The organism is Shewanella sp. SP2S2-4 (genome assembly GCF_031932025.1).
Taxonomy (GTDB): domain Bacteria; phylum Pseudomonadota; class Gammaproteobacteria; order Enterobacterales; family Shewanellaceae; genus Shewanella; species Shewanella baltica.
Genome location: NZ_JAUOER010000017.1, coordinates 57,672 through 101,205 on the forward strand (window position 1 = coordinate 57,672; position 43,534 = coordinate 101,205).

General features: G+C 45.5%; 36 protein-coding genes and 8 tRNA genes (1 of these 44 running past the window's edge). 32 read left to right on the forward strand and 12 right to left on the reverse strand.

The genetic code is table 11. From position 1 onward, the window contains the following. Together pgl and zwf are read right to left on the reverse strand one after the other, a co-directional pair. Nucleotides 1–388: the 5' portion of a 6-phosphogluconolactonase gene (gene pgl, locus Q4Q54_RS14285; protein ID WP_006081565.1), read on the reverse strand. It extends 311 nt beyond the left edge of the window; 388 of the gene's 699 nt are visible here — the first part of the coding sequence; the start codon lies at nt 386–388; the stop codon falls past the left edge of the window. Between the two features lie 9 nt (nt 389–397). After that, nucleotides 398–1,870, reverse strand: a complete 1,473-nt coding sequence (zwf, locus tag Q4Q54_RS14290; protein ID WP_106650437.1) for a glucose-6-phosphate dehydrogenase — start codon at nt 1,868–1,870, stop codon at nt 398–400. Nucleotides 1,871–2,182: 312 nt separating this feature from the next. Here zwf and Q4Q54_RS14295 point away from each other — a divergent pair, with 312 nt between their 5' ends. Beyond that, nucleotides 2,183–3,037 (forward strand): MurR/RpiR family transcriptional regulator, encoded by an 855-nt coding sequence (locus Q4Q54_RS14295; RefSeq protein WP_106650436.1) that lies wholly within the window; start codon nt 2,183–2,185, stop codon nt 3,035–3,037. A gap of 186 nt (nt 3,038–3,223) precedes the next feature. After that, entirely contained in the window at nt 3,224–4,663 is a 1,440-nt protein-coding gene (gene pyk / locus Q4Q54_RS14300) for a pyruvate kinase (RefSeq protein WP_105252459.1), read from the forward strand. Between the two features lie 247 nt (nt 4,664–4,910). Here pyk and Q4Q54_RS14305 read toward each other — a convergent pair whose 3' ends face one another. Both Q4Q54_RS14305 and Q4Q54_RS14310 read right to left on the reverse strand, forming a co-directional pair. Then, nucleotides 4,911–7,190: an acyl-CoA dehydrogenase gene (locus Q4Q54_RS14305; RefSeq protein ID WP_220592919.1), complete on the reverse strand. Its 2,280-nt coding sequence runs from the start codon at nt 7,188–7,190 to the stop codon at nt 4,911–4,913. Between the two features lie 16 nt (nt 7,191–7,206). Continuing rightward, nucleotides 7,207–7,845 carry a TetR/AcrR family transcriptional regulator gene (locus Q4Q54_RS14310; RefSeq protein WP_106650433.1) on the reverse strand — a complete coding sequence of 213 codons (639 nt, stop codon included), beginning with the start codon at nt 7,843–7,845 and terminating at the stop codon, nt 7,207–7,209. Between the two features lie 220 nt (nt 7,846–8,065). Here Q4Q54_RS14310 and Q4Q54_RS14315 point away from each other — a divergent pair, with 220 nt between their 5' ends. Further along, nucleotides 8,066–9,931, forward strand: coding sequence for a M2 family metallopeptidase (locus Q4Q54_RS14315; protein WP_311988769.1), 1,866 nt, complete (start codon nt 8,066–8,068; stop codon nt 9,929–9,931). A 113-nt stretch (nt 9,932–10,044) separates the two neighbouring features. Here Q4Q54_RS14315 and smrA read toward each other — a convergent pair whose 3' ends face one another. Continuing rightward, a complete protein-coding gene (gene smrA / locus Q4Q54_RS14320; protein ID WP_311988770.1) occupies nt 10,045–10,635 on the reverse strand; it encodes a DNA endonuclease SmrA in 591 nt (196 codons plus the stop codon). 118 nt (nt 10,636–10,753) lie between these two features. Between smrA and Q4Q54_RS14325 the strand changes: the two genes are divergently transcribed. After that, complete coding sequence (locus Q4Q54_RS14325; RefSeq protein ID WP_261271612.1) at nt 10,754–11,329, forward strand: nuclear transport factor 2 family protein; 576 nt, start codon at nt 10,754–10,756, stop codon at nt 11,327–11,329. A gap of 96 nt (nt 11,330–11,425) precedes the next feature. Next, nucleotides 11,426–11,950 (forward strand): YchJ family protein, encoded by a 525-nt coding sequence (locus Q4Q54_RS14330; RefSeq protein WP_311988771.1) that lies wholly within the window; start codon nt 11,426–11,428, stop codon nt 11,948–11,950. Between the two features lie 18 nt (nt 11,951–11,968). On the opposite strand, the gene Q4Q54_RS14335 is transcribed toward Q4Q54_RS14330, so the two are convergent. The 3 genes from Q4Q54_RS14335 to Q4Q54_RS14345 all read right to left on the reverse strand — a co-directional run bounded on the left by Q4Q54_RS14335 (nt 11,969) and on the right by Q4Q54_RS14345 (nt 15,388). After that, nucleotides 11,969–14,152, reverse strand: a complete 2,184-nt coding sequence (locus Q4Q54_RS14335) for an EAL domain-containing protein (RefSeq protein ID WP_311988772.1) — start codon at nt 14,150–14,152, stop codon at nt 11,969–11,971. A gap of 251 nt (nt 14,153–14,403) precedes the next feature. Beyond that, nucleotides 14,404–14,691, reverse strand: coding sequence for a DUF406 family protein (locus Q4Q54_RS14340; RefSeq protein WP_006081553.1), 288 nt, complete (start codon nt 14,689–14,691; stop codon nt 14,404–14,406). Nucleotides 14,692–14,899: 208 nt separating this feature from the next. Then, nucleotides 14,900–15,388, reverse strand: coding sequence for a VC2046/SO_2500 family protein (locus tag Q4Q54_RS14345; RefSeq protein ID WP_106650426.1), 489 nt, complete (start codon nt 15,386–15,388; stop codon nt 14,900–14,902). 125 nt (nt 15,389–15,513) lie between these two features. On the opposite strand from Q4Q54_RS14345, the gene Q4Q54_RS14350 reads away from it, so the two are divergent. From Q4Q54_RS14350 to Q4Q54_RS14365, 4 genes are all read left to right on the forward strand, one after another. Further along, a tRNA-Tyr gene (locus Q4Q54_RS14350) sits at nt 15,514–15,598 on the forward strand. 71 nt (nt 15,599–15,669) lie between these two features. Next, nucleotides 15,670–15,754 (forward strand) — tRNA-Tyr (locus Q4Q54_RS14355). An 84-nt stretch (nt 15,755–15,838) separates the two neighbouring features. Continuing rightward, a tRNA-Tyr gene (locus Q4Q54_RS14360) sits at nt 15,839–15,923 on the forward strand. A 265-nt stretch (nt 15,924–16,188) separates the two neighbouring features. Then, nucleotides 16,189–17,334, forward strand: coding sequence for a PLP-dependent cysteine synthase family protein (locus Q4Q54_RS14365; protein WP_311988773.1), 1,146 nt, complete (start codon nt 16,189–16,191; stop codon nt 17,332–17,334). A 123-nt stretch (nt 17,335–17,457) separates the two neighbouring features. Here Q4Q54_RS14365 and queE read toward each other — a convergent pair whose 3' ends face one another. Continuing rightward, nucleotides 17,458–18,126, reverse strand: coding sequence for a 7-carboxy-7-deazaguanine synthase QueE (gene queE, locus Q4Q54_RS14370; RefSeq protein WP_311988774.1), 669 nt, complete (start codon nt 18,124–18,126; stop codon nt 17,458–17,460). A gap of 171 nt (nt 18,127–18,297) precedes the next feature. Here queE and queC point away from each other — a divergent pair, with 171 nt between their 5' ends. Together queC and rrtA are read left to right on the forward strand one after the other, a co-directional pair. Beyond that, nucleotides 18,298–19,020, forward strand: coding sequence for a 7-cyano-7-deazaguanine synthase QueC (gene queC, locus Q4Q54_RS14375; protein WP_311988775.1), 723 nt, complete (start codon nt 18,298–18,300; stop codon nt 19,018–19,020). After that, nucleotides 19,017–19,613, forward strand: coding sequence for a rhombosortase (rrtA, locus tag Q4Q54_RS14380; protein WP_311899093.1), 597 nt, complete (start codon nt 19,017–19,019; stop codon nt 19,611–19,613). Before queC ends, rrtA begins: the two co-directional genes overlap by 4 nt. Before the next feature lie 77 nt (nt 19,614–19,690). Here the strand turns inward: rrtA and uvrB are convergent, their stop codons facing one another. Continuing rightward, on the reverse strand, nt 19,691–21,697 hold the full coding sequence (uvrB, locus tag Q4Q54_RS14385) for an excinuclease ABC subunit UvrB (RefSeq protein ID WP_311988776.1): 2,007 nt from the start codon (nt 21,695–21,697) through the stop codon (nt 19,691–19,693). A gap of 1,484 nt (nt 21,698–23,181) precedes the next feature. On the opposite strand from uvrB, the gene Q4Q54_RS14390 reads away from it, so the two are divergent. From Q4Q54_RS14390 to Q4Q54_RS14475, 18 genes are all read left to right on the forward strand, one after another. Further along, a tRNA-Asn gene (locus tag Q4Q54_RS14390) sits at nt 23,182–23,257 on the forward strand. Between the two features lie 58 nt (nt 23,258–23,315). Beyond that, a tRNA-Asn gene (locus tag Q4Q54_RS14395) sits at nt 23,316–23,391 on the forward strand. Nucleotides 23,392–23,423: 32 nt separating this feature from the next. Then, nucleotides 23,424–23,499 (forward strand) — tRNA-Asn (locus tag Q4Q54_RS14400). Nucleotides 23,500–23,542: 43 nt separating this feature from the next. Further along, nucleotides 23,543–23,618: transfer RNA gene (locus tag Q4Q54_RS14405), tRNA-Asn, on the forward strand. A gap of 49 nt (nt 23,619–23,667) precedes the next feature. Beyond that, nucleotides 23,668–23,743: transfer RNA gene (locus tag Q4Q54_RS14410), tRNA-Asn, on the forward strand. A 209-nt stretch (nt 23,744–23,952) separates the two neighbouring features. After that, nucleotides 23,953–25,857: a GGDEF domain-containing protein gene (locus Q4Q54_RS14415; RefSeq protein ID WP_311988777.1), complete on the forward strand. Its 1,905-nt coding sequence runs from the start codon at nt 23,953–23,955 to the stop codon at nt 25,855–25,857. Between the two features lie 125 nt (nt 25,858–25,982). Next, nucleotides 25,983–26,561, forward strand: a complete 579-nt coding sequence (gene rsxA / locus Q4Q54_RS14420) for an electron transport complex subunit RsxA (RefSeq protein ID WP_006081543.1) — start codon at nt 25,983–25,985, stop codon at nt 26,559–26,561. 1 nt (nt 26,562) lies between these two features. Continuing rightward, nucleotides 26,563–27,177 carry an electron transport complex subunit RsxB gene (gene rsxB / locus Q4Q54_RS14425; protein ID WP_310803498.1) on the forward strand — a complete coding sequence of 205 codons (615 nt, stop codon included), beginning with the start codon at nt 26,563–26,565 and terminating at the stop codon, nt 27,175–27,177. Beyond that, nucleotides 27,171–29,792 carry an electron transport complex subunit RsxC gene (rsxC, locus tag Q4Q54_RS14430; protein WP_311988778.1) on the forward strand — a complete coding sequence of 874 codons (2,622 nt, stop codon included), beginning with the start codon at nt 27,171–27,173 and terminating at the stop codon, nt 29,790–29,792. Before rsxB ends, rsxC begins: the two co-directional genes overlap by 7 nt. Nucleotides 29,793–29,818: 26 nt before the next feature. Continuing rightward, the gene (gene rsxD, locus Q4Q54_RS14435; RefSeq protein ID WP_311891058.1) at nt 29,819–30,868 is read left to right on the forward strand and encodes an electron transport complex subunit RsxD; all 1,050 of its coding nucleotides are present in this window, start codon (nt 29,819–29,821) and stop codon (nt 30,866–30,868) included. A 56-nt stretch (nt 30,869–30,924) separates the two neighbouring features. Beyond that, on the forward strand, nt 30,925–31,563 hold the full coding sequence (rsxG, locus tag Q4Q54_RS14440; protein ID WP_086014139.1) for an electron transport complex subunit RsxG: 639 nt from the start codon (nt 30,925–30,927) through the stop codon (nt 31,561–31,563). After that, nucleotides 31,556–32,254: an electron transport complex subunit E gene (locus Q4Q54_RS14445; protein WP_107947441.1), complete on the forward strand. Its 699-nt coding sequence runs from the start codon at nt 31,556–31,558 to the stop codon at nt 32,252–32,254. Before rsxG ends, Q4Q54_RS14445 begins: the two co-directional genes overlap by 8 nt. Before the next feature lie 244 nt (nt 32,255–32,498). After that, a complete protein-coding gene (gene nth / locus Q4Q54_RS14450; RefSeq protein WP_311988779.1) occupies nt 32,499–33,134 on the forward strand; it encodes an endonuclease III in 636 nt (211 codons plus the stop codon). A gap of 350 nt (nt 33,135–33,484) precedes the next feature. Further along, nucleotides 33,485–34,570: a site-specific integrase gene (locus Q4Q54_RS14455; protein ID WP_311988780.1), complete on the forward strand. Its 1,086-nt coding sequence runs from the start codon at nt 33,485–33,487 to the stop codon at nt 34,568–34,570. Next, the gene (locus Q4Q54_RS14460; protein ID WP_311988781.1) at nt 34,567–36,213 is read left to right on the forward strand and encodes a hypothetical protein; all 1,647 of its coding nucleotides are present in this window, start codon (nt 34,567–34,569) and stop codon (nt 36,211–36,213) included. The genes Q4Q54_RS14455 and Q4Q54_RS14460 overlap by 4 nt, the downstream gene beginning before the upstream one ends. Beyond that, nucleotides 36,210–38,534, forward strand: a complete 2,325-nt coding sequence (locus Q4Q54_RS14465; protein ID WP_311988782.1) for a hypothetical protein — start codon at nt 36,210–36,212, stop codon at nt 38,532–38,534. The genes Q4Q54_RS14460 and Q4Q54_RS14465 overlap by 4 nt, the downstream gene beginning before the upstream one ends. Nucleotides 38,535–38,543: 9 nt before the next feature. Beyond that, the gene (locus Q4Q54_RS14470; protein WP_311988783.1) at nt 38,544–38,966 is read left to right on the forward strand and encodes a hypothetical protein; all 423 of its coding nucleotides are present in this window, start codon (nt 38,544–38,546) and stop codon (nt 38,964–38,966) included. A gap of 62 nt (nt 38,967–39,028) precedes the next feature. Next, nucleotides 39,029–39,307 (forward strand): hypothetical protein, encoded by a 279-nt coding sequence (locus Q4Q54_RS14475; protein WP_263171474.1) that lies wholly within the window; start codon nt 39,029–39,031, stop codon nt 39,305–39,307. 218 nt (nt 39,308–39,525) lie between these two features. Here the strand turns inward: Q4Q54_RS14475 and Q4Q54_RS14480 are convergent, their stop codons facing one another. Next, nucleotides 39,526–39,732 (reverse strand): helix-turn-helix domain-containing protein, encoded by a 207-nt coding sequence (locus Q4Q54_RS14480; RefSeq protein WP_219233616.1) that lies wholly within the window; start codon nt 39,730–39,732, stop codon nt 39,526–39,528. Between the two features lie 131 nt (nt 39,733–39,863). Here Q4Q54_RS14480 and Q4Q54_RS14485 point away from each other — a divergent pair, with 131 nt between their 5' ends. After that, on the forward strand, nt 39,864–40,403 hold the full coding sequence (locus Q4Q54_RS14485) for a response regulator (RefSeq protein ID WP_263203809.1): 540 nt from the start codon (nt 39,864–39,866) through the stop codon (nt 40,401–40,403). A gap of 4 nt (nt 40,404–40,407) precedes the next feature. After that, nucleotides 40,408–41,823 carry a DEAD/DEAH box helicase family protein gene (locus Q4Q54_RS14490; protein ID WP_311988784.1) on the forward strand — a complete coding sequence of 472 codons (1,416 nt, stop codon included), beginning with the start codon at nt 40,408–40,410 and terminating at the stop codon, nt 41,821–41,823. A 187-nt stretch (nt 41,824–42,010) separates the two neighbouring features. Here the strand turns inward: Q4Q54_RS14490 and Q4Q54_RS14495 are convergent, their stop codons facing one another. Further along, nucleotides 42,011–42,493, reverse strand: a complete 483-nt coding sequence (locus Q4Q54_RS14495) for a restriction endonuclease (RefSeq protein WP_311988785.1) — start codon at nt 42,491–42,493, stop codon at nt 42,011–42,013. A gap of 224 nt (nt 42,494–42,717) precedes the next feature. Here Q4Q54_RS14495 and Q4Q54_RS14500 point away from each other — a divergent pair, with 224 nt between their 5' ends. Then, nucleotides 42,718–43,341: a hypothetical protein gene (locus tag Q4Q54_RS14500; protein ID WP_311988786.1), complete on the forward strand. Its 624-nt coding sequence runs from the start codon at nt 42,718–42,720 to the stop codon at nt 43,339–43,341. Nucleotides 43,342–43,534 lie beyond the last annotated feature (193 nt).

Sequence of the window (43,534 nt, forward strand, 5' to 3'; positions counted from 1 at the left end):
CAAAAGGACGCGGGAAATTAGACAAAGACTCGGCGGCCATATCGGCGCCCGCTTCTGCGGTCGAAAACATGTTTTTTAAACCGCGGAATTTGGCATTCGACGCGCGGTTTTGTAATAAATGTTCACGCACTAGACGTTCATTAGAAGCATCGGCGTCGGCTTCAACCCAGCGCTCATCGGCGAGAGTGATATAAACATCACTCCAATCGATGGACTTCATGCTCAATAGTTGAAATAACTTAAGCGGCGTCGAACCACCGGAAACCACTAGGCTCGCTTTTCCGCGGGCATCGACGGCTTCCTGTAACTGGCTCGCAATCTTGCTGGCCAGTTGCTGTTCTAACGCACTTGGCGTATCGAAAGATTTGAATACGGTTTCTTTAATCATCAAAGTCTCCTACTCATCCCACGAACGGCCATCTTTGGTGATCAAAGCAACTGACGCAACTGGACCCCAAGTACCCGCAGGATAAGGTTTTGGTTTTTCGTTGCTTTGTTCCCACGATTGGATAATGCCATCCACCCAAGTCCATGCCTGCTCGACTTCGTCGCGGCGCACGAACAGCGCTTGATTACCGAGCATTGCTTCGAGTAATAGACGCTCGTAGGCATCGGCGATACGTTCATTTTTGAAGGTATCGGAGAAGCTCAAATCGAGTTTAGTGGTTTGTAGACGTTGTTTTTGCTCCAAACCTGGCACTTTGTTCATCATCTGGATTTCAACCCCTTCATGGGGCTGCAGACGAATAGTCAGCTTGTTAGGTGGCAGATTACGGTAGCTTGAGCGATACAAGTTATGCGGTGGGTTTTTGAAATACACCACAATTTCAGAGCTCTTAAACGGCATACGTTTACCGCTGCGTAAATAGAAAGGCACGCCCGCCCAACGCCAGTTGTCGATATCCACACGAATCGCCACGAAGGTTTCTGTGTGTGATTGAAGGTTAGCGCCTTCCTCTTCTAAATAACCCGGTACTGGGCTGCCCTTTAAGAAGCCTGCGCTGTACTGACCGCGTACGGTATTTTCATACACATTGTCAGAATTAATCGGACGCAGTGATTTAAGCACTTTGACTTTTTCATCACGAATGCTGTCAGCGTCTAAGTTGACCGGTGGATCCATAGCAACCAGCGTTAACACTTGTAGCAAATGGTTTTGGATCATGTCGCGCATCTGACCCGCTTTGTCGAAGTAACCCCAACGGCCTTCGATACCCACTTCTTCTGCTACCGTAATTTGGACGTGGTCAATCGTACGGTTGTCCCACTTAGAGGCAAATAAAGAGTTGGCAAAACGCAGGGCAATCAAGTTCTGTACGGTTTCTTTACCTAAGTAATGGTCGATACGGTAAACCTGACGTTCTTTGAAGTAAGCGGAAACTTGATCGTTGATAACGCGAGAAGAGTCTAAATCTGAACCGATTGGCTTTTCGAGTACCACGCGTGAATCTGGGTGAATAAGATCTTGCTCGTGCAAACAACGGCAAATGTCACCGAATATCGCAGGTGGCGTAGCAAAGTAACTCACCATGACACGCTCTTCTGGTTTGAGCAGTTCATGGAAGGCACTGTAGCCCGCTGAATCGGTAAAGTTAGTGCCTATATAGTGACAGCGGGACAGGAAACGTTGGAGAGTCTCTTCGCACAAAGGCTCTTTAACGAAGGTGTTTAAGGCAAGCGTGACTAATTCGATAAACTCTTCTTGAGTAAACTCATCTTTCGCGACACCGATCACTTTCGTATCTTTATCGAGAAGTTCAGCTTTATCTAGCTGGTATAAAGAAGGTAACAACTTGCGTCGTGCCAAATCGCCTTTAGTACCAAAGAGTACGAAGTCACAAGCTTTGGCGCCTGATGTTGTTTTGCCCATTGCGTTACGATCTCCTTTGTATGTCGTGTCCCTTCATGTCGATGAAGAAATCCACACTTTTGTTGTAATATAACAACAGAATTTGTTAAATGCATCTATTTTTATAAATATTAACATTCTTGCTAACTAGGCACTTGCAGCATAAATCTGATATGCTTTTTGTGCTTAAATTACTGAAGCTAGTAAAGTCTTATTTCAAAATTGTACTGAAAAGTTACTACAAAGAGTCTCTTTGTGGGCCGCCGGCCTTGATCTGTCACCCACAAAACTAAAAAAATAAAATTACATTCTCAATTTAGCGGACATACGCGTATGAATACCCTAGAAAAGGTTCAAAAAAGCCTCACCCATTTTAGTAAATCAGAACGCAAAGTTGCAGAGGTGATCTTAGCATCACCACAGACAGCTATACATTCTAGCATCGCCACACTGGCTAAGATGGCAGATGTCAGTGAACCTACTGTGAATCGTTTCTGTCGCCGCTTAGATACTAAAGGCTTCCCTGATTTTAAGTTACATCTAGCGCAAAGTCTCGCTAACGGTACTCCTTATGTGAGCCGCCATGTTGAAGAAGATGACTCACCAGAATCTTACACGACAAAAATCTTCGAATCTTCAATGGCTTCGCTTGATACCGCACGTCAAAGTTTAGATATTTCAGCCATAAACAAAGCGGTTGATATACTCACTCAAGCTAAGACTATTTCCTTTTTTGGCTTAGGAGCCTCCGCTTCTGTTGCCCATGACGCACAAAATAAATTTTTCCGCTTTAATGTGCCAGTCATCTGTTTTGACGATGTTCTAATGCAACGCATGAGCTGCATAAACAGCAATGAAGGCGATGTTGTCGTGTTGATATCCCACACTGGCCGTACTAAGTCATTGATTGAGATAGCGCGTTTAGCAAGAGAAAACGGTGCAGCTGTAATTGGTATTACTGCCCGCAACTCACCTTTATCGATGGAATGTACACTACCAGTGACAATGGAAGTGCCAGAAGATACCGACATGTATTTGCCTATGGCCTCGCGTTTAGCCCAATTAGTCACTATAGATGTATTGGCAACGGGTTTTACCTTACGTCGAGGTCCACGTTTCCGCGATAATTTGAAACGCGTAAAAGAAGTGTTAAAAGAGTCTCGCATCAATAAAGATCCGATACTGTAACTCACTTCCTTTTCTAAAAATGGCTAGCGTTGATCCATTACCTAGCCATTTATCGTGCAAATATCAGCGATACCTCACAAATTTCATACATAACTTTAGATCATTTTGATTGTAACTTTACTACATAATCTGGAATTGCATGGTAATATAGGCCCAAGATTTTTTTAACTTTAACGGAGTATCCTTATGTTCCGCAGAACCAAAATCGTCACCACTCTAGGTCCCGCTACCGATCGTGATGATAATCTACGCCGCATCATCGCGGCAGGTGCAAACGTTGTACGTCTTAATTTCTCCCACGGTTCCCCTGAAGATCACTTAAAACGAGCGACTCAAGCGCGTGAAATCGCTAAAGAGTTGGGCGTTCATGTGGCTATTCTGGGTGACTTACAAGGCCCTAAAATCCGTGTTTCTACTTTCAAGGACAATAAGAAAGTACAACTGGTATTGGGTCAAGCCTATGTACTTGATGCCGAGTTAGCCAAAGGTGAAGGCGACGAGACCCAAGTGGGTATCGATTACAAGCAATTGCCAGACGATGTGACTGTTGGTGATATCCTGATGTTAGATGATGGCCGTGTTCAATTACGCGTTGAGCGTGTTGAAGGCCGTAAAGTGCATACCACAGTGACTGTGGCAGGCCCTTTATCTAACAACAAAGGTATTAACAAGCAAGGCGGTGGACTTTCTGCTGCTGCGCTAACCGAAAAAGACAAGGCTGACATTTTGACTGCGGCAATGATCCAAGTGGATTATTTAGCCGTGTCTTTCCCGCGCAGTGGTGCTGATTTAGATTACGCCCGTGATCTTGCCCGTCAAGCCGGTTGCAATGCCTTGATCGTGGCTAAAGTTGAACGCGCTGAAGCCGTTGCGACCGATGCGGCTATGGACGATGTGATCTTAGCATCTGACGTGGTTATGGTTGCTCGTGGTGACTTAGGTGTTGAAATTGGTGATGCTGCGCTCGTTGCGGTGCAGAAGAAATTAATCGCCCGTTCACGCCAGCTGAATAAAGTCGTCATCACGGCCACTCAGATGATGGAATCGATGATTTCAAGCCCTATGCCAACCCGCGCCGAAGTAATGGACGTGGCAAACGCTGTGCTTGATGGTACCGATGCTGTGATGTTATCTGCTGAAACCGCTGCCGGTGACTTCCCAGAAGAAACCGTTAAGGCAATGGCAAACGTGTGTGTTGGCGCAGAATCTCACCCAAGTGTGATTGTGTCTAAGCATAGATTAGATGTGCGTTTCACTTCAGTTGAAGAAACCATTGCACTCTCGACTATGTATGCAGCAAACCACCTTGAAGGCGTTAAGGCTATTATTGCTTTGACTGAATCAGGTGCGACACCACAGCTAATGTCTCGCATCAGTTCTTCACTGCCGATCTTAGGTTTATCACGTCACGCGACAACGCTGGCTAAAATGGCCTTGTACCGCGGCGTGTTACCAATCTACTTCGATTCAACTATCCACCCAGCCGATGAGCTAGCGCAAAAAGCGTTAGAAGCATTAACAGCGGCAGGTTATTTGAATAGCGGTGATATGGTACTGATGACCAAAGGCGATGCAATGGAAACGATTGGCGGCACTAACACCTGTAAAGTGTTAATCGTTGCTTAAGCAGCTTCTAACGACTCAAGCCTGTTAGAAAAAGCCAATTAAAAAAACCACCTCATGAAGGTGGTTTTTTTATATTGACTGTTTTCTGTAAGTGCAGATTTCTATTAATGCTGATTTATCGGCTCTCATTGCTGAGGGGAATGTAAGCGGCCCAAGTGGTGTAATCATCGAACTTAACACCGCTTAGACCAGACCGTACTAACATTAAACGCTGACATTAAACACTAACATCAAACACTAGCAATCATTATAACGTCTCGAAATCATTCACATTAATTGCCGCTAAGCGCAGCTTATCAGCATGCTGCAATTTTTGCTCTTCATCGGCAGTGATAACGCCAGTCTCGAGGGCTTTTGCAAACAAGACGAGATTAGGCACTTTGGCTGGCAATTCACCGGCACGCTGCGCTTTCTTCAGCTTTTTATAGATATCTTTACAGGCATATTGCGCAACAAACGCTTGCTCAACTTCAGCAATACCGCCTTTATCTCCTTCAAATTCAGGACATAAGAAGGTAATACGGTCACGAGCAGGGCCAGGCTTCAACATGCCGCCGACTAAATCGGTCGCCATTTTATCGCTCGGTGCATTGAAGTGATTACCCAGCGGGAAGATTAAGCCGCGCAGTAACCATGCCACAGGACGGCTCGGGAAGTTACGAATCGTGTCTTCCAGTGCTTTCGCCGCTAAGTGCAAACGATTGGCCATAACATAACGTACTGCTGGCAAATCGTCCTGTTGACGGCCATTGTCTTCAAACAACTTCAAGGTTGCAGAGCCTAAATACAGCTGGCTGAGCACATCGCCCATACGCGCCGACAACATTTCTTTGCGTTTTAAATCGCCGCCCATGATCAGCATAGATAAATCTGTCATTAAGGCTAACGCTGACGAAATACGCGACATATCTTTATAGTACTGCTTAGTTTCACCGCTCACTGGCGCACTGCCAAAACGGCTACCGCTTAACGCGCTAAACAGAGCACTGAACGCATTGCGTGTGGCATAACCCATGTGGCCCATTAATAGCGCATCAAAACGCTCTAAGGCTTCATGTTGGTTTTCCATCGCAGCGGCTTCCATTTCGGCAAGCACGTAAGGATGGCAGCGAGTCGCACCTTGACCAAAAATCATCAAGGAGCGGGTTAGAATGTTCGCACCTTCGACAGTGATCGAAATTGGATTCGACATATAAGGGTGGCCTAGATAGTTTTTAGGTCCTAATTGAATGCCCTTACCCGATTGAATATCCATGGCATCGTTCATCACTGAACGGCCTAACTCAGTCATGTGGAACTTAGCAATCGCAGTCACAACCGAAGGTTTCACTTTAAGATCGATACCCGTAGTCGTTAACCGACGCGCAGCTTCCAACTGATAAGTGTTGGCAATAATACGTGCCAGCGCTTCTTGCACACCTTCAAACTGGCCAATAGCCATACCAAACTGATGACGCACATAGCTGTAAGCCGTTGTCGTCTTCGTCGCCATGTGACCAGAAGCCGTTGCCAGTGCAGGCAATGAAATACCGCGGCCCGCCGACAAACACTCAACCAGCATACGCCAGCCTTTACCAGCAAATTCAGGGCCACCGATAATCCAATCCAGCGGGATAAACACTTCTTTACCTTGGGTGGTACCGTTCATAAACGCCATACCTAGCGGATTATGACGACGACCAATAACTACTCCAGGATGATCCGTTGGGATCAGCGCACAGGTAATGCCTAAGTTTTTCTTATCGCCAAGCAGACCTTCAGGATCGCGCATTTGGAAGGCTAACCCCAGAACCGTCGCCACAGGCGCCAGCGTGATATAACGCTTATCCCAAGTGAGTTTTAGCCCGAGCATCTCTTCGCCATTGAAGGTATCACGGCACACAATACCCACATCCGGAATAGCGCCAGCATCACTGCCCGCTTCTGGGCCGGTTAATGCAAAACAAGGAATTTCATCGCCTTTAGCTAAAGCAGGTAACCAACGTTCTTTCTGCTCACTCGTACCATAATGGGTCAACAACTCACCAGGGCCTAAAGAGTTCGGTACCATTACTGTAACAGCAGCGCTTACGCTGCGGCTGGCTAATTTGCTGACAATGGTAGAGTTAGCATAGGCAGAGAAAGCTTTACCACCGAATTTCTTCGGAATGATCAGGGCAAAGAAACCTTCTTTCTTGAAGTATTCCCACAACTCTGGTGGTAAATCTTTACGGTTATGCACTATGTCGAAATCATCGATCATCGTCAGTGCTGTCATCACTTGATTATCGATAAAGTCTTTTTCTTCAGCGGTCAGCGTCGGTTTGCCGTAGCTGTGCAAGGTATTCCAGTTAGGATTTCCGCGGAACAACTCCCCTTCCCACCAGACATCACCGGCTTCCATCGCTTCGCGCTCGGTATCTGAAAGTGGCGGTAAGACCTTCTTGAAAAAACTAAAAACTGGGCGGGTAATAAACTGCATCCGGATATTTTTCACCGCAAACAACACGACAATGGCTATCAGGGCAAGAATTATAATCGTCAACATTATCAAGACCTTTTAATTAAGAAGAAACGGGGACTGATACGCCAGCCGCCATGTATGGGATCACTTTACGGATAACGGCTTCGATGTCGTTATGCTCACCAAACTCAGCAGCAGCGATATCGTTTAGGGCATCGGCGGACGCCATAGTGAATACGATAGTGCCTAAGGTAAAGTGTAAACGCCAAAACATTTCAGCGGGTGGAATATGTGGCGCACTAGCCGATACAGCTTTAACAAATGCATCCAAATGTTGGCCATAATGGGTCGTGATAAACCAACGTAAATGCCCTTGGCTTTCGATATAACCGCGTCCTAAAAGCTGCAGGAAGATCGTGGTGCCTTCTGTACGTAGCGCGTTTAAATCCAATAAAGGATCGACCAGCGAAGACAAAATTTCTTCGAGTGTTGCTTGTGCTGGCGCGGTATTTAAGCGATTAATTTGGTTTGAAGCCGCAGGCATAAACACGTCTAAATAACGCGCTAATACTGCACGGATCAGCTCTTTTTTAGAACCAAAGTGATAATTGACCGATGCTAAATTCACCTCAGCCTTACTGGTGATGAGTCGCAACGAGGTCTCAGAAAAGCCCCGTTCAGCGAACAGTTTTTCTGCGGCATCAAGTATTCTAGTTTTTGTATCGGATCGACTTGCCATTCCGTGACCTTGAATTAATTTAAAACACTCGTTTAAATTAAACATTGGCACCACGGATGTCAAACTAAAATTGGACAAATTCGCCGCTTTCTAGCCTGCATTCAAGCCGTATATGGAACATCTGCGAAATAAGTGTAACTAACAAGCCCATTAACCCTTGTGCAATACACCTTAGCTTTAGGTAAACTGTGTAACACAAAAACAACAAGGACAAGTAGACATGGTTATTTCATTGAATCGTCGCAGTAAAATCGCCCTCACAGTCGCCTTAGCGCTGGGATTAACGGCCTGTAATGATGCACAAAGTAAAACAGACAAGCCTGCTAGCACTGAAGCGGCGGTCATCAATGCCACGCCTAATAAAGTACAAGCGATTGCTTTTATTAACGATGCTGAAGCCAAAATGGCGGAATTATCGATTGAATCTAATCGCGCCGAGTGGATTTACAGCAACTTTATTACCGATGACACTGCTGCCCTCTCTGCCGCAGTCGGTGAAAAGGTCAGCGCAGCGTCAGTAAAATTTGCAACAGAGGCGACTAAGTACGCCAATGTGGACCTCGATCCCGTTAATGCTCGCAAACTCAATATATTGCTCAGCGCGTTAGTGTTACCCACCCCGCTCGACCCTGCGAAAAATGCCGAGCTTGCACAAATAAGCTCAGAGTTAAATGGCTTATACGGCAAAGGAAAATACTGTTTTGCCGACGGTAAGTGTATGACCCAGCCTGAGCTATCGAGTTTAATGGCCGAATCACGTGATCCCGTTGCATTACTGGAAGTGTGGAAAGGCTGGCGTGAAATCGCCAAACCTATGCGCCCCTTGTTTCAACGTGAAGTGGAACTGGCCAATGAAGGCGCGAAGGATCTCGGTTATGCAAACCTGTCTGAGCTATGGCGCAGTCAATATGATATGAAACCCGATGATTTTTCACAGGAACTTGACCGTCTTTGGGGCCAAGTCAAACCCCTTTATGAGTCATTGCACTGCTACGTACGCGGTGAACTCAATAAAGAATACGGCGATAGCGTCGCACCGACCACAGGACCTATCCCTGCACATTTACTCGGTAATATGTGGGCCCAGCAATGGGGCAATGTGTATGACTTAGTCGCCCCTGACAATGCCGACCCAGGTTATGATGTCACTGAGTTACTGGCAAAAAATGGCTATGACGAGCATAAAATGGTGAAACAAGCCGAAGGCTTCTTCACGTCGCTAGGATTTGCGCCATTGCCTGAGAGTTTTTGGGCTCGTTCACTGTTTGTTCAGCCAAAGGATCGTGATGTGGTTTGCCACGCCTCGGCATGGGATCTCGATAATCTCGACGATATTCGCATAAAAATGTGTATCCAAAAGACCGCCGAAGACTTTAGCGTGATCCACCACGAACTTGGGCATAACTTCTATCAACGCGCTTATAAGCAGCAACCATTCCTGTTTAAAAACAGCGCCAACGACGGTTTCCATGAAGCGATTGGTGACACGATTGCGCTGTCGATCACCCCAAGCTACTTAAAACAGATCGGTTTACTTGAAGAAGTGCCTGATGCCTCTAAGGATATTGGGCTTTTACTGAAGCAAGCTTTAGATAAAATCGCCTTCCTGCCCTTTGGTTTGATGATAGATCAGTGGCGCTGGAAAGTGTTTAGCGGCGAAATCACACCAGCGCAATATAACCAAGCTTGGTGGGATCTCAGGGAGAAATACCAAGGCGTAAAAGCACCAGTTGAACGTAGTGAAGCAGATTTTGATCCGGGCGCGAAATACCATGTGCCAGGTAATGTGCCATACACCCGTTACTTCCTCGCGCATATTCTGCAATTTCAGTTCCATCAAGCCCTGTGTGAAACTGCGGGCGATAAAGGACCGGTACACAGATGCAGTATTTATGGCAATCAAGCCGCGGGAGAGAAACTTAATAAGATGCTCGAGTTAGGCTTAAGCAAGCCATGGCCAGAGGCATTGAAAGAAGTCACCGGCAAAGAAGCTATGGATGCCAAAGCTGTGCTCGATTACTTTGCGCCACTTAAAACATGGTTAGATGAGCAAAATACCGCTGCTAATCGCCAATGCGGTTGGTAATTATGAGTTAAACCATCGCCAAGTTGTATAAAACAAAATGCCCAACGAGATTGGGCATTTTTATTCCTGCTTGTTATTCAATACTTTTTATCAAATACTGGGCCTGTTTTGGTCTAACGCCAGCCCATGCCTTTACGATTGGCTTCACGGTTTTCAAGCTTGAGCTGTTCAGACTTAGTTAACATCACATACAGCGCCCCAGTGCCGCCCTGCTCAGTTTTCGCCGAATGATAGGCCAGCACCATATCCAGTTGTGATAACCAACAACACACAGCGGATTTGAGTAATCCCGCAAAGGGTTGACTCTGATAACCTTTACCGTGGATCAACATCACACACCGCTCACCGTGCGCCTGCGCTGCCAGTAGATAGTTGAGTACAGCCTCGCGAGCTTGATTAAGTCGATAGGCATGCACATCAAGCTCCATCTTGATACTGTATTGCCCCATGCGTAACCGCTTGAAAACGCCGCCTTGTACCCCTTCACGTTTAAAGCTGACAATGTCATCTGGCGCTTGCTGTGGAAACGCTTTTAAATCCAGCGGCATACACGCTAAATAAGCTTCCCTTTGTAAGGCATCACGTCTGTGGATTTGTTCCGCCGTTAACGCTTTGGGCGCGAAACTCACCGCAGGCATCTCGCCTTTTAGTGGTACAACTCCGGCCATTTCCTCAAAAAACAGTGCTGATTCATCATCCAGCATGGCAAGCTCCTTTACTTCACACTCTTGTACAGAAACACACTTTGTAAACATTCAAGGCTTTAGTTCAGCGGGCGGCTCCATTATAGTGACGCCATGATTGCCAGATTAGAATAAAGTAATGAAATTTTTGCCGCTAGTCCTGATATGCCTATTGTCGCTGCCAAGCTTAGCCAATCCAGCTAAAACGCATACAAAATCCACAGATGATCAATTGATCAATGCTAATTATCCTTTATTTATTAGCGCTTTTAATCAATTATCCCCTGAAGTGACCCGTGAAATTTATGCCGATGACGCTAGCTACTTATCTGAGAGTCAAAGTAAAGAGATTTACTATGGACGAGATAATATCGTTGCGATTTACAAGAAATTTTTCGATAAAATCCGCGCTAAGAAAGCCAATATCGACGTGGATTTCCGCATTACTAAACGTAAAATTATCGGCAATGGTGCCATAGATACTGGCTATTATTTAGTTCGATTTTATCCCGCACAAGAAACGGGCGAACCTGTGAGTGAATTTGCAGGCAAATTTGCCATTGGTACAGAAAAAGTCTCAGCGACTCAGTGGAAAGTAAGTTTAGACACCAATAATCGTGCAGAACCTAGCTATTATCTGAATGCGAAACCTGTGCCTAACTTGTATTATGGCCGCCAGTTCCCGCCTTTGCCTGTCGGTAAAAAATTACCCTAAGTTTTGTACTGACGCTAATTGGCGCATTCAGATTCCAGCCTAATGCGTTAGAATAAAAGCCTAATTTATTAAATAAATCGATATCGCAAAGAATACATGACGACAACTGAACAACACTGCCCCTGTGGCAGTGGCAAACGCTATCAAGATTGCTGCTCTCCACTGCATATTCATCTGGATTGTGGGCAAGTCGTTGCGCGCACGCCCGAGCAACTCATGCGCTCACGCTACTGCGCATTTGTGTTGAAAAATTTTGATTATATATTAAAGACACATCACCCCGAGTATCTAAACGGTCTCACCCTAGCGAGTCTTAATACTGGCCCTCACCCACACTGGTTAGGACTAGAAGTACTCAGCAGCAGTGAAACACCCTCCCACAGCACTCAAGCGAGTCAAGCCGAAGATGAACCAAGACATGGCACAGTGACATTTAAGGCTTGGTACACACTCGAAGGTGAACTAGATGCAATCTATGAACGTTCGGAATTCATCTATCAAACGGGTCGCTGGTATTACAGCCAAGGCCAGCAAATGACGGCGAAGTTACCCGGCAGAAATGATGCTTGCGTTTGCCATAGCGGTAAAAAATTCAAACAATGCTGCTTAAAATCCCTCTGATTTAACAAGTACACCAGTCTAGTGGGTCAAGACCGAAGGGCTTTTGGCCGACAAAATAAATTGTGCAAACTCAGGCTCCCGCAATGCGGGGCTATAGAGATAGCCCTGCGCCTGATGGCAAAAACTCTTCGCTAAAAAGGCTTCTTGTTCAAGGGTTTCAACCCCTTCTGCCGTCAAAGAGATATTCAAGGCACTCGCCATGGCGATAATGGCTGAGACAATTTCGCGGCTTTCGCGGCTCACAGTCAGATCTGAAATAAACGACCGATCAATCTTAAGTTTACTGATCGGGAACTGCTTCAAATAACGCATTGAGCTATAACCCGTGCCAAAATCGTCAATCGCAAGTCCTACGCCTAATTCAGCCAATTCTTGGCATAATAAGGTCGCATGGCGAATGTCGCCCATCAACTCAGTCTCAGTGATCTCTAAAATTAACGTCTTAGGTTTCAATCGATAGCGAGTTAATAGCTGCCAGACCTGCTCGAATAAATTGCCACTGAAAAACTGACGGGCCGACACATTCACGTGCATTGTCATGTCCACGTTATGGTGTTGCCATAGGTTCAACTGGCGACATGCAGCCTCTAACACCCAGCTACCAATGGAATTAATCATCCCCGACTGCTCGGCAATGTCGATAAAAGATGCGGGAAATAACACACCTCTTTTAGGATGATGCCAACGGATTAAAGCTTCAGCACCAATATAGGTATTCTGCTCTAAATCCCTCAGTGGCTGATAATAAAGCTCAAACTGACGGCCACGAATGGCACTGTGTAAATCGCGCTCTATCTGTGCATCTTCTTTAAATGCGCTCAACAAAGTACTGTTAAACACTTGGATTGCAGTGCCTTTTTTCTTTTTAGCATACTGAACAGCAATATCGGCACAGGTTAACGGTGCAAACAAACTCGCCACCGAGGCGATATCAACCACAGCTAAGGCAGGCTTAGGCTCCACTTGCTCGCGACCGATTAAGATAGGCATAGCCAGATGCTGATACAGGCGCGTACTGAAATAGTCGAGATCGTATACCGCGTTATCATCGGTCAACAATACGGCAAATTCATCGCTGCCGACGCGGGCAATTTCGGTGGCTTTATTGATTTCGGAGAAATGTTTCAAACGGCGGGCAATTTCTATCAACAAGCTATCGCCATTCTCATGACCATAGGTATCGTTAAACCGCTTAAATCCTACTAAATCAACTAATAACAACAAACCTTTATTGGTACGTTCAAGCACTCGATTAAAGTGGGTGCGGTTATGTAGCCCCGTTAATCCACAGCGCCATGCGAGGCGTTCAAGCTCTGACTTGTAGTTGTGCTCATCGGTATTTTCTTCACACGAGACCAAGGCATAATGATTGCCGCGATCAGTAACGAATTGACTCAAGACGTATGTCAGCCAATAGCGGCTGCCATCGGCACGACTAAACTGCACTTCGCCTTTGGCAATCTCGCCCCTAAATATCTGCGCTAGGGTTTGCTCGGCTAATTGGGCATGCTGCTTAAAAAAAGCCAATTCACGGATATTTGCGCCGATTATCTGCTCACGGGGCATGCCAGTGATTTTACTGTGTGCCTGATTCACATACTCGACTTTTTCAGTATGCAAATTAATGAGCATACTGATCTGCCGTGATTGCTCCGTCGCGCAGCGAAATAGGCTCAAACTTTCTTCTTTGTCGTAGCTGTGTTTTGTCGCTAAGGTCAGGGCTAATTGATCGGCCATCTGGCACGACAGGTGGATTTCGCTGTCGTGCCAATGGGGAGTGAATTGCGCCCGCTCGATGCAGAGCACACCTTCGAGACGACCATTAATGCGAATGGCGATGTCGAGAGTTGAATTGATGTGCCGCGGGATAAAGTAGCACTCTGCCAATTCACTTAAACGGGGATCGGTCAGGGCATTGCCGGCATCGATATGGCGCAGGGTTTTAAGCTCGTGCACATAACGGGGACAAGCTTGTAATAGTTTAGGCCTATGAATGTCTTGCAACATCATAGAACCAAATTGTGCAACGAGTGTTTGGGTTTGTTGATCAGCTGAAAACGTCCACACTGACACCAAAGAAACCGCTAAATTCTGGCACAACAACTCTGTGGCTAACTCTGCTGTCTTGGTGAAATCGCCCTGCTGTTTTGCAGTTGACTGAACCAAAGACTCCAATAAATGCTGATGCTGACGTCGTTTCACGCTGATTCCCTACAAAACTTCGTGTTGGGCTAAAGGTCTTTGCTACGCGCAAAAGTACCTTGAAATGTGCAATTAAGCTGATTGAATTATTCTTATTTGGAGGCAGATTACACTATCTATTGTAAGTGCAGCAACATGTGGCACAATTTATTACAATTCAGTTAACAACTGCAGCATTTTTAGACAGTTAAAACGATTAAGCTCGAATTCTATCCGCTAAAATCTATCCACTAAAAGTGCTGCACAAAAACTTATAAACCGTTTTCCAATTGGAAAATCATTTTCTCGGCGCTCACACCAAAGGTCAGCAGTAAATCGATACCCGCCGCCGTGGTCACAAACTCAGTTTGTACTTCAGCAAATCGAGCTTGGGCGCGGCTCGCCATACTTTCGGCATCTGTTTGCGCGCTATCGCCAACAAAATTTAACGTCAATAAGGTATCGTGTTCATCAATGACGGCGCCGATATCGACAAAACTGCCACAATCGGTGCAAGTATCATTCACTGCCGGATTCTGTGCTTCTATTATGCCTTTCATCTGTATTCCTTATTTATAAAGCGACTGATTAACGGCATCACTAAACTATGCCGCTAATTTATTTGCGCGGTAAGTGGGTAACTCGATAGGTTAATCAGAATTATAGGTAATTAAGCCTCAAGATAACTGGCTTTAGCTCACGCTTATTTACTGAAATGGCGCAGATTGACGCTATTGGTATTGTAGAGGACTTGCTGGAAATGGGTAACTAGGCGGAAGCGAGCAGAGGCACGAGATTACGTTGGATTGCCAATTGATCGGCAAAATGCATGATTTCAACCTTAGGCGCGCTGAGTTGGCCCCGCTGCCTGAGCTGGGTGACATGATCACAGTTACTCAGGGCCTCGGCCATTGCAACGCTCTCACCGCCTCGGATCACTAAGGCTTCCGGTCGTAGTGCCTGCTGTAATTGAAATGCCCGCGGACCTTGCGCCATAAAAATACTGCTGTTATCGACTACAGGTTCGGCTGAGGATAAATCCGCCATTAAGCTTTGCTGTGGTGGTAATTCGAACTGACGCTGTAATTTTTGCGCCATATCGAGATCTTTTTGCCATTGAAATTGCGCCATGTCCCGTGCGTCAACCGACAGTAACGACAGCAACAGGGCGAATTCGCCCCGTCTGTCGTTTTCTATCGCCGCATTTAAGCGGGTGCCAATTTGGGCTTCGTTGACTAAAGGAACATCAATTTGCATAAAAAAACATCGTCAAAACAATTCGTTGTTAGTTAATCGACCATTTGATGCATAACTTTAGGAAAATTTTTAAATTGGGTATTTACATGCAAAAGGTTTCTGACTACTATGGCGGCCGCAATTGAGGAGGGGTTCCCGAGTGGCCAAAGGGATCAGACTGTAAATCTGACGGCTCAGCCTTCGAAGGTTCGAATCCTTCTCCCTCCACCATTTGCACTGTAAGTTTATGAGTGTTGTTCGAAAATGATGTAGAGTTTTACAAAAGCGTTAAAGGTATTCGTGGAGGGGTTCCCGAGTGGCCAAAGGGATCAGACTGTAAATCTGACGGCTCAGCCTTCGAAGGTTCGAATCCTTCTCCCTCCACCATCTTTATCTCTAACGCAGATAATCATTTTCAAATACCAAACATGGCCAATGTTTGGTTCAGTTTTAAAAGTAAAGAAAGTTTGTGGAGGGGTTCCCGAGTGGCCAAAGGGATCAGACTGTAAATCTGACGGCTCAGCCTTCGAAGGTTCGAATCCTTCTCCCTCCACCATTTCTTTCATTATCTATATCCCTCTTGTTCAACTTCCGTTTTTTCTATTCCAGTTTTAACTTCATTAGCTTCGTCTATTCATTTTTGTTCTGATTACATTCCTTGTATTTAACTGCACTTCTGTTTGAAGTCATCTTTTTAGTTCGCGATATTTGTCTTTAACATCAATCACGCCTAGCTCTACTTCAAGCTAATGATCCCAAACGAGTAACGCCAAGCAGATCCAATAAAACCGCTTTACCCGTCCCTGTGATATGCTCTAAAAATGATCCCTTTCGAAGTGACTATGATGATATCTAACACAATTCAACCGCCAGTTGACTCACACAGCGCTCACAGACTCTGCCCAACGTGGGAAGCCCATGCGATAGGCAAGATTGAAGCGGATTTTCAGCGCAGCGCCGATACCCATTTGATTAAGCTTGAATTACCTATGCTCGATGGCATAGATATTTATCTTAAAGATGAAAGTACCCACCCGACAGGCAGCTTAAAGCATCGCCTCGCCCGCTCACTCTTCCTCTATGCCCTGTGTAACGGCTGGATTAAACAAGGCACGCCGATTATCGAATCCTCATCGGGCAGCACGGCGATTTCTGAAGCCTATTTTGCCCGCTTACTCGGTTTACCTTTTATTGCCGTGATGCCTAAAAGTACGGCTAAAAAGAAGATTGAACAGATCACTTTCTATGGCGGCCAATGTCATTTTGTCGATCATTCCAGTAAGATTTACGCCGAATCGGCACGCCTCGCCGCAGAGCTTGGCGGCCATTATATGGATCAATTCACCTACGCCGAGCGCGCGACCGACTGGCGCGGTAATAACAATATTGCCAATTCGATTTTCAATCAGATGGAGCGCGAGCCACATACTATCCCGCGTTGGATAGTGATGAGTCCGGGCACAGGCGGCACATCGGCGACCATAGGCCGTTACATTCGCTATCAAAGGTTGGCGACCCAGCTTTGCGTGGTCGATCCGCAAAACTCGGTGTTTTTTGATTTTTATCAGAGCGGCGATGCCAGTTTAACCTGTTGCAATGGCAGTAAGATTGAAGGCATAGGTCGACCAAGAGTCGAGCCATCGTTTATTCCTGGCGTTGTCGATACTATGCTGCAAATCCCCGACGCCGCATCGGTTGCGACGATTCATTGGTTAGAACAATTGATTGGCCGTAAAACCGGCGCATCGACGGGTACCAATCTGTACGGCGCATTACAACTTGCCGTACAAATGCAAGCGCGTGGAGAACAAGGCTCAATCGTCACCTTAATTTGCGATTCGGGTGAGCGTTACCTCGATACCTATTACGATGCTGATTGGATTGCGGCGAATATTGGCGATATTGCGCCCTATCAGCGTCAACTTGCAGCATTTAATCATTTCGGCCAGTTAAGTGAGCTTGATTAACCGACTAAATTGAATCACTTACCTTCAGTCGATGGCTTTAAAGTCCACAGCTAAACGTCAGCCATAAAAAACGCCCCACAATTGTGAGGCGTTTTTTATCGTTTATAGATTAACTGAAGGGCATTAATCAATATTCAAATACTTATGGGTTTGGATCGAAAGACGCCAATTACGGGCAATACACACCTTCATCGCCAGTTCAGTCGCTCTGGGCTTTTGGCTAATCGGCTGCAGGCAAATCGTTTTCGCTGAAATATCGATGTCTTGTAGCAATTCATCCAATTCAGCAATGTGATTTTCAGTGGCGATAGGATGCTTGATCTCATTGGCACGGTTCAGCGCCTGCGCTAATACCTTATAGCCCCCTTTCATGTTCACCTTGGGCGATACCGTCACCCAAGTGTCATCGGCACAATTGATGTCGAAGGTGCCGCTGGTTTCGATTTGGGTCGCAAAGCCTTGGCTGTGCAAGGTTTCAGTTAATTCGCGTAAATCGTACATACAAGGCTCGCCGCCAGTGATAACTATATGGCGCGCAGTAAAACCTTTAGCATCAAAAGCAGCAATAAGACTTTGCGCGCTATGGTTTGCCCAGCGACCAATGGTGCCATCCACGCTAATCACTTGCTCTGGCGAGACCTTATTGGCTTCAAGCACATCCCATGTCTGTTTCGTATCGCACCAAGCACATCCCACGGGACAACCTTGCAGGCGGACAAATATGGCGGGCACTCCGGTAAAGACACCTTCACCTTGAATGGTTTCAAATACTTCGTTGACTGGGTAGTTCATGCTGGCGTTCCACTTTTCTGGGGCGGCATTTATAGTGGATTTTAGCTTGAGCTGCAAGTTTTTGCGCCGAGAAAGCCTATTTGATCTAGATCGCCAGAGTTTGCAACGCCTATGGCCTGAGTTACACTAACGGCCTATTTATGCGTGTTCTACGGTTAAGTGAAATCTTTTATGTCAACGAGCTTAGTGTCAAAACCCTTAGCGTCCAAAGCAGTGGTAGTATTCAGTGGCGGACAAGATTCGACAACCTGTCTTATCCAAGCCCTAACCCAGTACGATGAAGTACACGGGATCACCTTTGACTATGGTCAACGTCACCGCGAAGAAATTGAAGTCGCCAAATCCTTAGCAAAACGCTTGAAGATCACTAGCCATAAAGTCATGGATGTCACCTTACTCAATGAGTTAGCGATATCGGCGCTTACCCGTGATGCGATTCCCGTTTCACACGAGTTAATGGAAAATGGCCTGCCGAATACTTTTGTCCCAGGGCGTAATATTCTGTTTTTAACGCTTGCGGGGATTTATGCCTATCAATTAGGCGCGGAGGCGATTATCACCGGCGTATGTGAAACCGATTTTTCTGGTTACCCAGATTGCCGCAACGATTTTGTTAAAGCGATGGAATCAGCCTTAGTTCAAGGCATGGATAAACAACTGAAGATCATCACGCCTTTGATGTGGCTCAATAAGGCACAAACCTGGGCGCTGGCTGATAAATACCAGCAACTCGATCTGGTTCGCCACCATACCCTCACTTGCTACAACGGCGTGATTGGTGATGGTTGTGGCGATTGCCCTGCCTGTCATCTTCGTAAACGGGGTCTGGACGATTATCTACAGGATAAAACCGCAGTCATGGCTTCACTCGACGCTAACGAGCCTAAGGCATGACACGCAGTCCCTATTGGGTTGCGCTTATAGTGAGTTTGATATGTGCGGGTTTGTATGTCGCAGGCTTAGCCAGTCCCGCTGTCGACAACCTGCTCGCCTATCGCCGCAGTGCCATTGCTGATGGCGAATGGTGGCGCTTAATCAGCGGTAATTTATTACACACCAATCAGTGGCACCTGTTGATGAACCTTGCAGGTCTGTGGGTTGTGCTGTTTTTGCATCATTTCCACTACCATCTCAAAGGCTTAAGCGCGCTATTTCTTGTGTTATGTCTACTAGAAGGTATAGGTTTATATTTGGGCTATCCGCAATTACTCGGTTATGTCGGCTTAAGCGGTATGTTGCATGGCTTATTCGCCTACGGCGCGGTGCAGGATATCGTCCGCAAGCTGCGCTCGGGCTATCTGCTACTCGTTGGCGTGTTCATCAAGGTCGTCCACGAGCAGCTTTACGGCGCCAGCAATGATATCACCGCCATGATAGGTGCGCGCGTGGCAACCGAAGCGCATTTGGTCGGTTTAATCTGTGGGCTGATTTGCGCTTTAGTGGTGTTCATCACGTTGAAGTTTCGCCCCGTAAAAGTCGCCGCTTAATTCACCAGCACAGATTAAAAAGCCGTCACAGCATAATTGCTGGACGGCTTTTTTTGATCTTGAGTGCCGAGGTCAATCTAGGCCTTGATCAACAGATCCCGCAGATGTTTAACTTCATCACGCATCGCCGCCGCTTGTTCAAACTCTAAGTTGCGCGCATGTTCGTGCATCTTCTTCTCAAGCTTATCGATTTGATGGCTCAACTCAGTCGCATTGGCCTTATGGTAATGGGACTTAGGTTCAGCCACTTTGCCATACACAGCTTTACTGTCGCGGCCATCATCCACATCCATCACATCGGTGATCCGTTTAACCACGCCCTTAGGTGTTATGCCGTGCTTTAAGTTGTGCGCGCGTTGGCGTTCACGACGGCGGTCAGTTTCACCAATGGCCTTCGCCATCGAATTGGTAATGCGATCAGCATAGAGAATGACTTTGCCATTAACGTTACGCGCGGCGCGGCCAATGGTTTGGATCAGCGAGCGTTCTGAGCGCAGGAAGCCCTCTTTATCCGCATCTAAAATACACACCAGTGACACTTCTGGCATGTCTAAGCCTTCACGCAATAGGTTGATCCCAACCAACACATCAAACTTGCCTAAACGCAGATCGCGGATGATCTCCACCCGTTCGACTGTGTCTATGTCCGAGTGCAAATAACGCACTTTTACACCATGTTCGTCGAGGTATTCGGTCAAATCCTCCGACATACGCTTGGTCAGCGTCGTCACTAACACCCGCTCGTTAACAGCGACGCGCTTGGCGATCTCGGACAATAAATCGTCCACTTGAGTCCCGACAGGACGCACTTCTAATTCAGGATCGAGTAAACCCGTTGGCCGTACGACCTGCTCGGCAATCTCACCTTCGCTTTTTTCCAGCTCGTAGACACTCGGTGTCGCCGACACATAAATGGTTTGCGGCATCAATTGCTCAAACTCTTCAAACTTGAGCGGTCGGTTATCTAAGGCTGATGGTAAGCGGAAACCGTATTCCACCAGTGTGGTTTTACGGGAACGATCACCTTTGTACATGGCGCCGATTTGCGGCACAGTCACATGGGATTCGTCGATAATTAATAGACCGTCAGCGGGCAAATAGTCGAGTAAGGTTGGCGGCCCTTCCCCCGGTGCGCGACCAGATAAATAGCGCGAGTAGTTTTCGATGCCAGAGCAGTAACCTAACTCCACCATCATTTCCACATCGTATTGCACTCGCTCATGGATACGCTGGGCTTCAATTAACTTGTTGTTATCGAGTAGAAATTGCTTACGGTCGCGCAGCTCTTCTTTAATGAACTCAGTGGCGGCAATGATTTTTTCCCGCGGCGTCACATAGTGAGTCTTAGGGTAAACCGTTGTACGGGCGATGCGCTTAATGATATGGCCGGTTAACGGATCAAACTCGCTTAAACGCTCAATCTCATCGTCGAACAATTCAACGCGAATAGCATTACGCTCAGAATCGGCAGGGAAAACATCAATCACTTCACCACGCACGCGATAGGTGCCGCGCTGTAGCTCGATATCATTGCGTTTATACTGCAATTCACTGAGACGAATTAAGATATCACGCTGCCCCATCACATCGCCTTGGCGTAGGTGCAGCAACATTTTTAAATAGGAGTCGGGATCGCCCAAACCATAAATGGCCGACACAGAAGCGATGAGCACCACATCTTTACGCTCTAGTAGCGCCTTCGTCGCCGACAGGCGCATTTGCTCTATATGGGCATTAACCGACGCATCTTTCTCGATAAAGGTATTCGATGCAGGCACATAGGCTTCTGGCTGATAGTAATCGTAGTAAGAGACAAAATACTCAACCGCATTATGGGGAAAGAACTCTTTCATCTCGCCATAAAGCTGCGCCGCCAAGGTTTTATTGGGCGCCATGATAATCGTGGGGCGACCTAATTTTTGGATCACATTGGCAATCGTGAAGGTTTTACCTGAGCCGGTCACCCCGAGTAAGGTTTGGCAAGCTAAACCCGCTTCGAGTCCATCGACTAATTTGGCTATCGCTGTAGGTTGGTCGCCTGCGGGGGCGAATTGCGATTCAAGCTGAAAAACAGATTCTGACACGCGCACATATCCTTTTAATGAGTCGCCCCATTCTAATCAAGTCACCGACTAAGCTCCACCGTTATCCTTCCTGTCGTCAATTCAATACGCAGTAACACCGCCAGATGACAATTTAGTGGAAGAAACATGAAACTTTTAAACTGAGCCATTTTCAACGGTTATTGCTCACAAAACACCCGCAAACTAAGCAAAAATGCCAATTTAATACACAAGAAATCAATTTCGTTCGATTACAAAATTGCAACCTTGTTTTCACCCTCAACAAAAACCACTTGCTTTTAATACTCAATTGATAATATTGAAGTTTATTTTTCCCATCCAAAATAGTGCATTTTAAGTCCGACGCCCATACGCCAAGGCTTTGACGACCATTTATTTGGACAACTCACAGGGTTATCCACAGATTTTGTTGATAAGTCGAAATAACCGAGAAACCACGCGGGATTGGAGGCTGTCATGCCTCCGAATAACAGCCAGTCAACATTTGGTAATTTAATTACATTTGATAAATGTTGCTACTTGTATCGATTTCACTAATTGCAATTGGCCCAGATTTTCACTGTGCAACGCGTCACTCGCTTTTAGTAACAGTTATGGCTAATTTGATAAAAGCTAAATTAAAATCAGTCACATATTGCGTGTTGAACTGGACACTTTAACTCTGACAGATAAGCAAGCAGCTAGGACTTCTCGTTTACTAGCTTGTTTGCACTAACATTAAAACCAGCATAAAACTCAGTGATCAATGCTATATAAATCACCTTTATCTTTAATGAGTCGACTTATCGACATTGAGATACGCGTCATCGCCATTAATAGTTCACTTTTACTGTAAAGGTATTCCATATATGCGGCAGAAAGATAGAGCTGAAAGGCAGCTTAACTCTTAACTTACTCACTGTTCGCTGATGATAGTTGATGATAGTTAATAGCCAATGGTTCATCGATCATGGTGACTTACCCAGCACGTAGAAAGAAGCTTTACTTAATCGTCTACCTTACGCCAACAAGTCTAACGGTTTAACCCAATCGTTATTTACCGCTAATTCAATTCCCTTTTCATGCTGCCCAATAACTTCACGCCGCATCGCTATCTCGACTCATCTTGCTTACCCAATGCTTATCAATCTGCTAGAAGGATGAGATAAACCCGAAGCGATAGATGGCGGCACTTCAGCTTTAAGCTGTTTAAGCCTATTCATTGGCCTTAAGCTCGGCTGATTTTTAAAAAGTGCTTATTTTTTAGCGAGTGATTTCAATTTCATAGAAATTTCACCCCGCAAACGATGGCGTCGTTCAAAGCTATATTGCGAATTGTTAAGTGGTTTTTCACTAAAAATGTCGAATTCTGCACCACGATGCACATTAGATGAGCACTTAACAGCATAATTACACTTTTTTTAGTAACTCGAGTTGACTCATCCCACAGAGCGTTTTACTATGCGCTCCGTTCTCAACGAGTCGCTACGACTGTGCGAAACGATTCCCCTGTAGTTCAGTCGGTAGAACGGCGGACTGTTAATCCGTATGTCACTGGTTCAAGTCCAGTCAGGGGAGCCAATTTCAACACTGAGTAAAGGCACGTAGGACAAAGCAGTAAAGATAAGTTGTAAACGATTCCCCTGTAGTTCAGTCGGTAGAACGGCGGACTGTTAATCCGTATGTCACTGGTTCAAGTCCAGTCAGGGGAGCCAATTACATTATTGCACTGCTGTTTTAAAACGATTCCCCTGTAGTTCAGTCGGTAGAACGGCGGACTGTTAATCCGTATGTCACTGGTTCAAGTCCAGTCAGGGGAGCCAATTTAAAGCAAGTAATTTAGTCGATAGCCATATCGCACCCGATTCCCCTGTAGTTCAGTCGGTAGAACGGCGGACTGTTAATCCGTATGTCACTGGTTCAAGTCCAGTCAGGGGAGCCACTTTAAAAGCGTTATCTCAGTAAAATCGATAGCAATATCGCACCTCGATTCCCCTGTAGTTCAGTCGGTAGAACGGCGGACTGTTAATCCGTATGTCACTGGTTCAAGTCCAGTCAGGGGAGCCATTTTCTTCTTCGTTTTAATCTCAATTCTTTGCTTCTTCTCGCTTCTAGCTAAGCTATTATTTTCCGTTTTGTTTTTAAGCAAATGCAGTTACACTGTTAACAGCTTATCAAAAAAATTTATGAGCATCTTCACACAGATAGCAGTATTTAAGTATTCTTGACTTAAACTTATCTCTGTTTGAACTCAGCAAAATCTAGAGCGGATTTTTATGGCCATGTCAAAATCGTATCCAGTTTTTTTACTGCTTATCTTCTTAGGTCTCTTTGCTTGGGTGTATCAAAGCGAAAATAGCCAATTACAAGTCCAACAGCAGCAAGAACTCGATAGTTTCAAATCTAGCTTAAGCCGCTACCAACAATGGCAAGGTAACGGTGTAGAACTCTTCCAAAAACTTTCTGAAAACTACTCATTCCAGTTCTTCCAATATATTGATGATACCGACGGCCAACTGAGCCATACCGAAGGAAGCTTAGACAGCCAACACTCCCATCCTTTAGCGAGTTTATTTTCTATCGAACTCAGCCACACACAAAAATTGGCATCGGGTCGTTTACAGGTCAAGCTCAGTGCAAACCAAGCGATTAATACTGCAATTAGTAACACTGAAAAACTCGGTGTCATGTTGCTAGCGACTTACCTTATTTTGCTGTTAGTGTTTATTCTATTAATGTCGAAACTCAGGGCTGCAGTACGTTATGCTGCTGATTATATTTCAAAAATACCAGAGTTAGGCTTTTCTGCCGTCGCAGCTTCGAAACTGACTGGCGAGCTCACCCCTATTGGTATCTCCCTCGAAGAATGTCGCCTGCAACTTAAAGCCCAAATCGATAAGCTCAATCAAGAAAATGAAAAACTGCATAAAGCAGCCTATCAAGATGCCGTCACAGGCTTTGGTAGTCGCCAACGGTTTACCCAAAAATTAGAAACCATTAGTCATCCCGATATCCCTCAACTTGGGCTGATGGCGATGATTAAAGCGACCGAGCTGACCCTCATTAATCAAAAACAAGGCCGTTCCGCGGGTGATGATTATCTTTCGAGTGTGGCCAATTGCATCCGCAAAGCTTGTAGCAAATACGTAGATGCCGAATGTTTTAGGGTATCGAGTGCCGATTTTGCGGTGTTTATTCCCGATGTCATGCTAAAAGATGCACCGAAATTTTTAGACCAATTAAAAATTTACCTCGATGAATATCAGCAGATGACGAGTGCAGAATCCGTCGCCCATATAGGCTTAGTCCCCTATCGCCAAGGTACCGAAGCGGTAAATTTACTGACAATTGCCGATACCGCGGTCAGCATAGCTCAGACCCTTGGCCCCAATAGCTATCATATCCAAGAAAAACTCAATGGGGATGAACAGTTTGGTGACGATCGTTGGAAGATGGCGATTCATGATTTAGTGACTCGCCAAGCACTGAAATTCTACCAACAGCCTATTCAGCCTTGTCGTACCGATGTAGAAGTTTACCGTGAGTTGTTGGCGCGCTTTTACAATAGCGAAGGCAAGTTCTTACCTACCACCACAGTGATTGCTATGGCTGAACGTCACGGTATGAGCTCAGAATTAGATAAACTGGTCGTGATCAGTGCATTAAGAATGCTTAAGGAAAACCCGACTATTTCTGGTAACTTTGGTATCAATATCAGCGCATTTTCAGCCCATCAAGACATGTTTGTCGCTTGGCTAAAAGACATATTAGGTAAGCAAAAATACATAGCATCGCGCTTAGTATTTGAGATCAATGAGTCCGGCATGCAGTCTAACTTAGGGGCGAGTTATAAATTTGTCCGCGAAGTACACAGTGCTGGCTCACGGGTGTCGATTGAGCGTTTTGGCATGAGCTTTACCTCCTTCAAATTCTTCAGCGAAGTGCGCCCCGACTACATTAAGCTCGATGGCAGCTACACGTCTAACATCGATGAAGACAGCAATAATAAGTTCTTTGTGCGTATGATGGTGGATGTCGCCAGACGAATTGGCATTCGGGTCATCGCAACCAGTGTCGAACGCCAAGAAGAAAAATTAACCCTCGAAAAACTCTTAGTCGATGGATTGCAGGGCTATTACATCGCACAACCCCAAGCCATGGCCATTACAGATCAGATTTAATACTTTAACGGGTTAATTCATCGCCAAAATTTACAGTAAAGATGGTTAACCCTGCATTCTATATGTTGTTTATGCATACGGAAAAGTCGATAATACGGCCAAGATCCGTTTAGAAAAGTATTAGGATGACTGAATATCTCCTCTTGTTGATCAGTACAGTGCTGGTCAACAATTTCGTTTTAGTGAAATTCTTAGGCCTGTGCCCTTTTATGGGGGTCTCCAGCAAATTGGAGTCCGCTATTGGCATGTCTATGGCGACCACTTTTGTGCTGACGTTAGCCTCTATTCTCAGTTATCTCGTCAACCAGTATCTGTTATTACCCTTTGACCTGAGTTATCTGCGAACCATGAGCTTTATTTTAGTGATTGCCGTTGTGGTGCAATTTACTGAAATGGTCGTGCAAAAGACCAGTGCCGCTCTGCACCGTGCCTTAGGAATTTACCTGCCGCTTATCACGACTAACTGCGCGGTATTGGGCGTAGCCTTATTAAACGTGAATGAGAAGCACGATTTTATCCAATCGGCTATCTATGGCTTTGGTGCTGCGTTAGGCTTCTCATTAGTGTTAATTCTCTTTTCGGCGATGCGCGAGCGTTTAGCGGCCGCCGATGTCCCCTTACCTTTCAAAGGCGGCGCGATTGCGATGATCACCGCAGGTCTTATGTCCCTCGCCTTTATGGGATTCACAGGATTGGTTAAGTAAGATGTCCGGAATTTTAATTGCAGTCATATTGTTGACCCTATTGGCATTAGTCTTTGGGGTATTGCTCGGTTTTGCCGCCCTTAAATTCAAGGTCGAAGGCAATCCGATTGTCGATGAGCTTGAAGCTATCCTGCCACAAACCCAATGCGGTCAATGCGGTTATCCAGGTTGTCGCCCCTATGCTGAAGCCATTGCCAATGGCGATAAAGTCAATAAATGCCCCCCTGGCGGCACTGCCACCATGGAAAAGCTGGCGACCCTAATGGGCGTCGAGCCAGAGCCACTGAATGCCGAAGCACAATCTCAAGTGAAAAAAGTGGCCTACATTCGCGAAGATGAATGTATTGGTTGCACTAAATGTATTCAAGCCTGCCCTGTGGATGCGATTATCGGTGCAGGAAAGCTCATGCATACCGTGCTTACAACCGATTGCACGGGCTGCGATCTCTGCGTTGAGCCTTGTCCTGTCGATTGTATTGATATGATCCCAGTCACCCCAAATCTTAAAAATTGGAACTGGCGCTTAAATGCTATCCCAGTGACGCTCGTCCAAGAAAACAGTATTCAAGAAACCAATATTCAAGAGACAAAGTCTGAAGAGGAAAAGCGGTGTTAACTTTATTAGATCAATTAGATAAAGGAACCCTTTGGCGCTCACCCGGTGGAATACATCCTCCTGAAGTCAAATTCCTCTCCAACGCGACGCCTATTGGCCAACTGCCATTAGCCTCGACGTACTTAGTGCCCGTGCCTCAAGTCGGTGAAAACTGTACGCTTGCGGTGAAGGTTGGCGATAGCGTCTTAAAAGGCACGCCACTAACGCAAGGTACCTCGATTTGGCATTTACCTGTGCATGCGCCAACATCGGGCACTATTGTTGCTATCGAACCAAGGGCGAGCAACCATGCCTCTGCATTGCCGGTTAACACTTGCGTTATCGCAGCCGATGGCAAAGACACCTGGTGCGAGTTGGTACAAAATCAACTTGATGACTTAAGCCATCAGCAAATCGTTGATAAGGTTCGCTCAGCCGGTATTGCGGGTATGGGCGGCGCAGCGTTTCCGACTCATATTAAGCTTAATCCGGTCAGTGAAATCGATTTAGTCATCATCAACGGCGTCGAGTGCGAACCTTATATCAGCGCCGATGACAGATTAATGCGCGAATATAGCCAAGATATCCTCGCGGGTATTGGCATAATTCATCGGCTATTAACGCCAAAACGCATTGTTATCGCCATTGAAGACAATAAACCTGAAGCGGCCAAAGCCATGCAAGCTGCTGTCAGCCAATGCGGACTCCCAGCGGGCAGCATTCGGGTGACGATTATCCCGACCAAATACCCTTCTGGCGGTGAAAAGCAGTTAATTCAAATCATTACTGGCCGCGAAGTGCCCTCGGGCGCCATTCCCGCCAAACTCGGTATCGTGGTACATAACGTCGGTACTGCCTATGCAATTCATCAAGCCGTCACCCAAGGCAAGCCGCTGATTGAACGCGTTGTGACTGTGACAGGCAAAAATGTCGGCAAACCGGGGAACTACTGGTTACCGATAGGCACGCCCGTTGATCACGTACTTGCCGCAACTGAATTCACGCCAGAGCATGACCAAAAGGTGATTATTGGCGGCCCTATGATGGGCCATGCGTTAGCCAATATCCAAGTGCCTATTTTAAAAGGTACCAACTGTATTCTGGTGCCAAGCAGCCAAGAAATTGGTAGCACGCCCGAAGAAAAAGCCTGTATCCGCTGCGGCGAATGCGCCACAGCCTGCCCTGCACTCTTGTTGCCACAACAACTCTTTTGGCATGCCAAGGCCGAAGAATATGACAAAGCCGCCAGTTACAATCTAAAGGATTGTATTGAATGCGGTTGTTGTAGTTACGTTTGCCCGAGTGATATTCCATTAGTAGAGTATTACCGCATTGCCAAATCAGCACTCAAACAAGCCGCCGATGAGAAGCAGCAAGCAGAGCGCGCCAAACAGCGCTTCGATGCCCGCTTAGCGCGTCTTGAAGAAGAAAAACTGGCCCGTGAAGCTAAGGCGAAAGAGGCGTCTGAACGTCGACAAGCCAGCATGACTGGCACAGATAAAAATGCCGTCGCCGAAGCCATGGCGCGTATCGCGGCGAAAAAAGCTGCTGCACAAGCTGTCACTGGCGAATCAATTACCGAAGAGTCAAGCGTCACAACAACTGACACCACGGAAATACCTAAGGGTAAGGCCGCAGTTGCCGCGGCCATCGCCCGCGCTAAAGCGAAAAAAGCTGCGCAAGCAAATGCCGATGGCACTGACACCAATGGTGCTGAAACTGACAGTGCTAAAACAGACAATGCGGTGAATGTTGATGCAAACGACTCCATCTCAGCAACAGTTGCGATAGCGCAGGAAGCGCCTTTATCCCAGAAAGACAAAGTCGCTGCGGCGATTGCGCGCGCCAAGGCCAAAAAAGCGGCTCAGCAAACCGATACCGCGCTGCTTGAGCCTACTGTAACCGCTGACAGCACATCAGAGCTTAGCGCTGCCGATGATAAAAAGGCGAAAGTAGCAGCAGCCGTTGCTCGTGCCAAGGCCAAAAAAGCGGCGCAGCAAGCAGAAGCCGCAGCTAGCGATACTGAAGTTAGTAATACTGAAGTTAGCGTTAATGACGTTAGTGTTAGTGACGTTAATGACGCTGAAGCGATTAAAAAGGCCAAAGTGGCCGCCGCTGTTGCTCGCGCTAAAGCGAAAAAAACCGCCCAACAAGCAGAGGTAAATACTGAGAGCGATTTAATCCAGACCGCGACTCCAGCAGTTGATTCCACAGCTAACGTTCAAGCAGATGTGAATGATGATACAGATACAGCCACTACTGACGTTAACGACGCTGAAGCGATTAAAAAGGCCAAAGTGGCCGCCGCTGTTGCTCGTGCTAAAGCTAAGAAAATAGCAGCTGCATCAGCGGAGTCTAAAACTGAGTCTGAAATAGAGTCCGTTGACGAGATCCAAACTGAAGCTAACGTCGCATCGCCCTCGATAGCAGCAACGCTTGAGGCTGCAACAACTGGAGCCGAAACCGTTTTGCCATCGGTAGAATCTGCTGCAGAGCCCATTGAAACGGCGCCGTTATCCAGTGATGAACTGAAAAAAGCGCGGATTGCTGCGACCATCGCCAAGGCAAAAGCCAAAAAAGCGGCACTCGCCCAAGAAGCCAACGCTTCGAGCGACTCAAGTGTGACTAATGATTAAGAACAGAATGATTAAAAGGGAACACAATGGCGTTTAAAATAGCCTCATCACCCCATGTAACGCGTAACTTGCATACCTCAACGGTCATGCAAAGGGTGATTTTATGTTTACTGCCGGGCCTTGTCGTGCAATGTGCCTTTTTTGGCTGGGGCACACTTGTGCAAGTCCTGCTGGCGATCCTCGTAGCCTTAAGCTGCGAAGCCGCTGTGATGAAACTTCGCAATCGCAATATCAAAGCGAGCCTTAGCGATAACAGCGCCATGCTCACCGCCATCTTAATTGGTGTCGCCATTCCGCCCCTCGCCCCTTGGTGGATGATCGTCATGGGCACCGCCTTTGCGATCGTTATAGTTAAGCACCTCTACGGCGGCTTAGGCCATAACCTATTCAACCCTGCAATGGCGGCATATGTATTGCTGTTAGTCTCGTTCCCTGTGCAAATGACCACCTGGATAGCACCGAGCACAGTTGCACTGCATTCACCCAGCCTTGTTGAAAGCTTGCAACTTATTTTTAATGTTGGCGCGCACGTGAATATGGAGCAATTTCGTTTAGGCATTGATGGCATGACAATGGCAACGCCACTCGATACCCTCAAAACCGATTTATCCATGGGATTAACCACCACAGAAAGTCTCACCAAAGCCATTTTTGATGGCAGCACAGGCGTAGGTTGGTTCTGGGTCAACTTGGCTTATCTTGCTGGCGGGTTAGTGTTGCTTAAACTTAAAGCTATTCGCTGGCACATCAGCACTGGCGTGTTATTAGGCCTCTTTGTGGCATCGAGTATTGGTTTCTTACTGTCACCCGATAACCAAGCCAGTCCGTTGCTGCATTTGTTTTCTGGCGCAACCATGTTAGCGGCGTTTTTTATCGCCACCGATCCCGTTACTGCCGCAACCAGCCCCCGTGGCCGCATTATCTTCGGCGCGTTAATTGGTGTGTTGGTGTATATCATCCGCACGAAAGGTGGTTACCCTGACGCCTTCGCCTTTGCCGTATTATTGGCTAACCTCTGCGCGCCCTTTATTGACTATTACGTGCGTCCACGCACCTATGGCCATTCAACGAACTAAGGTCATGCTAAGCGATAGCATCATTCTGCAGGCTACGAGAGCTTAAGGAAAAAGAGTTGAAAAATCCGATGATTAAAAATGGTTTTTTATTGGCATTGTTTGCCTTGATTTGCACTGGGCTCGTCGCCGCAGTCAATCAACAAACCGTCGATAAAATTAAGCAGCAAGAACAGCAAGAGTTAATGCGAGTGTTACATCAGTTAATTCCTGATGAAATGCACGATAACGAGCTAACGGCTCAGTGTACTCTGCTGCTAGATAAAGACGCATTAGGGACTGATAGCCCAATGCCCGCCTATATAGCCACTCGAGCAGGCAAACCTGTGGCCATCGCCATTGAAGCCATCGCGCCCGATGGCTATAACGGCAATATAAAATTAATTGTAGGTATCAAAACAACAGGTGAAGTCCTCGGTGTTCGCACCTTAGCCCACCAAGAAACACCTGGGCTTGGTGATAAAATCGATCTGCGTAAATCCAATTGGGTCACTCAATTTGTCGGTAAAGTGTTAAGCTCGGCAGATGATAAACAATGGTTGGTTAAAAAAGACGGTGGCGATTTTGATCAATTCACTGGCGCAACTATCACCCCGCGTGCTTATGTCAAAGCAGTCAAGAACGCAGTAGGATATTTCAATAATAACCAAGCGCAAATTTTCAGCCAGCCACTAAATTGTGAGGCTAACCATGACTAATTATCGCGAAATTGCTTGGCAAGGTTTGTGGAAGAATAATCCTGGCCTAGTGCAACTATTAGGCTTGTGCCCGCTGCTTGCGGTCACAGCGACGATCACGAACGCCCTTGGGCTTGGCCTAGCGACTATGTTGGTGCTGATTGGCTCTAATATTTTAGTGTCACTGGTGCGCGACTATGTGCCCAAAGAAATTCGTATTCCAGTATTTGTGATGATCATCGCCGCGTTAGTGACCACAGTGCAATTGCTCATCAATGCCTATGCCTACGGTCTGTATTTATCCCTTGGGATCTTCCTACCGTTGATTGTGACCAACTGCATCATTATCGGTCGCGCCGAAGCCTTTGCCTCGCGCAATAACGCCTTTAGCGCTGCCTTCGATGGTTTGATGATGGGGCTCGGTTTTACCTTAGTGCTAACCGTATTAGGCGCAACGCGGGAAATTTTAGGTCAAGGCACACTGTTTGATGGCGCCGAACAACTGCTCGGTCCGTGGGCGAAATCCTTAACCATCCACTTATGGCAAGTCGACACTCCTTTTCTACTCGCTATGCTGCCACCTGGCGCATTTATCGTGATGGGACTATTGATTGCATTGAAAAATGTGATTGATAAAAAAGTCAAAGAACGCCAACCTCAAGTCGCCGCAGAACCCAGTGTTACCCGCGCGCGCATTACTAAGGTCGGTTAGGCTTTCAACCTAACACCTTCTATTCAAGCATCAAAAAGAGTATTACGTTCACCGCTTAATGTGCGCTCAGCGCACATTAAGCGACTGGAATTGAGCCATATAATTTAAAACATACGCACTCAACATAAGCACTCAAAGCACAGGAAATCAGCGGGTCTAGGTTTTAGCTCGTTCAATCATGATTAATGGCCAATTGACAATAAATGATTAACAGTTGAATCCAACAACCGCGCAGGAATCGTACATGAATCAAGAAAAACGCATCCAGATCCTCACCCGTCTTCGCGATAACAATCCGAAACCTGAAACCGAGCTCAATTTTTCCAGTCCCTTCGAACTTTTAGTCGCCGTGACCTTATCCGCCCAAGCGACGGATGTGAGCGTCAACAAGGCAACGGACAAACTCTTTCCTGTAGCCAATACCGCCCACAGCATTTATGCCTTAGGCGTGGATGGATTAAAGGAATATATCAAGACGATTGGCCTGTATAACAACAAAGCCATCAATGTGATCAAAGCCTGTGAGATCTTGATTGAGAAATACAATGGTGAAGTGCCTGAAAACCGCGAAGCACTTGAGTCCCTGCCCGGTGTAGGGCGCAAAACGGCTAACGTAGTGCTCAATACCGCCTTTGGCTGGCCAACCATCGCCGTCGACACCCATATTTTTCGCCTCGCCAATCGCACTAAATTTGCGCCCGGCAAGAACGTGGTTGAAGTGGAAGAAAAAATGCTAAAAGTGGTTCCCGCTGAATTTAAAGTCGATGTGCATCACTGGTTTATCCTGCATGGCCGCTACACTTGCCTTGCGCGCAAACCCCGCTGTGGCAGCTGCATTATTGAAGATTTATGCGAATACTCTCCACCAAAAATAAAGTAAAGAATCAGATTTAGTTTGTATCACAGATTCCTTAGATAATCTGTTTTTTATCTTTACAAAACCACAAAGACCCACCATAGTATGTTTATGTATAATCGATATTAAATTATGTAATGAATAATTTAAGGGATAATGTTCAGGTTAGGATATATAAGGATATAAAAGGCGCTTCGTTTCCAATCGTGGTTAGGAACGGCTGCATCCCATGCTGCTTGTACCTGAATGCTTACCTAAACGACAATCATAACTCCCCACTTTCCAAAACGAGATCACGCACCTCAAAACAGTCACTGTCATTCTACACCCGAAAGAAATATGCCTATGAGTTGAAGTTTTTATATTGCTTCTTCATGGAGAACGGTATTGACCTAGTTGAGCGTGTAGCATGTGGCTCGTTTTTATCGATTGAGGAAATTGATGACTACATTCGTGCTTGTAAATTCTATGTGGACACAGAAGACGATATCAAAGACAGCACTGTAGTAAGCCTGACTGATAAAAGGATCAGAGATGCAATACATGCGACATCTAGCAGTCAGCCAGAAGTGTCAGCGCATACGTTTAATCAACGCCTCAATCGCCTGAAAGCCTACATTGAATTCCTATATGTGTGCCATCATTACGATAGAGCTGAAACTGATCAGCAAATCAGTACGGATGCTCAATTTATTAAATTTAAACTCTACATAAGCTCGGTGATATCTCACTCTAGAAAAGACAACACGGTTGTTAAAGATCCCTTTGAATCCGTGATTTCAGCGAATAAGTTTTTTGATTTATTAGAAATCATTAAAGAGCGCTCGCCAAATAATCCATTCAAGTCGAGCAAGTTTCGAAATCAAATCATCGCCCAAATATTGATTGATACTGGCGTTCGTGTGGGTGCTGTATTGAAATTGAAGGTGAGTGATTTAGTGGATGATTGGGGCACCCCTAGATTCCGACTCACCCGAACACCTAATGACCCTACGGACACAAGGCGGCTTCCCGCCGCGAACAAAACAAAAGCACTCTCAGTTTCTATCTCTCGCGACTTGATGAAGCTCATTAAGCTCTACATTGAAACCGTGCGTAATAGTACTCCAAACGCTCATGAGCATGATTTTGTGTTCATCTCGGAAAAAGGGAAAACCATCGGAAAGCCTATATCTTACAACGCCATTCACAAGGTCATTAAGACCTTTGGGGATGCCACTGAGATAGCACTGCACCCCCATTTACTTCGTCATAAATGGAATGAAATCTTTGAAGATAAAGCAAAAGAGAAAGGATTTTCAGCAGATAAAATTGAAGACCTTCGTAAATATGCGATGGGTTGGGTGGAAGATTCAAAAATGGCCTCCGTCTACAACGAATTCCAATTAGCCGTGGCGGTGGCGGAAATCTCATCGAAAAACCAGAGACGATCCGTGCCCAACCTGAGAGGTGACCAATGAACAGCCTTGAATTAAATGATTTAATAAATCGTTTTGAAGGAACAAGTACCTTTCAGTCAAAAATGGAAGGCTATGATTTCGACTTCTTTTCAGATGAGTGGGTGCTCGGTTACAAGAAAACCCTTTACCTAGACTGGATGAACACGCTAGACAGTAACGTTTTTCTCGATTTGCGACTGGCTATCGCTCACGCAGCTAAATATTATGCAGGTTCTTCCCTAGTTAGTTTTGTCTGCATATTAAAAACGCTTTGCCAGTATTTAGAGCCAGCAACGTTTGAAGCTTGGTGGCTAACACTGACGGACGATAAAAAGAGAGTAAGAGATGCGCTATTTGCATTTTGTCAGCGAAGCCGTGAGTACCGTAGCCCTATCCTGACTCCGCTCTATGACCTAGTTAAGGAAGAAAACTTAGGGAGAAACAATGGTTATAAAGGCATCCTTGATGAAACAACAGGTGCATACAGTGAAATCGAGCGTGATAACCTTCTAGAAGCACTTCGAATCGAAACGCTCCATGCTCTCGACAATGAGTTTGCCACCACAACGGCATTTACTCGCCTGAGAAATGTGCTGGCTTGTCAGTTGATGGTCGCCATCGTAAGAAGACCTGTACAATTAGTTCAACTCAAATGGTGTGACCTCTTGCGAGTGGGTCAGGCGTTTACCTCACACAAGGAGCATAACCGTGATTGGCAACCTCTGACACAGCATCACTTTTCTGATGTGGAGCAATTGCACCTGCGAACCTTTAAAGGAAAAGACGGAGGATTTAGACACAATGCCGAATCACGCTCACATCGACTCGAACCAAACCTGTCTGAATTGCTACTCCAATATTACCAAGCGTATGAAAGCTATCTATGTACCTGCTTAAGCCAGTGCAACATTACGCTTTCCGAGAGTGACACCAAAGCACTAATGCAACGACTGCCACTGTTTCCAGACCAAAGTTTATTTACAGCAAAATTTGAGACCAAATCGAGCCTCTTTTACTCCGTAAGCGACACATCCGAAGCGTTTCATCACTCTTCTGTGAGTATTAGATCAAATATTGCTTACCTCTTCGATAAAAAGCTCGACATTAAAAGTGACCGTATCACCCATAAGGCTCTTGCCTTTAAGAATAATCGCTGGCGTCACACCCAGTTAACTCTTGCGGCTTGGATGGGATTAAGCCCCGCACAAGTTGCCGCCATTACCGGTGTCACCGTGGATGCAATCAAATCTTATCTTGATTTAAAAGCGCCTGAACGGGTCAAAATTGACCAAGCCTTTGCGGGGAACAGTGTTATACAGCGCTTTGATAGCGTCTCTTCGAAAGAGTTACAGCAACACCCTGATTTTGTCGTTAAAAGTCCTTTTGATGAGGAAATGGGGCACAAACTGAACCCCGCCAATTGCGCCAGTTGTCAGTCAAAAGGTGCCGCCCCGATGGGATGCTACCCCTGTGATAATTTTCGACCGCTAGAAACCGCTAACCATCAGCCATATTTGGATAAAGCCGAACGCAAACTGGCGATTAGCAGTCAATCAGGGCATCTCGCCACGCTTAAACGGCTGCAAACCATCATCACTTATATCCGAGTGACGATTGCACTGTGTGAAGAGCGAAAAAACCTGAAAGTAGGTGCACAGATATGAAAACAATTAATCGCTACATAGATAACCAGCGTGCTTACGTGGCAAAAAGGAAAGCACTGCCGCTGATGGGCTTTACTAACGCTCAGGGTGAACCTGCGTCATGGGATGACATGGCGGTGACGTTCACCGACAGCGGCGGCAAAACCATCAACATTTTCTTTTGCAATCTGAATAAAAACAAACCAAAGATAGGCACGCGCTTCACAGAAGATGATCGATTAGCGCCTGAAGCACTCGGTATATTATTTGCCTATATGCTTGATGTATTGAAGGAAAACGTAACCACAAACCACAAGAAATTGAAAATCACAACTGCAAGATACTTCCTTTGCCACTTAGGTGAGAATGTTGCTTCAGCCTCCCTTGAAAAGATTCAACACGCCATCGACTCTATAACAAACTCTCGCTACCTAACGGGTTTCATCAACTGGCTACATCATCATAAAATGCTGCCCAAAAGCTGCAAGCCCTACATAAACACCACCCGGGAAACAATGCGAATGAAGAGTGGTGATGATGCACTGGCGGCGGAGAAAAGCAAACTGCCTTCGGAAAAAGCGCTGTTAGCGCTCGGCGCTATCTTTTATGATGTTATCCCGCCCTATCAAGATGATGACAAAAATAACATTGAGGCTTGGCAATCGCTTATCACTTCGACGCAAGCGCAGCGAGACAGCTTTATTTGCACCATGGCAGCGCTAGGCATGGCGTCTCCCAATCGCATCGGCGCAGAGCAAGTGCTGCTGACATCACAACGCATACAGCGCCATACGCAAGTTGTCGATGGACAAGAACAAACGGTGCATTATCTGAACTGGCGAGGCTCAAAGGGCTTTAAGGACAATCAAAATCACATCAATGCCGAAATGGTTGAGAGTGTCGACCGAGCCTTACACTACACCATCCTAGCGACAGAGCCTGCCAGAGCCCTTGCTCGGTTCTATCGACAGCCAGATCGCCCATTGAAAGAAGTGCTGAGTGACTTTAAACCTAGCGATGAGAACATCGCCCTGCTTAAGCCATCCATGAACAAACCCACCCACCTTTTGCATCTGGGCTTGCTGCTAGGCTTTTTTGACGGCAGTGACAAATGCGTGCGAGTCTCACCTGACACAAAAGGGGCAATCGACAAAACAAGTATACAAAATCCACATCATCCAAAGTTTATCAAACCCATCGCCCTGATTAAGCCTTTCGACACACTGGTGTTTAAAAAAGGATGTCCTTACGCTCGGGCGCTGACAGGATGTGACTGCACATCAGGATCTCAATACCAAAATTATACCGCAGGTCAACAAGCGCTTACCGTAGCAGCCTTTCAAAATCACACCATCGAGATAAATCAAGCTCAACTCAATGGCTATAATCGTAATCAAGTGAAGTCTGTCGATGTTGAACACGCGTTGTTTATGTATACAGAAAAGCAAATGGGCGGCAGAGTTGCACACCCTTTTCTTTTGCTGCCGATTGGCTCGCTCAGTAACATCTTTGCTGATGATTTAATTAAACGCACAAAAAACAGACTGACTATTTTTGAGCGACATGGTTTTGCCTCCGACTTTGTGCTCAAGCCTCACCAACTGCGCCATTGGCAAAATGATTACCTTGCGAAAAAAGGGCTGCCTCATCACCTCATCACCCAGCTGTCAGGTCGACAGAGCGCAGAGCAAACCCTAACTTATATCCATACCACGGACGCCGAGAACGCCTCGGTAATTGGGGATATATCTTACTCTAATGAGCTAGAAAGCGACGTTAAAGAGAAGGTAAGCCTTCGTATTAGAACCATGAACCAATACAATGAGGCGTTCGACAATGAAACGCCGACTTTTGCTCATGAAACAGGGTTTTGCACTCAGAACCTCGCCCTATCACCTTGTACTTACATGTCGGAGTTTGAAACACAATGTGCGCTGTGCTCATCGTCTTGCCATATCGCTCATGATAGTGAGGCAATCGCCTTGCTTATGAAGGATTTAAAGGTACAGACGCTAAACTTGGAAAAGGTTCAGGAAGCCATCAACTTTATCACCAGCCAAAGCATGCAGATGTGGTACAAAACCCATTATCGCAACACGTGCATGCTAAAGAACCTCATTGAAGTGCTATCCGATGACACCATCGAAAAAGGCAGTACGGTGCGTTTGCTTTCCCGCCAAAACAGCATAAGAATCACTAACTTAGAGACAAAAACCGTGAGGGAGCATAAGTTGGCGCTACCTGATATCGAGCAGGCCCTTCAAGCTGCGCTTGAGGCAAAAAACGCTAAACGCCAAGATGAAGCCACGAATAATTACTTAGGCTTTCTAGGTTCACTCTAGGGAGGTGATATGGCACTTAAATCACTCGAAACTGAACAGCAAATTTCCATACAAGCCCTCATTCGAAGCTGGGAAGGTAAATTAACCTGGGACTTGTTAGTCACAAAAATTGACTCCGGTTTAGGTATTTCCACCACGAGACAAACGCTCGACAAGTACGCTAATATCAAGCACGAATACAAGCAAAAAAAGCAAGTTTTAAGAGGTAAGCCTGTATCGCCTGATAGTAAGGAACTGATTTCTTATTTACAGAAAGACGTGGAATTAGCGCAAAAGGTGATCCAACTCGAAGCACAGCTAGCGGTAGCAAGCTCAGAGATTGGCAAACTTCAGGCTTTCATTCAAAAATTATCCAGCATTGGCAAAACTAACCCAAGTGTCATGGATGTGTTTCAAAAGACCTTACGAGACGTTGAAAGTAGCACTAAGTAAACATCACACGTAGCTTTTAAATGTTTGTACATTTTATTGAATTTTAATTGGATGAGTTGTCTATGAGTCAATTTGAAATTGATAAAATTAGAAGTTGGACTAACGAAGAGATTAGCTCCCCTTACTTGTTAATTTCCCAAGAAGATTGCACCTTACACTTAGGTTACTATGCTGGAATGGGAACCGCTGATAGCACGCCAATAGAACAATTGCCTCCCATTTATAAGGAAATCATTGGTGCATGGTTAGAATCTGGGGTGTTAAGGCAAGCAGGTGAATCGTTTCCACTTTACCCAGGAAGTCACTTGTTCAAAAGACTGATCCTAGATTGTTCGTATTGAGTCGATTTTTATCTAAGAGCACTACACACGCCAGATAAAAGGCAAAGGGTGACTAAAGAAAAAGCACCCAGACCTAGATAATCCTCCCTGAAGCCACACAAGCACAAAAAGCGACTGAAATAAGCAAACAGGGCTCGCTCGAAAGTTTACTAGGCCCACCAGAGTGCAAGCAGAACTGAAGCGGCAGATCTCACTTGGCAGGAATCATTTAGATGTGTCTATGGCAAGAGTGCCCTTATGTCACAACTCAAGGCTTCCGCCAACTGATATGCCTTTTCGAGCGTGATGTTTACCTCTCCACGCTCTATTCGCCCCATATAACTGCGGTCTATCTCAGTTAGTAGTGCAATTTTTTCTTGGGAAATGCCTCGCCGTTTACGTTCTTCTCGTAATTTAGCCCCAAATTGGATTGCTAAGTCTTTCATTTTTCATCTCGTTAAAGAGAAAGACTATCCAAAGTTGCGGCTTATAATGCCACGGATTATAATCCGCATTTTGAAAGCAATGCTCTTCTAATGCCTAGTTGGAGCACTAAACAGCCTCTTGCGAGAACGTCATGTCTAAAGTCTCAATCAAAATATGCCCTACTTTGCATACCATTCTCCAGGACGAGAGCTTCAACAATTTTCAAATTAAGAGTTTACGCGACGCTTATCTTGCTGCTTCGACTAGCGGTATAACGGTCAGTAAAACCTACAATTTCACTTATCAACAGGTCCACAGACTCGTGAAAAAGGGGCTCTTAGATAAAAATGTAGACCCACAGTCGAAGGAAACGACTTATCAAAAGACAACGAACTTTTTTCAAGCGAATTTCATCCTGCAAAGCGCAAAAAAATCCGAAGCCGTACAGGTAACACCTACAAATAGGGAAAAGCATAATACTATTAAACAATTAGAAGAGCGGCTCAAGCAGTCAGAAATCGATTTACTTACGAGCATAGGTGAGTCGGAAGAGTATATGCGCTTATACCAATCCTTTCCTGAAATGAAAGCTCATCTCGAATCACAGTATTTGTTGGCTCGTGAAACGAGCTCAAAACTGCTAGGTCAAATCAAAGCGATTAAATCAGCTATTACCCATCAGCAAAAGTAACTCCATGCAACTTAGACAATGGCAATCTGAGTGCGTCAAACGCGCTCTAAGGCACTTTTATGGTGCTCACAGACATTTCCTTTGCTTAGCAACACCTGGTGCAGGCAAATCAATTATGGCCGCCGAAGTTGCTGCGAGACTATTTGAGGATGGTCTAATCGATTTTGTGTTGTGCTTCTCTCCATCAGTGAATATCTCTCAAGGGATGAAACAGACATTTTCCAATCGTCTGGAGTGCCGATTTGATGGCGTGATAGGTTCAGTTGGTTGCTCTTATACTTATCAGGGGATGTTGGCTTTTAAAGAGGATTTCTGGCAATTACTGAGAAGGAATAGAGTTCTCGTTGTCTTTGATGAGATCCATCATTGTGCAGGTAGATCTCTTGAAGATGCAAACGTATGGGGGGAAGAAATCCTACTCAACATACAGGCCCAAGCGCAGTACACCCTAGCGTTAACGGGCACGCCTTGGCGCTCGGACCAAGCACCGATTGTTTTATCTCGATACACAGATCCAGATAACCTAATTCAATGTGACTATGTTTATGGCCTTAAGGAAGCAGTTGCCGATGGTGTATGCCGCAGCCCTCACATTGTACTAATTGATAACGACAAAATTTTAGTTACAGATGAAGAAAACGAAACAAAGACTTATGGCTCTTTGGATGAGTTATTGAAAAGCTCATCAATCCCTTATCAGTCGATCATCGAGAATCATGAGGCGATTCAACATATCTTAGCGTTAGCAACAAACAAGTTAAGAGCCATAAAACAGTCCAACCCTAATGCCGCCGGACTTATTGTTGCTTCATCTGTATCACACGCTGCGGATATCTTGAACACACTAAAAACAGAGTTTAATGAAACAGCTCAGATAGTTACCTACAAAGAGGATGATCCATCTGCCAAGATAAATGAATTCAAAAACAGTACAACTAACTGGATCGTGAGTGTAGGTATGATAAGTGAGGGGACTGATATCCCTCGCCTACAGGTTTGTTGCCACCTTAGTCGAGTAAAAACTGAGCTTTACTTTAGACAGGTTTTAGGTCGTATTTTACGCACTAATGCTTCGCTTAATCAGCAAGCTTGGCTATACACCTTTGCTGAACCAAAACTTGTAGAATTTGCCAGTCGTATAGCAGAAGAAATACCTGATATCCCAGTGATATTTAGCGAGCCAATTGAGATAAAGCTCAAACAAGAGTTACCCGAACCCCTTGATATGACAGTGAAAGCGATGTCACCTTCTAACAGCAATATTCTCAATACTGGCAGGCTGTCAATCGATACACAGACACAATCGTATTCTATAGAGCTTTTATCGCGGGATATTTTAGATACACCAACATCATTATCATTTGAACTTTTAGGTGGTTTTAGAGAAAAAGTTGTCTCAACTTTTAACTCACCGTTTTAAGTCATAACATCTGAATTATAGTTCAACCACTTTTCTCGACACTTTGAGTTTTATGGTGACAACATAAAGTTCAAAGTGATTCACAACTAGAAAGCTTTTGGACAAAACCTTGTTACGAATTTCATAAGGCCGAGACGTTTTGGATAACCTCTACTAATAGAAATTATCTCCATAGTGATGGTCAGTTTCACTCATCCACTACAACATTTTTTATTTCAAGATGTGATACTGAAATGGTTACCGTTAATCTTTCAACTACACCTACATGGATTTTGTTTAGAAAAGCCAAGAAATATTCATGTGCTGTACTTTCCGGAGTAAGCTTGACTGAAATAATATTTTCCGCTTTAGCAATTTTCTCCGCGCCTGCTTGCATTCCCAATGGACTTACGATGATGCCTCCGGCAGCACCAGTGTCATGTATCTGATATGCAAGTGCTGCCATTTTTTCTTGTGATTGTTTGCTAGTTGTATATCTTCGGCATTCAACAATAACAAATTTATCTCTGCCATCATTAAAGCCTTTACCGTCAATTTCCCATTTCGTTCCGCTAATCATTCCAGAGAGTTTCTCCTTGCCACTGAACCCATCAAGCTCAAATTCGGATGCAAATTGATTTAATAGGTAGGTAGCGACTTCTTCATAAGTTTGCCATGTTGTTTCTGCCATTTTTGCTCCATAACGCTGAAAATATAACGATACATTAAAAGAATTTCCTCAGTTGACTTTAGCATACACTACTAATAGACTGATTGTGCGGTGAGAGAACACCCTATCCAGCCACGTAATGGTGAAACAAACACGCTACAGAGTAAACTCTAAGAAATAGTTTTCTTGTTGGCACAACGGTTTAGTGGCAAGCCATCGCCAAATTATTTAAGGAAATTATTTATATGCCTAATTTTAATCATCCCAACGTCATAGCTGTTAAAAAGCAAGTTCAGCTTGTACGTTTCAGCCTCAAAGGCTTCTCTCAAAAAGTCACACCAACATCCACAACATTGCTCGACTGCTGGGTTAAATGCTTTGGGTACGAGCATTGGCAGCAATTTATTCGACAAGTGAATGGCAATTCAAACGAACAGAGCGAATACGCTATTGTCCACCAAGATAACTTTCATAAGGTTGCTACTCAACTACAAAGTCTTTTTCCAGTTTATAACATCAACCAAATAAAGTGGGCGCTATCTGGAACATTGCTCAATAGTATCAAGGTAAATAGTAATTTAATAAAAAATTTATTGATGAGAAAGATGCCTATGTCAGATGAATTAGCTGAATTAGCTGAATTGTATCAATATGGACTAATTGATATTGAAACTAGAAGCATTGTAAATTCAGAAGATAAAATCATTACCGCCTATATCCCAACAGAATTGGGTAGATATAAGGCCGCCATCAATTCCGAGAAGGCGCTTGAGCGATATCTAACTGAGATCGAATTAATTCAATTCGGGCTTCCTAGTAATTTGTGCAAGCTCAGGAGCATCCAACGCAACTTTACCATTCGTTACTAATATATCAACTTCCTGGTATGGCTGACTAATATATAGTCAGCATTCAAAGGTGAAAATTATCTTCATGTCACGCAGCTAACTTCACATGGTTGGCTGCGAGATCACACTGATGAAGTATCCACGTTTTAGCATTACTAAAATTTGGTCAACATTCAGATGATAGCGCTGGTCTCAGGTCGCATGCTAAAACGTT

Coding starts and splice junctions, on each gene's coding strand:
- Q4Q54_RS14470 (WP_311988783.1), top strand. CDS start 38,544: ATGGCACTTAAATCACTCGAAACTGAACAGCAAATTTCCATACAAGCC.
- Q4Q54_RS14455 (WP_311988780.1), top strand. CDS start 33,485: ATGGAGAACGGTATTGACCTAGTTGAGCGTGTAGCATGTGGCTCGTTT.
- Q4Q54_RS14445 (WP_107947441.1), top strand. CDS start 31,556: ATGACTAATTATCGCGAAATTGCTTGGCAAGGTTTGTGGAAGAATAAT.
- Q4Q54_RS14465 (WP_311988782.1), top strand. CDS start 36,210: ATGAAAACAATTAATCGCTACATAGATAACCAGCGTGCTTACGTGGCA.
- Q4Q54_RS14365 (WP_311988773.1), top strand. CDS start 16,189: ATGATCCCTTTCGAAGTGACTATGATGATATCTAACACAATTCAACCG.
- Q4Q54_RS14460 (WP_311988781.1), top strand. CDS start 34,567: ATGAACAGCCTTGAATTAAATGATTTAATAAATCGTTTTGAAGGAACA.
- Q4Q54_RS14480 (WP_219233616.1), bottom strand. CDS start 39,732: ATGAAAGACTTAGCAATCCAATTTGGGGCTAAATTACGAGAAGAACGT.
- nth (WP_311988779.1), top strand. CDS start 32,499: ATGAATCAAGAAAAACGCATCCAGATCCTCACCCGTCTTCGCGATAAC.
- Q4Q54_RS14345 (WP_106650426.1), bottom strand. CDS start 15,388: ATGCAAATTGATGTTCCTTTAGTCAACGAAGCCCAAATTGGCACCCGC.
- Q4Q54_RS14415 (WP_311988777.1), top strand. CDS start 23,953: ATGGCCATGTCAAAATCGTATCCAGTTTTTTTACTGCTTATCTTCTTA.
- Q4Q54_RS14310 (WP_106650433.1), bottom strand. CDS start 7,845: ATGGCAAGTCGATCCGATACAAAAACTAGAATACTTGATGCCGCAGAA.
- Q4Q54_RS14305 (WP_220592919.1), bottom strand. CDS start 7,190: ATGTTGACGATTATAATTCTTGCCCTGATAGCCATTGTCGTGTTGTTT.
- zwf (WP_106650437.1), bottom strand. CDS start 1,870: ATGGGCAAAACAACATCAGGCGCCAAAGCTTGTGACTTCGTACTCTTT.
- Q4Q54_RS14485 (WP_263203809.1), top strand. CDS start 39,864: ATGTCTAAAGTCTCAATCAAAATATGCCCTACTTTGCATACCATTCTC.
- Q4Q54_RS14495 (WP_311988785.1), bottom strand. CDS start 42,493: ATGGCAGAAACAACATGGCAAACTTATGAAGAAGTCGCTACCTACCTA.
- Q4Q54_RS14330 (WP_311988771.1), top strand. CDS start 11,426: ATGACGACAACTGAACAACACTGCCCCTGTGGCAGTGGCAAACGCTAT.
- queC (WP_311988775.1), top strand. CDS start 18,298: ATGTCAACGAGCTTAGTGTCAAAACCCTTAGCGTCCAAAGCAGTGGTA.
- Q4Q54_RS14475 (WP_263171474.1), top strand. CDS start 39,029: ATGAGTCAATTTGAAATTGATAAAATTAGAAGTTGGACTAACGAAGAG.
- rsxA (WP_006081543.1), top strand. CDS start 25,983: ATGACTGAATATCTCCTCTTGTTGATCAGTACAGTGCTGGTCAACAAT.
- rrtA (WP_311899093.1), top strand. CDS start 19,017: ATGACACGCAGTCCCTATTGGGTTGCGCTTATAGTGAGTTTGATATGT.
- queE (WP_311988774.1), bottom strand. CDS start 18,126: ATGAACTACCCAGTCAACGAAGTATTTGAAACCATTCAAGGTGAAGGT.
- rsxD (WP_311891058.1), top strand. CDS start 29,819: ATGGCGTTTAAAATAGCCTCATCACCCCATGTAACGCGTAACTTGCAT.
- pyk (WP_105252459.1), top strand. CDS start 3,224: ATGTTCCGCAGAACCAAAATCGTCACCACTCTAGGTCCCGCTACCGAT.
- Q4Q54_RS14325 (WP_261271612.1), top strand. CDS start 10,754: ATGAAATTTTTGCCGCTAGTCCTGATATGCCTATTGTCGCTGCCAAGC.
- Q4Q54_RS14500 (WP_311988786.1), top strand. CDS start 42,718: ATGCCTAATTTTAATCATCCCAACGTCATAGCTGTTAAAAAGCAAGTT.
- smrA (WP_311988770.1), bottom strand. CDS start 10,635: ATGCTGGATGATGAATCAGCACTGTTTTTTGAGGAAATGGCCGGAGTT.
- Q4Q54_RS14315 (WP_311988769.1), top strand. CDS start 8,066: ATGGTTATTTCATTGAATCGTCGCAGTAAAATCGCCCTCACAGTCGCC.
- Q4Q54_RS14340 (WP_006081553.1), bottom strand. CDS start 14,691: ATGAAAGGCATAATAGAAGCACAGAATCCGGCAGTGAATGATACTTGC.
- Q4Q54_RS14295 (WP_106650436.1), top strand. CDS start 2,183: ATGAATACCCTAGAAAAGGTTCAAAAAAGCCTCACCCATTTTAGTAAA.
- Q4Q54_RS14490 (WP_311988784.1), top strand. CDS start 40,408: ATGCAACTTAGACAATGGCAATCTGAGTGCGTCAAACGCGCTCTAAGG.
- rsxB (WP_310803498.1), top strand. CDS start 26,563: ATGTCCGGAATTTTAATTGCAGTCATATTGTTGACCCTATTGGCATTA.